The following is a 57,671-nucleotide window of genomic DNA, read 5'->3' on the forward strand; positions in this document are numbered from 1 at the left end:
GAAACCAAAAAGGTGACTAATATGCGTTAAATATGTTTTATTGGGTTGAACCAAAGATATAAAATCTAAAGCTTCTTCTAAATTAAAATGTGAGTGATGTGGCTCTTCTCTTAAACAATTTATAACCAAAACCTTACATTTTTTAATTTTATTAATTTCGGCTACAGCAACCGTTTTTACATCGGTTAAATAAACAAATTCTTCCACTTTATAACCAAAAACCTGTAAATTTCCATGGTTTGCATTAATAGGTTCTATCCATCTATTTTTAACTTTAAAACCTTCATTTTCTCTTACCTCTATTTGTTCAACAGATGGCGCACCAGGATATTTATTCTCTTTTAAAAAAATATAGTCAAATCTTTTTTCTAAATTTTCAAGTACTCTCTTATGAGCATAAATAGGAATGTTGCCTTGTTTAAAATAAAATGGGCGAATATCATCTAGACCAGCTGTATGATCAGCATGTTCATGAGTAAATAATATACCATCAATACGTTCACATTTAGAAGTAAGCATTTGTTGTCTAAAATCGGGACCACAATCAATTACAATAGAAAAATCTTCAGAATGTACCCAAACCGCAACTCGTAACCGCTTATCTTTTGAATCATTGCTAAGACAAACTGAATGATTACTTCCAATTACAGGAATTCCTTGAGATGTACCCGTTCCTAAAAAATATACTTTTATATTACTCATATTGTACAAAAATAATAATATTTGCAGTAGTTTTTATCATTTTAATTAACTTTGCATAATTTAGAAATAAGAACTGCTATACCCTAAAGATAAATTTGATGAAAAGTATTGTGACAGATATAAAAGTGAGAGGTGATAAAGTTATAGAGCAAATCCCTTCAATTAAAGACAAAGCTTTACGTATTAACTTAAATGAAAGCATTTATGGCACCTTTGCTGAAATAGGTGCTGGTCAAGAAACTGTGCGTCATTTTTTTAGAGCAGGTGCGTCTTCTGGAACTATCGCTAAAGCAATGTCTGCTTATGATAAAGATTTTAGTGATGCTATCTACGGGATTGAAGATGATGGAAGGTATGTAACTGAAAGTCGTTTAAAAAAAATGTTAGCTCATGAAACACAATTAATTGAAGAAAGACTAAAAAGAGATAAACATCCTAATAAATTATTCTTTAGTTATGCTAATACTGTAGCCACAATTGATTTTGCAAAGCAATACAAAGGTCATGGTTGGGTGGGCATTAAATTTCAAGTAGAACCAGATGAAGAATATAATGAAATCATTCTACATATTCGTTTTAAGGAAACTGATGCAAAACTACAACAAGAAACTTTAGGAATTTTAGGGGTGAATTTAATTTATGGTGCATTTTACAAACATAGTGCACCAAAAAAATTACTTCGCTATTTATATGATCATCTAGACAAGGATCAATTAGAAATAGATACTATAAATTTTTCTGGTCCTCGTTTTGCCGATGTTGATAACCGATTAATGAGTTTACAACTGGTAAAAAACGGAATGACAGATGCCGTTATGTTTGGACCTGATGGGAATAATATATTACCTGCAGCAGTATTATATAAGAAAAACATTTTGGCTTTAAGAGGTAGTTTTAGACCTGTTACCAAAGTAAATATGAACATGTATATGAAATCTTATAACATGTTTATAGAAGAGAAAAAAGTTGATGTAGAAAATACTTTTGTTGTTTTTGAAATTACATTGTCCAATTTAAAAGCAGAAGGAGAAATTGATGAAAGAGATTTCTTAGACCGAGCAGAATTATTATGTTCTTTAGGGCAAACTGTAATGATTTCTAACTTTCAAGAGTATTATAAAGTAGTCGAATATTTTTCAAATTATACCAAAGCACGTATGGGATTAGCTATGGGAGTAAGTAATTTAGTAGATATATTTGATGAAAAATATTACCGCCATTTATCAGGAGGAATTTTGGAAGCTTTTGGTAAACTTTTCTACCGTGATTTAAAAGTTTACTTGTATCCAATGAAAGATGATGAGGGCAATCTAATTAATTCTGAAAATCTAAAAGTTCATCCGAGAATGAAAGAATTATATAAATTCTTTAAATTTAATGGTAAAGTGGTAGATATAACAGATTTTGAAGAAAAAAACTTAGATATTTTCTCTAGACAAGTGCTAAAAATGATTGGAAATGGTGAAGAAGGCTGGGAAGACATGCTACCAGAAGGAAATGCCGAATTGATTAAAAAACATCGTTTGTTTGGATATCAACCCAAAGAATCCTTAAGTCAAACAAGTAAATAGTTATATATTAAGAAAAGCTGTCAAAAAATGACAGCTTTTCTTATATTATTTTATCCTAATATTTGGGCACTATGATCTTTCGTTTTCACTTTTTCAATAACATCTTCAATTATTCCTTTTTCATTAATAATAAAAGTAGTTCTGTGAATACCATCATACTCTTTACCCATGAATTTTTTTGGTCCCCAAACTCCAAAAGCTTGAATCACTGTTTTATTTTCATCTGCTAACAAAGGAAACGGTAATTCATTTTTTTCAATAAACTTTGTTTGGGCTTTTGCACTGTCTGCACTTACACCTAATATAGCATAATTTTTAGAAACAAATCGTTCAAAATTATCTCTTAAATCACAAGCTTCAGCCGTACAACCTGGAGTGCTTGCTTTAGGATAAAAGAAAACAACTAGTTTTTTTCCTTCATAATCTTTTAAGCTATGTTTTTTACCATCTTGGTCTATTCCTGAAAAATCAGGAGCCTTATCTCCCTTTTTTAATGTTGTCATTTTTTGTTTATTTTAGTGTGTTAAAAGTTTAACTTTGTATTAAAGTTACATTTAGATTATAAAATTACAAAAATGACTAAAAACGAAAAAGTAACATTTGTTATAAATAAGTTAAACGAATTATACCCAGAAATACCCATTCCATTAGATCATAAAGACCCATACACTTTATTAGTAGCTGTTTTGCTTTCTGCACAGTGTACAGATGTAAGAGTAAACCAAATTACGCCCTTATTATTTGCCAAAGCCGACAACCCTTATGACATGGTAAAAATGAGCATTGAAGAAATTGCAGCTATTATAAGACCGTGCGGATTATCGCCCATGAAATCGAAGGGCATTCATGGTCTATCTGAAATTTTAATTGAAAAGTATAATGGTGAAGTACCTCAAAGTTTTGAAGCCTTAGAGAGTTTACCAGCCGTAGGACATAAAACAGCTAGTGTTGTGATGAGTCAAGCATTTGGTGTACCTGCATTCCCTGTTGACACACATATTCATCGATTAATGTATCGCTGGAATTTAAGTAATGGAAAAAATGTACAACAAACAGAAAAAGATGCTAAACGTCTTTTCCCAAAAGAAACATGGAATGATTTGCACTTACAAATTATTTGGTATGGCAGAGAATATTCCCCAGCTAGAGGTTGGGATTTAGAAAAAGACATTATTACCAAAACAATTGGAAGAAAATCAGTAATTGATGAAATTTTAAAAAAGAATGCTTCATAAAATTTTTATGAAGCATTCCAATTAATTAGCAATAATTTCAAAAGACATACTACCCATTTTTTTAATACTTAATGCTTTTGAGTAATTAAGTATAAACGCAATTGTTTCTTTTTTTGGTAACATGTTTTTAGACGCTAATTTTTGTTTTGAGTAAAGTTTTGCCATTAATTATTTATTTTGATTTCTATAATTAAATAACGACAAAAAAAAGTTTTTATTATTAATTGGTTAAAATAATTTGATTTTTTTCAATCACCTTCCTTAAGTTCATTAAAGCATAACGCATTCTTCCTAAAGCAGTATTAATACTAACTCCTGTAGAATCGGCTATTTCTTTAAAACTTAAATCTTGATAGATTCTCATTTGAAGTACTTCTTTTTGGTCTTGAGGTAATTCTTCTATTAATCTATTTAAATCAAATTCTACTTGTTCAAAGATAATTTGATCTTCAATATTTAGGTTATTATCCGTTAAATAGGAAAAAATAGAAAAGTCTTCATTATCTCTCTGCAAAGGCATCTTTTTTGATTTTCTAAAATAATCAATAATTAAATTATGAGATATACGCATTACCCAAGGAAGAAATTTTCCTTCTTCATTATAGGATTTAGATTTTAATGTTTTAATTACTTTAATAAAAGTATCTTGAAAAATATCATCACAAATATCTCTATCTTGGATTTTAGTATAAATAAAACCATAAATTTTAGATTGATGTCTTTCTATTAATATACTTAAGGCAGCTTCATCACCTTCAATATATTTCTTAACAAGAAGTGCGTCTGAGATTTGATTATTAGCCATAACAATACCTTTTAAATTAATTTGGGTTCTATTTTTAAAAAGTAGAGTTCTTGTATAAGCTGACTATTTTAATTGTTAATAGGCCAAATTTAACATTTTTTTTTATTAATAAACAAATACTAATTAAAAAATTAACACAACAACTAAAAAAAATGTTTTAAAACGGCAGTACTTGATCATAATAATTTAAAAAAACCTCCATTATACCTAGATATAATGGAGGGTAACATAACAACCAATATTAATATTGAAAAAAATTAATATACTTTTATTTCAGTAACAATTTCCTCAGTATCAATCACCTTAATAATAAAAATTTGTTTATTACTAAAGTATTCATCAAAAACTTCAACTTCATTTTTATCTCCCGTAAAGTTTTGCTGTTTTATTAATTGACCTAAAAGATTATACACATTAACCTGTTTGATTTCAGACTCTTGAGATGTAATAGTTAGTTTATTTTCAGCAATATATCCTTTTACATCATTATTACTTCTATTGGCTACTATTGGAGCACCTGCAAAATAATTTCCGTATGCATTTGAAAATTCATAAGCTGAAGCACAACTAGCTGCTGCATCCCAATTTACCGACCATGTCATAACTCCTCTAAGCCCAGGATAAGGTCCACCTGGTTGCATTGTGTAAGTACGTCCAGAAAAAGTGGTACCATAACGTAAATAATTTAATGCTTTGATTCCTTCTGTAGGTGATAAATAACCTGTTCCTGCTGCTCTTTGACAAGCTGGCAATGCTACTACTACTTTTGAAGGAGGTAATGCATCAAAATGAAATCCTGTGGTTCCTACATTAAATCCTCTTAGAAGCATATCTGTCATAGAAGTGATAAAGTTAGGCGTTGCAGAAAAATAGTTTTGATTATCCAAACCTCCTACTGGTCCTGAATTATATAATTGAACCATTAATAAATCTAGCTCTGTTCTTAAATTATGCAAAACAGGTAAGAAAGAACCAGCAGTTCCTCCATAACTTTGATATCCAACTTGAACGTAGAAAGTTTCAGGTGCAGCTGTTAAAATAAATCCAGGTCCGTAGTATTGTTTCAACTCTTTGAACGCATCTACAACATTTTTAAGTCTAGGATAAGGAGATATACCTGCATAAGAAAAATCAGTCAATCCTGCAGCTCCGAAATCCATAGAACCACCTTCAAAATCAATATCTACACCATCAAATTGGTATTCATCTATTATGGCTTTCAATCCATTAACAAAAGTATTTTTTTGTGATACGGTCTGCAATACCACATGTCCATTTTGACCTCCGATTGAAACAATTACTGGAATTCCACTATCTCTTAATGCTTTTATGTCATTTTTTAATAATTGTTTGTCGAAAACACCATTTGTCAAATATCTATTATCATTTGTAGTCAATACAGGTGTATAACCATCTCTATTTACTGTTTCAATAAATGCATAAGCAACAACATTAAACTTTTTACCTATCATTTGATTAAAGTACAAGAAAGTCGCTTCTGCATTTTCCCAAGAATGCGCATAACCTAAAACCACCTTTTGAGGAAGAGGAATAAAACGATTATTAGTTATTGAAGAAATTGTAATAGTATTATTTAAAGTTGTTTGTCCAGAAGCATTATCTGTAGCTTTAATTACTATTGGATAAGACTGATATGCTGTTGGCAAGAAATTATAAGTATAAGTTCCATTTGTTCCTGCTGTCATATTAGAAGTACTTCCATTTATTGTAATAGTTACACTCGAAATACTTCCGTTACTATCTGTAGCTGTTACAGAAATAGGTACTGTTTGAAAAGTACTTTGGTAAATAGTTGTATTTGAAGGACTGTTCCATGTAATTACAGGCAATTGATTTGGGCAATTTGATCCAGAACAAGTTAATGTAAAATTATATGTTTTCTCATCTGTTGTACCATTAGAAGCTGTCGCTGTTACTTTTAAAACGTGACTACCTGAAAACTGACTTGCTGTAGGTGTCCAACTGGCATTATATGCACTTGATGAATTAGAAACTGTTAAATTTTGTCCGTCTAAATTAAATACAACAGAAGTAATAGTTGTACCATCATTTGCGCTTAAACCAACATTAGCTACAAAATTTACAGCACTTCCAAGATTTAAAGAAACAGTTGATGATGTTGGTGCGGTAATATTTACTACTGGAGTCGTATTTACAACCGTTTGTGTATTAAAATTAAACGTTTGAGGACTTGTAGGTATATTTCCTTGTGTATAAGAAGGAAAATACGTTACATTATTATTTTCCCAAGCATTTAATTTCAAGCTTAGGTATGTATTGTATCCACTTAAGGCTGCATTTTCAAAGTGATAATTTCCTTGAGCATCCGTTAAAGTAGATAAATCTACCCAATTATGTGTGTTATCTGTCCATGGCAAAATTAAATCAACTTTTGCTCCTGCTACAGGCACGGTCCCATTTTTTACAGTTCCACTTATCAAATAAGTTGTATTGATTACTTGTAATGTAAAATCTTGTGTTTTATTAGCATTCAAATTACTAAAACTTGCTGAAGATGGTAAAAAAGTTTGTCCCACATTAGAAGCAGCAATAGTATAATTTTGTCCACCTACAACATTAGCAAAAGAATAATTACCAGAACTATTCGTTGTTGTGCTAGTTGTGCTACCATTTCCAGTTAAAGTAACTGTAATTCCAGATAAACCTGTTACTCCATTCTTTACAGAACCTGAAATGGAATAAGTAGAACCTGGACAATTTGATCCAGAACAAGTTAATGTAAAGTTATATGTTTTCTCATCTGTTGTACCATTAGAAGCTGTCGCTGTTACTTTTAAAACATGACTACCTGAAAACTGACTTGCTGTAGGTGTCCAACTGGCATTATATGTACTTGATGAATTAGAAACTGTTAAATTTTGTCCGTCTAAATTAAATACAACAGAAGTAATAGTTGTACCATCATTTGCGCTTAAACCAACATTAGCTACAAAATTTACAGCACTTCCAAGATTTAAAGAAACAGTTGATGATGTTGGTGCGGTAATATTTACTACTGGAGTCGTATTTACAACCGTTTGTGTATTAAAATTAAACGTTTGAGGACTTGTAGGTATATTTCCTTGTGTATAAGAAGGAAAATACGTTACATTATTATTTTCCCAAGCATTTAATTTCAAGCTTAGGTATGTATTGTATCCACTTAAGGCTGCATTTTCAAAGTGATAATTTCCTTGAGCATCCGTTAAAGTAGATAAATCTACCCAATTATGTGTGTTATCTGTCCATGGCAAAATTAAATCAACTTTTGCTCCTGCTACAGGCACGGTCCCATTTTTTACAGTTCCACTTATCAAATAAGTTGTATTGATTACTTGTAATGTAAAATCTTGTGTTTTATTAGCATTCAAATTACTAAAACTTGCTGAAGATGGTAAAAAAGTTTGTCCCACATTAGAAGCAGCAATAGTATAATTTTGTCCACCTACAACATTAGCAAAAGAATAATTACCAGAACTATTCGTTGTTGTGCTAGTTGTGCTACCATTTCCAGTTAAAGTAACTGTAATTCCAGATAAACCTGTTACTCCATTCTTTACAGAACCTGAAATGGAATAAGTGGGGTTAGTTTGATTTGACCCGACAATCGTATATGATGTATTTGCTGACAAACTACCATTTGCAATCGTTGTCGTTTGAGGAGTAAAATTATATGTATTTTTTGTGTAAGTAATTACATAACCAGCATTAGTGGCAGTATTTGGAAATTGAACATTTCCGTTAGCATCTGAAACTTGTGTAACAGTTGTTGTTGTACCAGATTTTGTTAAAACTGTAGTTACTCCACTTATTGGGTTATTTGAATTATCTTTAAATAATAAAGCTATATTAACTGTTGCAGGAGGATTAACATTTGTAGAAAATGTAGTATTAATTTGTCCCAATAATGCAGCTGGTTCAGGGCTGCCTGGTCGAGTGTCTTGAGAAAGTTCCCAAATCATTGCTCCACCTAGGTTCTTTTGTTTTATATATTTTGCTTTTTCATCAATAGATACTTTATCGTCATAAGTAACAAATTGATGAGTTGTAGCGTTATATAAATAAGGAACTTTTGCTGTACTATCCCAATATCTTACCCATCCAGCGCTAGAAGAAGCAGGTAAAAGAGTAGAGGAATTTGCAGGATTTAAATAATGATGTCCCGTAGTTCCACTTGTTCCTGCTAAATCACAAAATTCAACACTTCCTGTAAATTCACAAAATGCATTATCCCATGTACCTTGCGGTGCTTGTGGATTAGTACAACTTCCACTAGTTCTAGGAGCTGAAACAAACAATCCAGGTAATGTTGGAATAGTACCATTGTTTGCAACTGAACCAAATATTTTTCCATAAAAAGGAATTCCCATTACCAATTTATCATTTGGAATGGCAAGAGTATTTAAATAGATATTCGTTAAATGATCTAATGATTCATTGTTTGCATTGAGTGGATCATTAGCATTACCACTACCATATAAAGGCGCATTATAACAAGTTTTATCATACCAATTTCCTCCTAAATCGTATCCAAAAAAAGTAATAAAGTCGCAATAAGTAGTAATATCATCTTGCATACCAAATTGTGCTTTATTACCTGGTCCAATAAATTGATTGGGAACATGAACTACATTATTACCTGCAGCAATTGAGATAATCTTATTTGGCATTGCCAAGCGCATTTCTTTTAAAAGATACACTAGATTTTTGTGATCATTTGGTGTATGTGGTTGGGCAGGTGGGGTTATACCTCCAATTACTTCAGTACCATCAATACCACCAATAATTGGGAATTCCCAATCAATATCAAAACCATCAATAAAAGGATAGGTAGTTAAAAAATTAGCCATGTTTTGTGCAAAAGCAGTTCTAGCTACTGGCGATGCAGCTATACCAGGCAAATCTTGAGATTTAGTCCATCCACCTATTGAGATTAAGATTTTTAAATGAGGATAAGTCTGTTTTAATTGCATTAAATCATAGAAATTACCTTTTGGAACTGCATTCCAAGGAGCACCTCCTTCAGTATGTTCAAAATCTGCATAAGTATCCAAAGATTTAATTTTAGCACTTTGAGGATTCGCAGGATCAAATTCAGTTCCAAAGAACGCATACATAAGATGGGTTAGTTTATTACCATCAATTTTGTTGACATTAAAGTCTCTTGCATAAATTGCCCATTGTGCATAGTAACCTACCACTTTTTTATTGTGATTGGGTTGACTAAACATCAACAATGGGCAAATTAAGAAGAAACTTAGTAGATAATACAGATTTCTTACCATTTTGTTTGTTTTTTGTTAGTATATTGTTTGCTTGTTTGATTGTTAAGATTTACAATCAACGGTGAATATACGATGGAATAAATTTTTGAAAAAAATTAATCAACCAAACGTTAAAAAAATTAAACAAACAGCAAAAAACAATCAATATTATGCAAATAGATTATTAAAAATTTAATTAATACTTTCAATGATTTTTTTAAGCCCTGGATAAACGGCTAATTCAACATCAGCATATTCTTTAGAATTACATTCATTAAGCATTTTATTTAAGACTATATTATCATATTTTTTATTATTTTCAATAATTTCCAGCAATTCATTTGATAAAATATTTAAACGCTCAGAAAGAGGTAATAGCTGTTTAATTAAAGGGGCATTCTCACTTGATTGCAATAATTCTTGATGCATTTTTTTCCAATCGTTTAAGAAATGGGTAATTTCTTTTAGTTTATCAGGGCATTTGTTAGATAAATATTCGTTAACCAAAAGATTAAACTGCAAAGCTTCTTCAGCATCTACATTGCAAGCATCAGCAAAAAGTGTAAGAGGAGAATACATTTGATATTCTATTCCTCCTTTATTTCTAGAATATATTTTTAAAGGTTCGCATATTTTTGAAAATTTTTCTAAAGCATCATAATTAGTATAATTAGCTATATTTCTTAAAATAACTTCTTTATTTCTAATATGAGTAATACCTAATTCTTCTAATCTATTTGAGACATTGGCTACTCTTTTGTACATTTTTTTAAAATCTAGATCATTTGGATTAGACCAGAATAGTTCTGCAATAACTATTGTTCTAGGCCAAATTCTAGAATCAATATTTAAAGGGCTTACTAATTCACTCCACATAGTTGCTTCTCCTCCTAAAATATTTTCTCTTTCTAATTTTGACAAAGTTGCGTCCTTAGGAATAATGGGTGATTCATAATGGTCTTTAATACTTTGCATCAAATCAATATAAAAACCATTTGATAGAATCGTTTTATATCCATTTCTTACAGCATCAATTAATGATTTACCTGCTGGAGAGCCTTCATTAGCACCTTTCCAAGAATGAATTATTGTTTCTTTAGGCATTTTTTCATTCATTATTTCTTCCCAACCAACAATAATTTTATCATTCTTTTGCAAGATAGGAACCAGCTTTAAAGTAAAATAACTTTGTAACTCATGATTGCTTTTTAAATTATTTCTTTTTTTGAAATCTTGAATTACAGGATTTGCATCCCAATCTTTTCCTTCATTTTCATCACCTCCAATATGAAAGTATTTTCCAGGAAAAAGCGGACATACCTCATCAAAAATATCTTTTAAAACTTTATAAGTTTCAGGATTAGAGGGGTCTAAGGTGGGTGTAAAAATACCCGCATTTCTTTCTACAGAATATGTTTTATTATTTTGTTCTTTTGGCGATTTTTTATATTTACTTCCTATTTCGGGGTAAGCAGTTAAAATAGCACTAGCATGACCAGGAACATCAATTTCTGGAACGACTAAAATTCCTTTTTCATCTGCATATTTAACCACATCTTTTATTTGTTCTTGTGTATAGAAGAGACCATCAGAAGCCAATTGTGTTAGTTTATTTCTTCCTTTAAGTTCAATTCTCCAACCCTGATCATCTACTAAATGCCAATGAAAAACATTCAATTTCACAGCAGCCATAGCATCTAAATTTCTTTTCAATACATCTACAGGCTGAAAATGTCTAGCCACATCGATCATTAAACCTCTCCATTTGAAAACGGGTTGATCTGAAATAGAACTATTCGGAAAATAAAATTGATTATTTGAATTTTGGAGTAATTGCAAAAGTGTTTCCAATGCATGGATTGCACCTAAATCTGTTATAGATGTTATGTTTATTTTATTAGAAGTTATTTCTATAGTATAACTTTCGTCTTCATATAAACCTATTTGTCCGGCTCTATTACAATTTATTTGCAATTGAGCCTTAGGTTCTTCGTTAACATTAGTAATATAGCCTTGTTTAAAAAAAAGTCCCGTTCTACCGTCTAATCTTCTTAAAAAATTAGTAGATGCCTTAAAAATTCTTGGATTTACATGCCCAGAAATATTTATTTTAAAATCGGTATTTATAATAAATCCACCCTCATTTAAGATAATGTTTTGTGGCCAAGGTATTAGATTTAGTTGTTCTATTGATTTATTTTGAGAGAAAATAGTCCCATTCAGTAATAAAACAAAAAGTATAATTTTTAAATTCATGTATTAATTGTAAATTTTCTATGTGATTTTTAATAAAATTAAACAATTTTAAATCGTTATTATATAAACTATTATAAATGAGAAAGAAGAGAATGAAAAAAACATCCTCTTCGTTCTCCTAACCTAACTCAAATAAAATATTAATAATCAAATCTTTTAAACGCTTCAATTGCTTCATATTCAGCCAAACCTAACTTGTCGTAAAGTTTTGCAGTATTCTTATTTCTATCTTCCGCTCTTACCCAAAACTCTCTTGAGTCATTACCTTGAAACATCACCCTATCTTTTTGAGATTGATGGAACAAGATTGCGTGTCTCTTTAATAAAACTTCGTCTGGACTTAATGGAACTGCCATATCAATTTCATGAATATCCCATTCATGCCAAGCGCCTCTATATAGCCAAAGCCAACAATCATTCATAAAAGGTTCTGGCTTTAAACTTTTTAGAGCAGCAAAAATTGCGTTTAAACAAACTTCATGAGTTCCATGAGGGTCAGCTAAATCACCTGCTGCAAAAACCTGATGTGGTTTTATCGATTTAATAATATCGCTTACAATATTAATATCTTCTTGCCCAAGAGGATTTTTTTTAACCTGGCCAGTTTCATAAAAAGGTAAATCTAAAAAGTGAACATTTTGATCTTTAAGACCAATATATCTTGTTGCTCCATATGATTCTCTTCTTCGAATTAATCCTTTTAGTTTTCTAACCTCTGGTATATCAATCTCATTTTCATTTTTATTACGAAGAAATTTAATAATTTTTGAAAAATTGATTGAACAATTTTCTTCGGTTACAAAATCATTACAAACTTCTGCAAATTTTATAGCTTCTTCATCAGTTACAGCAATATTACCCGATGTTTGATAAACCACATGAACATCATGACCTTGCTTAATTAATTTAGAGAAAGTACCCCCCATAGAAATCACATCATCATCTGGATGAGGACTAAATAGAATTACTCTTTTCTTTTCTGGTGTTGCTCTTTCTGGTCTATGTGTGTCATCAGTATTTGGTTTACCACCTGGCCATCCAGTAATTGTGTGTTGCAATATATTAAACATATTAATATTTAAGTCATATGCAGCACCTTCTTGAGCTAATAAATCAGACATTCCATGATTGTTGTAATCGCGGTCTGTTAATTTCAAAATAGATTGGTTTGTTTTTTGGCAAAGCCATACTATCGCTTTTCTTTTTAATTCTTCTGTCCAAATGCATTCCCCTACAATCCAAGGTGTTTTAAATCGTGTTAAATCGGCAGCTGCAAATTGATCTAAAACAAATGTTGCATTTTCATGATTTTGTAAAAAAGTTGCAGGAACATCTGATGTAATATCTCCTTGCACAGTCTTTTTTACTATTGCTGCTTTGTTTTGTCCCCAAGCTAACAATACAATTCTTTTTGACCTTAGAATAGTAGAAACTCCCATAGTAACAGCTTTCTTGGGTACATTATCTATCCCGTTAAAATCTGAAGAGGCGTCAGACCGCGTAATATGGTCTAAAGTGATTATTCTTGTTCCCGAATTAATATGTGAACCCGGTTCATTAAAACCCACATGCCCTGTTCTTCCTATACCTAATAATTGAAAATCTAGGCCACCCGCTTTTTTTATTTTCATTTCGTAATCAATACAATACTGGTTCAACTCATCAAAAGGAATTGTACCATCGGGAATGTTGATATTTTCAGGCAGGATATCAATATGATTAAACAAATGTTCATGCATAAAATAATGATAACTTTGCTTATTTTCTTTATTCATTGGATAATATTCATCCAAATTAAAAGTTATAACATTTGCAAAACTTAATCCTTCTTCTTTATGCATTCTCACGAGTTCTTCATACACTTTTATTGGAGAAGAACCCGTAGCAAGACCTAAAATGCAAGTCTTGTTTTTCTCTTTTTTTGACCTTATCAATTGTGCTATTTCTAATGCAACAATTTTAGAGGCATCCATAGAATTTTTAAAAATTTCGCAATGAATTTTTTCGAATCTTGTTTCTTCAAATTTTCCAGCGCTTTTATAGCTTATATCGCGACTAATTTCTACAGCACTTTTCATTATTATTTTATTTATTAAAAAAATTATTGCAATTGTAATCTGTCTTTTTTAACATTCATTTATCTCTCTAATCATTATTTAAAAGTTTGGACCTGTAGTATCCCACCAAAGTCTTGTACCTCCATTATCTGGACCTCCTAAGTGTGCCAAACCTGTCGCTACACCTCCAGGGTTATTTGAAATTTCTGATTGAACGAAGTTTATTCTTCTAGGCCCTAATTGAGAGTCGATAGTACCACCACTATAATTAACTAATGCTGGGAATAATTTTGGATAACCTGTTCTTCTATAGTTAGTCCATGCTTCTTGACCTTCTGGAAAACCTGCAATCCATTTCTGAGTAATTATCTTTTGCAATTTTATCTCATTAGTAGCCACATCATCCCAAGCAACAGTTACATTATTAATAGCTAAAGCATTGTTTACTGGGAAATTAGGATCTACATAATCTTGTGCAATTTTAACGTTATCCGCAATATATGCAGCAGCTCCCGAAGCGCCATGTTGCTCAAAGGACAACGCAATCCCCTGTTCATAAAAGGATTGAGCAGTTCCACCCATATTCCAACCCCTTAAAGCACCTTCAGCTCTTAAAAAATAAGCTTCAGCTGCTGTCATCAATACGATTTCATTAGTACGTACTACATTTCCTATTCCAGAAAAATCTTGATGATCCGATTTAGCAATTAAATCGATTGCAGTTCTGACACCTTTATACTCACCAGGAAACTGTACCGATTCGTCAAAGAAGTTTGTTATTCTTGGGTCATCATACCCTCCCATAATAGATTCCATATCAGCTGACATTCTAATATCAAGCCATGATCCACTTATTGTAGCTATTGGGTTTGTGTAAACAGGAGACACTACTTTAAAAATATCAGCATTTGTTGTCATTACTCCAAATTGATGAGCAATAGCTTTTTCTGCTTCAATTTTAGCCAAAGCAGGATTAACTTTTACAATATGCATAGCTAAACGTAATCGTAATGTATTAGCAAATTTTACCCATTGTTTATAATCACCTCCATATCCTGATAAATCTGTTGCTACAAATGTAGAGGCTTCACCAGCGTTGTATCTTGTAGTTAATTCTGCTACAGCAAAATCCAATTCCTCAAACATTTGATTATAAACTTCCTCTTGGGAATCATATTCAATTGTTGATGCTTGAGAACCAAAATCTGAATAAATAATTGGTCCAAAAATATCCGTCACTCTATGCATACCTTCTACTTTTAATATTAAAGAAAGAGCATAAAATTGATCGTACCTATTTTTTGATTTATTAGCAATATCATAGGCATTAAACATAACATTTCTATACGCATAATCCCAAATAAATCCGTTCCAACCATTAACAAGCGCATAAGTCGTATTATTTATATTCCCTGCGAAAGGTGTAGGTGTTGCCATATATCCAGACCATATATCTGCATTTAATCCTTGCTGCAATTGATATACCCAAACAGGATCTAACACTTGAAGATTATTAAACATCGGAGCAAATCCCCCTTTTATATGATTAAAATCCTGTTCAAAAAGTTCTGGAGTAATTCCGTTAGGATTTGTATTAATCTCTTCAAAATTATTAGTACAACCTATTACCGCAATAAGCGAAATAAGTAATGTTTTTTTAGTAATTCTATTATAAAGTTTCATTTTTGTTCGTTTTAGAATGTTATATTTAAATTAAGACCTATACTTCTTGTAGAAGGCAAACCATAAATATCTACACCTTGTAATCCTTCACCTGTACTCAAAGCAATATTTGGGTCAAAAGGAGCATCTTTATAAATAAAAAATAGATTTCTTGCAATTAATGAAACAGATGCTTTGTCTAAAAATGGTAATAATTTTGTTCCAATAGTATATCCAATAGATATTTCTCTAACGCTTACATTAGTAGCATCGTAAACATATTCACCTGAAATTCCGGCTCTACCACCTACTTGTGTATAATAAGATTGTGCGCTCACGCTTGTTACAGGAACTCCGTCACTTGCTCTCACACCATTAATTGATACTCCTCCTTCATTTCTAGCATCACCAGAAGCTTTTGAAACTCCAAAAGCATCATTTTGTGCTTGAGTTAAACTCATTACCTCTCCTCCAAAACGACCATCTAATAAAATATTAGCAGTAAAATTTCCTAATTTGAATGAATTTGAGAAACCTAACATAAAATCAGGATTAGAGTTACCTACTTCCTCAAAACCAGTTCTTTGAAAAGTACCATCATCATTTAGCAAAATTCTACCTTGATCATCTTTTTTAAAGTTAATACCTTCTATAACTCCAAAAGGTCTTCCTTCAATTAAAGCATATCTATAACTATTTACTCCCGCTTCAGTTAAATTTAATCGTCCTCCTAATTCGGTTGGAATTCCATTTACCTGATTTGTGTTTTTTGAAAAATTAAAAGTTGTATCCCAAGAAAACTTATCATTTCTTATAATTCCAGCAGTAACGATAGCTTCAATACCTTTATTTTCAATATTCCCTGCATTAAAGCCATAGTATATTACGCCTTCACTATTTCCGACTGGAGCTAATACTTGTAAATATTGATTTTTAGTTTCTGAATTATAATATGATACTTCAAACCCTAATCTATTATTAAATAGTCTCCATTCAGTTCCTAATTCAAACTCAGATTTAATCTCTGGTTTTAAAGTAGTTCCTTTCTTAGGTCCAGCTGTAGGTCTAGGATCGCCTATTCCAGAATTGTAATAATATGTTTGAGAAGTTATAAATGGATAAATATCATTTCCTACTTGTGCAAAAGTTGCTCTTACTTTACCAAAATTAATAAATTCAGGCATTTCAGTCATTTCACTTATTATACCTGTTACACCTACAGAAGGATAGAAAAACCCTGTCTTATCTGTATTAACTAAAGTTGAGGACCAATCATTTCTACCAGCTAAATCCAAAAACAATCGATCTTTATATCCCAAAGTGGTTGCTGCAAAAATCGATTGTACTTCTTTCCTTGAATCGATTGTTTGATAATTCCCGTTATTATTATTAAAGTTATGTAATGTAAACCAATTGGCATAATTTAATCCTGCGCTAATACCTGAATCTAATCCTGTTTTTTGATTTATTAATGAATTAGTAATACTCGTTCCAATGTTTGCATTAAAACTAAAATCTTCATTAAACTTAGCATTAATAGTAGCAATCAAATCTGCATATCTTTGTGTACTTAATGAATTTTCATTGATATATCGACCATTAGCATGTGAAAGCGTTCCTTGTGTAGTTGCATAAATTCTTTTGTCAAACTCACTAGTAATTCTATTATAACTATATCTTGAAGCAACACTCAACCAATTATTTACTTTATACGATAATGATAAAGCACCATTGAAAAAATGATTATCATCTTCTGATTTATTTCTGTTTACTGCCCAATATGGATTTTGCATAATATCTCTATTGGTCATCCAATTCTGAGCCATTAAATTTCTTGTTGGATCAAATACCTCAAAATTTTCTTTGTAATAATTGAAATCATATCCTCTTGGCATTAAATATACTCCTGTAAGAGGATTAAAATAAAATCCGTTAACTGGTTTGTTAATAATATTTTGAGATGTATAATTTGCATTTGCAGAAAAGGTTACTTTATCTTTAAAAAGTTTAGCAGTTTGTCTAATTCCGAAATTATTTTTCTTTAAATTATTTTCTGGTATTATTCCAGACGAACTTACATTAGCAAACGAAAAAGAAGTTGATGAGTTTTCAGAACCAATTGAATAACCAAGCGAAGTAGTTTGTGTAACTGCTGTTTCAAAAAAATCTTTTACATGATCTCTTGTTTTTTGAGCAGCTCCCCAAGTCTCATCTGCTCCTGGTGCAGCGATGTAATCTGTTTGAAATTCTGGTAAATAGGCAGCTGTTTCAAAAGTAGTAACAGAGGATGCTGTTATATTTGCTTTTCCAATTTGTGGCCTTTTAGAAGATAGTAAAATAACTCCATTAGCCCCCTGACTTCCATACAAAACAGATGCTGCTGCTCCTTTTAATACAGTCATTCCTTCATAATCATCTGGATTAATTAAAGAAACTACATCTCCACCATCTTTATTCCCTCCAGCTAAACTTCCAAAAGTATCGTTTGGCTGACCTGAACCAGAGTTTAGCATTGGAATACCATCTATTACATATAGAGGTTGATTATTACTAACAGATGAATTTCCCCTAATTACAACTTTGGTTGAACCTCCTGTTCCACCAGAACTTTTACTTACTGCCACACCAGCTACTTTACCAGCTATGGTATTCACAATATTTACATCTCTAACACGTGTAAGCTCATCCGATTTAATTTCTTGAGCTGCATAAGTAAGAGACTTTCTTGTCTTTTTAATCCCTAAAGAAGTAACTACGACTTCTTTTAAATTATTTGCATTAGACGGTTTTAATTGAATCCTAAGATTTGTTTCCTCTCCTACTAAAATACTTTGGGTTTCATATCCAATATACGAAATCAACAATGTTTCCCCAACATTGGCTTGAATAGTAAATTTACCATCGAAATCAGAATCAATTCCTCTAGAAGTACCTTTAACAACTATATTTGCTGAAGGCAATGGTATTCCATCTGTATCAGTCACTACCCCATTAATCATTTTAGATTGAGCAAATGAATAATGTGTTGCGAAAAAAATGATAATAAGTAAAACAATTTTTTTCATTAAGTTAAAAAGTTTATTTGTTAGTTAATAATGTAAATTTATTCTTATAGTTTATCTTAAAAAAATATATTAAACAAACGACAATTTACATTCAACAAACAACAATTTTTACTCAACAAAACGTAATTAAAATTACATCTTGACAAAAAGAATGGATTTTAAAATTTTAAAAAAATATTATTTTTTAAACATATCAAACATATAGTTATTATTTTTTACAAAAAACAATATACTTTACAAAAAATTAACTAAAATTGTAACACACAAATTCAAACAAATCTTTCTATTATATCATCAATGAATAAAATCAATTTTGAAATTAAGCCATCTTATCATTTTTGGTTTTGGGGTGTGTATTTTATATTAAATACATTTCGCTGGGGAGCTTATTTTAATGATTATATGTATTCCTTTAAATCCAATTTACTTGAATTTGCTTTGCACATTCCTTTGGTTTATTTAAATCTCTTCTATTTGGTACCTCAATTTGTTTTAAAATCAAAATATTTAAAATTTTCAATTTCTCTATTAATCAGTTTATTTGCTGTCTATTTATTAAAAACAGGATTAACTTATTTATTAATTTCTGAAAATATTTGGCCAGAAGCGAATAGAGAATATCAACCTTTTGACATAAATCATATTGTAGCGGTATGCATTGGAGAATTATATGTTTTATCCATGGCTTCTTCAGTTTATTTTACTTTAACTTGGCTAAAAGAAAGAGAACGAAACAGAGCATTAACAGAAAGTCAATTTAAAATTAAATTAAAATATTTAAAATCACAGATTCAACCCCATTTTTTTTTTAATACATTAAATAATCTCTATTCTTTATCTTTAGCATCTTCAGAAAAGGTACCGGTAGTTATTTTAAAGCTTTCAAAATTAATGGAATATGTATTGTATGAAATTAAAGATACGGGATTCATTCCTTTAATTAAAGAAATTGATTACATTGAAAACTATATTGAAATTGAAAAACTTCGCTTTGAAGAAGTAGATGTAAATGTAAATATTGATTCCGATATTGAGAATGTAAAGGTTCCTCCATTATTATTTATATCATTAATTGAAAATGCCTTTAAACATGGTGGTATAAACAACAAACATTTAAAAATTAAACTCAATTTTAAGATGGATAAAAATAACAGGTTAAATTTTGAAATAATAAATAATTTTGTATCTTCACAAGACCTCAAATCAAAGAAAGGAATTGGTTTACAAAACACAAAAAGTAGGCTAAAATTGCTTTTTAAAGATGATTTTATTTTAGAACAAAAAATAAAATTCAATTATTTTATTATTCTTTTACAAATACCTGTTTATGAAAATTAAATGTGTTTTAGTAGATGACGAACCTTTAGCAATTAAAGTTTTGCAAAATTATTTTATTAATTTTCCTGAATTTGAAATTGTTGGCGTTTTTTATAATTCATTGGAGGCTTTAGATTACATTAAAAACAACACTGTTGATGTGGCTTTTCTTGATATTAATATGCCAATTATGAGTGGTTTTGATTTAATACGTTTGATAGACACCAAAGTAGTTATAACTACTGCTTTTAGAGAATTTGCAGCCGAAAGTTATGATTTGGATGTTGTTGATTATTTAGTAAAACCTATCCCTCTTTCACGATTTATAAAATCTATTGGAAAAATAACTGCCGAACTAGATATTAAAAACGGTATTAAATCTGAATCTTCTAAATTAGACCATCATATTTTTATTAAATCAGATAAAAAGATGATTAAGATATTAATGGAAGAAATTCTTTTTATTGAAGGGATGAAAGAATATATTAAAGTGGTTACTGCAGATAAATCCTACATTACATTAAAATCATTATCTTCATTATCAGATGAATTACCAATGGATAAATTTATTAGAATTCACAAATCCTTTATAATTGCAATTGATAAAATAAAATCGATTGAAGGTAATAGAATTCAAATTTTAACACATAAATTGCCCATTGGTAGAAATTATGGAAAAGATGTGAAAAACAAAATTTTAAATAATTAAAAATAAAAGCAGTTCCTTTTTCAGAAACTGCTTATAAATAAATTCAATTAATTATTTTTATTTTTTGATAAAACGTCTTTCTTCTTTTTTACCTTCTTTTTCAATCTGTAAAACATATATTCCTGATTTCAAATTAGATACATCTACTAATTGATCTTTCATTTTTGGTGTAATCAATGTACCGTCTTGGATACTAATAATCGTAATTTTAGCGTTTGAAATATCTGTATTAAAATGAATTGTATTTTCCACTGGATTAGGATATATCGTTAAAGATTTTGTATCTTCAGTAGTCAAGGCATTTCTTGATGTAATATTTCCTACTTTAGTAATTCTAATCCAATTTAAATTTACACCGCTACTTTGAATATAGATTCCAAAATTATAAGTTCCTGAATTCACATTTACCGTGTGTGAAACCGTTTGCCAATTTTGCCACCCTCCTGTATTAGGTACAGCTACATTTCCTAATGGAATAGCACCTGCATTCAAATCCGCAGACAAAGCAGCACCATTTACCGCACTTGCTACTCTGTATTCAATTAAATAACTGCCTGAAGAAGGAAAATTAATTGCATTATATGCCATCCAGTCTCCTGTATCTGCATAACCTACATTTAAACCACCACCAGTATCTGTAGTTGCTTCCGTTTGTACACCATTCATAGCACTATAATTTTCCGCTTGAATGAGTATAGAAGATCCTGAAGTTGTTGTTCTCACACGAACAGAAGTAGCTACATCGTTAAAATTATTATCTACTAAACAAGTGTCATCTGATCCAACAATTATGGAGTTACCTGTAAAATTATCATTTGCATAAAGCACCATTTCATAACCACTTTGCACTTTTAGAGATGAAATATCATTATCTAAAACGCCTCTAGCTTGTAATTGGCTTAAATTATAATTACCTGCTGGTAAAGCAACTGCATAACCACCATAATTACAATGTTTATAAACTGTAGCTACTCCATTGGTTGGTGGATTAACTCCTTTTTGATAAACTCTTACATAGTCAACTAGCATTCTTGCTGGAAAACCATTATTATCGATATTGAATCCTGGCCAATTACCTCCAACAGCTAAATTAAGTAAAATGAAAAAATTGTTATGAAACTCACTAGTACCATTAACACCTCCAGCTATATTAACTTCATGATATTTTACTCCATCAACAAACCATTTAATTAAATTTTCATCCCATTCAACAGTATACAAATGATAAGTTGTAATATTTGTGTCTGTATAGCCAGAATAAGAAGCATGACCATTTTCTTCCCAATGAATTGTCCCTACAACTTGTCCTCCTCCATTTACATGTTCCATGATATCAATTTCTCCACAACTTGGCCAACCAACTGAGCTGATATTATCTCCTAACATCCAAAAAGCTGGCCAAATACCTTGAAAAGAAGGCATCGCAATTCGAGCTTCAATTTTTCCATATTTCCAAGATTTTTTCCCTTGAGTTTTCATTCTAGCCGAAGTATAATTAGATCCTCCAAAAGATTCTCTTTTGGCAGTAATTACTAAATTACCATTTTCTATGGTTGCATTTTGCTGTCTATAGTATTGCAACTCATTATTACCCCATCCTCCATTTCCTGTTTCGAAAACCCAGTCTGGACCTATTCCATTAGTAAATTCGTCTTGCCATACTAATTGCCAATTTTGGCTAAAGACCATTGCAAAAGGGCTTATTAAAAACAATATATATATTAATCTATTTTTCATCTTATTGATTGTGTTTTAAATTGGTGTGTTATAACAAGAAGCTGTCTAAAAATTTTTGTTTTTCTATTTCAGAATTTATTTAGGAATCTAAAAACATTTGATAATCAGTAAATTTAAAGAAACAGGAACAAGTTCTGCTAGACAAGATTATACTTTTTGGACAGCTTCTTGAAAATTATTTTTTTATAAATTTTTTAGTGACTTTATTTTCAGATGTTTCAAAAGCGATAATATAAATTCCAGAAGCCAATGAAGAAACGTCTAAATAATTTTCAATGTTTTCTGAAGTTATTATTGGCATACCTGCTAAATTATAAACAGTTATTTTCACATCCTTCATAGAAGAATTAAAGTTTAATCCATTTTCGGATGGATTTGGATAAAAAGTAAAGTCAATTGATTTTTTTTCTTCATTAGAATCATTTAAGACTGCAGTTCTTGCTGCATTTCCTACTTTAGTAATTCGAAACCAATTTAAATTTACGCCACTACTTTGAATATAAATTCCAAAATTATAAGTACCAGCATCTACATTTACCGTATGCGAGACCGTTTGCCAATTTTGCCAACCTCCTGTATTAGGTACGCCTACATTTCCTAATTGTATTGAACCAGCGTTTAAATCGGCTGATAACATGGCTCCATTAACAGCACTTGCAACACGATATTCTATTAAATAAGCACCAGAAGTTGGAAAAGTAATACTATTATACGCCATCCAATCTCCTGTATCTGCATATCCTACATTCAACCCACCACCAGAATCAGTAGTTGGTTCTGTTTGAATCCCATTCATATTAGAATAATTTTCTGCTTGTATAAAAACGGAAGAAGAATTTGTAACTGTTCTTACTCTTATTGAAGTTGTTGCATCATTAAAACTATTATCTACCAAACAAGTGTCATCAGAAGTTATAGTAACCGAAGTTCCGGTAAAATTATCATTTGCGTAAAGTACTATTTCATAACCATTTTGAACTTTTACAGAAGAAACATCATTATCGACAACCCCTTTTGCTTGCAATTGGCTTAAAGTATAATTCCCCACAGGTAAAGAGACAGCATAACCATCATAATTACAATGCTTATAAACAGTCGCTACACCATTTTGAGGTTGTCCTCCATTGATAACTTGATCAATAGCAGTTAATAAAGATTTTGAGCCAACTGCATCTTGAGCTAATTGCCAAATCATAACGCCACCCGCATTTTGAACCGCAAAGGTTGTTTTTTGTTTAATGGTGGGAATACCATTATAATAAATTGTATTTGCTACTTGATCTTGGTTTTCAGCACCAGGATATGTATTTACAATATCAGCATAAGAAATACCTTGATTAGCTGAACTTCCAAAACCATAACCATAAAAAGGCACACCTATTATAGCTTTACTACTTGGAAGGCCTCTACCTGTCCAATAATTAAATTGATCTACAGCCATACTATAAGGAGAATGTTGTCCAGGATTATTTGGATTCCATGGTCCTGTTGCATCATATGCCATAATATTTATCCAATCAAAATAAGAAAAAGTGCTTGATGGTACATTGGCACCGCCATAACCTTGTGATAAAGCAGCCGTAATTTGTTTATTATTTGCATGCATACTATTTGCTAAAGCAATAATAAAGTTCCCATAATCACCATTAATAGCTGGACCTTCTAAATCAACATCAATACCATCAAAATTGTGACTTATTACATAATTAGTAAGTTTTTGTACAAATGAAGCTCTATTACCTGCACTCATTTGATTGAAAAAATTATCACGTATAGCACCCCCTTCTGAAATAGCACCACCACCTATAGAGACAAATACTTTCACATTATTAGTGTGTGCTTTTTGGATTAAAGTATTATTTGCAGCTTGAAAAGAAAGATTCCCATTGGAATCAGGATTTTCAAAAGCGATATTAATATGTGTTAATTTATTATATTGAATACTATTTGAGAAAGTATTTAAATCGATCCAATTAGGAACATATCCAATAACTTTTTTTTGTGCATAAGACAAATTTAACATTCCTAGCACTAAGATAAAAGCTAACTTTTTTAATATTTGTGAACTTTTTGTCATGATATTTTAGAATTAAAAAAAATAAGAACCTTAAATAAGGTTCTTATTAATAATTATTTTTTAATAAAACGTCTTCTTTCCATTTGTCCATTATTATCTACAATAACAGAATAGATACCAGGTTTTAATAAAGAAACATCAATACTTTTATCATTATTTTTTCTAAACGGTATTACATTTCCACTTTGAACATCAATGATAGTTATTTTCGCACTTTCCACTTCAGCTGTAAAGAATAAAGTATTTTCAACTGGATTTGGATAAACAACAAACATCTCTTTTGGTTCAGAGGTACTTTCTTTTGCTGCAGCATTACTTATTTTTGTAATTCTAAACCAATTCAAATTAACTCCAGAACTTTGTATATAAATTCCAAAATTATAAGTTCCTGCATTTACATTTACAGTTTGTGAAACAGTTTGCCAATTTTGCCATCCGCCAGTATTAGGAATAGCTACATTACCTAAAATAATACTTCCTGCATTTAAATCTGAAGAAAGCACTGCACCATTTACAGCACTAGCTACTCTATATTCGATTAAATAAGAACCAGAAGAAGGGAAATTAATACTATTATAAGCCATCCAATCACCCGTATCCGCATAACCTACATTCAAACCACCACCTGCATCTGTAGTAGCTTCAGTTTGAATACCACTCATAGCAGTATAATTTTCTGCTTGAATTAAGATACTAGAGGAACTACTTGTTGCTCTAACACGTAATGAAGAGGCTAGATCATTAAAATTATTATCTACTAAACAAGTATCATTACTTCCTATTACAACTGAGGAGCCATTAAAATTATCATCAACATAAAGTACAATTTCATATCCACTATTAACTTTAAGAGAAGAAATGTCATCATTTACAACTCCTTTAGCTTGTAATTGACTTAAAGTATAATTACCTGGTGCCAAACTAATAGCATAACCACCATAATTACAATCTTTATATACGGTTGCAACACCATTATCTGGAGGAATTGTACCTGTTATAGAATAACTCCCTATTGATCCATAGGCAGAATATCCTCCATATCCAGCATCACCAGCACCCGTCCCATCGACTCCTATATAATATTTTCCTGCAGCTAAATTTACATTCATAGATGCATTTAAAGCAAATGGATCAGAGTTCCAATAAGTACCAATTTGAGTTCCTGAAGCATTAAATAATCTTATTATTAAGTGAAGATTTCCATTTCTACTTACAGTATTTGCATTGATAACTACGTTTCCACCTCCAGTTGTGAAAGTAAAAAAGTCATAATCTGCTTCACTAGAAATGATTCCATTTTTTTGATTGATGGTACCATTAGCATTGTATGTTAAACTAGCTGCTCCAGCAGTATTGTTACCGTAATCATCACCTCTATATCCTACACCAAATTTTGAACCTGCAATAGTTGCAACGTCATCTTGAAGATTATCTGCATAATTGTATTGTCCTTTACTCCATTGCACAACAGGTCTATAATAACCTGCACCCATAATTGGAGCCCAAGAAGTACCGTCTATACCCAGAAAATATCCTTCTTGAGGATTTGTACGTCCATCATGACCTAAATCGAATGTATGTCCAATTTCATGTGAAGATGCATCTCCTCCGGATTTACCAGAAGTAATAAACACCCAACAAGGTACATCATTATCCCAATTAAAAGAGCCAATATAAGCAACTCCACCCGCTCCTGGAGCAGCAGTATTTGTTGGAGTAATAACCACGCGCATCCTTCTATTTCTAGGATAGGAATTAAAAACAGACTCGTTTGTAGTAATATTTAAATTAAATGGTCTATAATCTTCAGAAACCACTTCCCAATGTTCTAAAACAGCTGCATCGCTCATTCCTGATGGTGCCGCATTAATAGCATTTCCATTGTTCCATAAATTGCCTGCAGGCATATAATACCCATCAAAATCTAATAAAACACAACCAGCTGCACCAGGTAGACTTTGCAAATCTAAAAGTGCTTCTGCAACAGGAGCATTTTGAGGTTCTTGTGATTTATTTGCTTCATTTAATAATTGTCTATCAGGAACATTTTGATAATTCACACAAATTAAGCTATTTATATCTACTTCTTTTACAAACGCATTATCGTTTTCAGAATAATATTTATATGCTTTGTTTGTACTTTTAATTATAATATGACCTTGTAAATCTTTTTTAGATATATCAATATAAAAAGAACCTCCATTATTAGTTATTTCACCAATTATATACTCACTAGTGGAACTGGATTTTTGAAAATTAATTTTCCCATTAAGTGCTTTGTTAGCATCAATTTTTAAAAGAATGTCTTTCTCTTTCCCTTTAGAAGTGCTTTCAGTTAAATTCTTTTTAACATTTGAAAGAAATGTTTCATTCTTACCCAAAGAAGTTTGTGATATAGCCCAATTGCAAGAAGCAACCAAAGCTATAAAGCTAAAGTAAATACTTTTTTTCATGTTTGTTTGTTTATTTGTTCTTGTTAAGTTTTTTCAGATTAAATTTTTAATCTAAGATAATTTTATTGCATATTTCAATTTAATTAAGATTAATACTTAATTCTTTTTTATTAAAAAAAAGAATTAATATAAAATTATTGCTCTGATTGTTTTAAAAAAAATATTTTAAACCAACAGCTTGTATTTTTCAACCAACAGCAATAATACTTCAACAATATGTTATATATAAACGTTTAAAGAAAGTTTAAGCATTGTATTTTAATCATTTTTCATCATTATCTTAGTCAAAAAAATAGCCCCAACAGCTGACGCTTATTGGGGCTTTATCAAATTATTTTTTAATAAATTTCTTTTCTGTCTTTACACCATTTTTTTCAATAATAACAGCATAAATACCTGGTTGCAAATTTGAAATATCTAAACTATTTGCATCTGTTTTAGGTAATTTTAGATAAATACCTCTTTGAAAATCTGCCACCTCAATTGTAACATTATCTAAAGATTGACTAAAATGTAAAGTATTTTCAGCAGGATTTGGATAAACAGTTAGTAATTCTTCTTTTTCATTTGATGTCGAAGTCATTCTAAGTGCATTATTCACTTTGGTAATTCTAAACCAATTTAAGTTAACTCCAGAATTTTGAATAAAGATTCCAAAATTATATGTTCCTGCATTCACATTTACAGTTTGAGAAACAGTTTGCCAATTTTGCCATCCTCCTGTATTAGGAATATTTACATTTCCTAGAACTATTGCGCCAGCATTTAAATCTGAAGATATTACAGCACCATTTACGGCACTAGCCACTCTATACTCAATTAAATAGGCTCCAGTAGTAGGGAAATTAATACTATTATAAGCCATCCAATCACCCGTATCCGCATAACCTACATTTAAACCACCACCCGTATCTGTAGTAGCTTCTGTTTGAATTCCGTTCATTGCTGAATAATCCTCAGCTTGAATGAGTACTGATGATGTATTTGTTGCTACTCTTACTTTTACAGATGAAGCTACATCATTAAAATTATTATCAACTAAACAAGTATCATCTGAACCAACAACGATTGAAGAACCAGTAAAATTGTCATTAGCATATAGAACAACTTCGTAGCCGCTTTGAACTTTTAAAGATGAAATATCATTATCTAAAGCTCCATTGGCTTGAAGTTGAGCTAAAGTATAATTTCCTACAGGTAATCCAATTGCATAACCTCCATAACTACAATGTTTATAAACTGTAGCTACACTTGGTGCACTATTTCCAAATCCTCCAAAAACAGCCACAGCTTTTGTAGGTTGAGTTGTATGTAAAGATGGCGAATGATCTGCTACATCGTCATAAGCAAAACCATAAGATAAATTATCCACACTTATTCCTGGTAAATGCCAAAATTTAGCATAATGATTCATTGGATTAGCTTGATAAAATGATGGGATATTATGCCAATTTTGTTGACCAGGATTAGCACTTGTTACATCAACAACATGTCTATTTATAGCCGCAGTAAGTTGAGCTTGTATAACTAAATCTAAATCACCGTCAACTAATCTTCTGTCTAATACTCCTTTTCCTTCTAATGCTTCTTGCGTAGAAGGTCTATATTGAACACGACCAGTTCTTCCTACAAAAGCTCCGGATTGACCAACCATTTCTAGTTGTTCACCTATAACTCTTCCTTTAAAAACTCCAGCTTGTCCAGCATAAAAAATTAAATCTTGGTTTTTATATTTATTCCAGATGGCATCGATATAAGATTTTAAATAATTAGCATAAGGACCTGCTGTAGTTCCACCTGTACCATCTGCAAATGCAGGTGTTTTAGATGGAGCTGTAATTTCTCCAGTAGTATTATTTACACAACCTTGAAATTCAGTTGGTACATTTGCTTTGAAAGCTGCAACAATGTCATTATGTTTTTTTAGCTCTCCAACTCGTTTATAGTAACCATTTCCATACAATTCTAATCCCATTGGGTATTTATATGAATCTACACGTGTTGGATTACCAAAAAAACCATATTGATTATTGGTTAATTCAATCATTTCATATAAAATACCATTATTTGGATCCGTTGGATTAAGCGGATTATGTCCGGCATATCCTGAAGGAGCACCTGTAGAGCCAAAGAAATATAAATACATTTGTGAACCTTTAGAAATAAAAACTCTACAACCAGCAATAAGCGGTAAAGTAAATGTTTTATTAGGAATATCACTTAATCGAGTAAAACAATTAGCATACTTTCCATTTCCACCTGGACCTAAATTTCCGCCTGGTGTAGGACCTTGAACCGTATTATAAGATGAATTCATTGGATAGACCTGACTAGTTTTGGCATCAACCCACACATGTGCACCTGTATTGTAATTAATACCTACAATTGCTACATACAGATCAGAATCATTAAAAGTAGAAGTATTTCTAATTTCAAAAGGAATTGGTCCTTGACTATACCCAATTGCTGTAAAGAATAAGATGGAAAAAAATTTCCAACTTAAGAGATAAGTTTGTTTTGTTTTTTTCATGTTTTTAATTGTTAATTGTTAAAAATAGGTTTGTTACATATAAATTCAGATTTTAAATTGAACTTCTTTTTACTTTTTTTACATTGAACTTCTTATAATATCAAATTCAAAACTAATAGCAATATTTTTTCTAATTTTCACATCATCAACAATCCACTCCACACATTTAATGTCTATAGACAAGATTTGATTATTGATAAACTTTAATATAATCAATTATATACTCTTGTGGAAAAACTGTATTATCAATAGATGGACCACCAAAGTTTCCACCTATTGCCATATTAATTAAAAAATAGAAAGGCTGATTAAAAGGCCAAACGTTTTCATCTTTCGCATCAGGTTGAAAAGTATATACTAAATTATCATCTACATAAAAAGCAATTTTATTTTTGTCCCAATCGATTGCATATACATGAAATCCCTCTTCTATTCCATCTATTTTTGTTTTTTTTGTATTGATTGTGTTACCATGACTATCTTGTGTATGTAATGAAGTGAAGACTTGACTAGGTTCTTTACCTATGTATTCTAAAATATCTATTTCACCGCATTTTGGCCAACCAACTTCTGAAATGTTTGAGCCTAGCATCCAAAAAGCAGGCCATAATCCAGTACCAATAGGCAATTTTGCTCTTGTTTCAATTCTACCGTATTGAAACTCTTTTTTCCCTTTTGTAGTTATTCGAGTAGAAGTATATGTTTTTCCATCGTAATTCGCTGTAATGACTAAATGTCCTTTTTTAATTTTATGATTTTCTTTCGTATAAATTTGAGATTCATTATTACCCCAACCACATATGTTTGGACAGCCATTACCAATTTCAAAATTCCAAACTGTAGTATCTAATGCTTTGCCATTAAAATTTTCTTCCCAAATTAACTTTCTTGATTGCTTTTGAGCAAAAGCAGCATTAAAAATGAATAGTATTAAACAAATTTTTTTCATTATGATATTACTTTAAAAATTGAAATTGATCTTCTAATGTATTGTCTGAACTACCTCCAATAAAAATTTTAAACTCACCTGGTTCTGTTTCCCATTTATTGTTTTTGGTAAAAAATGCTAATGTCTCCGCTTTGATTTCAAAAGAAATAACTTGCTCTTCTTGAGGATTTAATTCAACCAATTTAAAATCTTTAAGTTCTTTAACTGGTCTCGTTGAACTAGCTATTAAATCTCTAATATACAATTGTACTACTTCTTTTCCTTTAACTTTACTATTATTTTTTAAGGTTACAGAAACAATAATTTTTTCAGAATTTTTAAAAGATTTTTTACTTAATTTCAAACTAGAATATTCAAATTTTGAATAACTTAAACCATGTCCAAAAGCAAATAAAGGTGTATTTTTTTCATCGATATAATGTGACCAAAAAACACTTTCTTTTTCAGTCATAACTGGTCTTCCTGTATTTTTATAATTATAATATAATGGAACCTGACCAATATTCCTTGGAAAAGTCATAGGTAACTTACCACTTGGATTATAATCTCCATATAATACTTGTGCTACAGCATTCCCAGACTGTGTACCTAAATGCCAAGCTTCAACAATTGCAGGTATATTCTCTTTTGCCCACGGAATGGCAAGAGGTCTTCCATTATTAAGTACTAATACTATATTTTTATTTATTTTGTAAACTTCTTCCAATAATTCTTGTTGCAAACCGGGTAAACCTAAATCTGATCTACTCCTCCCTTCACCAGATTGAAGACCGTGTTCACCTAAAACCATAACTACAACATCGGCACTTTTTGCTATACTAATGGCTTTAGCAAATTCAGATTTATCAGAATCATTTATTTTTGTTTCCCACATAAACTCAGTTCTCCCAATAGCAAGATCTGTACCTTTAGCATAAATAAGTTGATTCTGTTTATATTGACTCATTCCTTCAAATACTGAAACAGCAGACTCATCATCTGCTCCTATTCTCCAACTTCCTAAAGGGCTTGTTTTATCATTAGCAAGCGCACCGATAAGAGCAATTTTTTTTCCAGATCTTTGTAATGGTAAAAGGTTATTTTCATTTTTAAGTAAGACAATTGATTTTTTTGCTATATCTAAAACGCCATCATGAAATTCTTTTTTACCGACAGTGTTCTTTTCATAAGCCTCATCACAGTATTTATAAGGATTTTCAAAAAGTCCTAACTCGAATTTTGTTCTTAAAATTCTTCTGGCAGCATCTTCAACATCGGCTTCTTTAACTTTGCCTTCCTCTATTAATTTTTTAAGATAAGTAACATATGCATAGGATTCCATATCCATATCAGATCCTGCATTGACAGCAATTTCTGCTGCATGTTCACTATCTTTAGCATAACCATGAGATATCATTTCATTAATTGATCCCCAATCAGAAACCACAAAACCAGTAAAATTCCAATTATTTTTAAGAATTTCTCTTTGCAACATTTTATTACCTGTGGCTGGCACTCCATTTAAATCATTAAAAGAATTCATAAAAGTTCGTACACCCGCATCTACAGAAGCTTTAAAAGGAGGTAAAATTATATTTTGAAGTGTTTGCTCTCCTACATCAACTGTATTGTAATCTCTACCAGCTTCTGCGAAACCATATCCTGCAAAATGCTTAGCACAAGCCAAAATTGTTTTTCTAGAAGACAAATCATCACCTTGAAAACCCTTGATTCTAGCTTCAGCAATTTTACTTCCTAAATAAGGGTCTTCACCTGCACCTTCCATAACTCTTCCCCATCTTGCATCTCTAGATATATCAACCATTGGAGCAAAAGTCCAATTTATCCCTACTGCCGATGCTTCCTCTGCTGCAATTGCTGCAGATTTTTTTATTGCATCTAAATCCCAACTAGCAGCTTCAGCAAGTGGAATAGGGCTAATTGTTTTATATCCATGAATAACATCAAAACCAAATAATAAAGGAATACCTAATCTAGTTTCTTCTACTGCGATTTTTTGTAAGGTATAAACTTCTTTAGCACCTTTAACATTAAGCATAGAACCTACTAAGCCTTTCTTTATATCTTCATATTTTTTTGCTGCTTGACCTTCTTTAGGAACAGGACCTGTTATTTCCCAAAACCCGTTGTATTGATTCATTTGACCAATTTTTTCATCTAAAGTCATTAGATTTAAAATGGAATCTACTTTTTGTTCAATCAAATCATTCTTTTTTGATGCAACCGCTTTTTTTGTTTGGCCTTCGTTACATCCAATAAAAAACAAAAAAGATAAAATACTATATATAATAGGTTTGATTTTCATTAGAGATAGGTAATAATATTCCAACCCTTAAGAAAGCTAGCAATTGATATACTAAACTTTCTTAAGATTGAAATGATAAAAATATTTTATAAAAAAATGAAAAAGTGTTATTGATAAACTCTTACATAATCCACTTCCATGGAAGATTGAGTAAAACTAGAATCAATAGGCCCTCCAAAAGTTCCTCCCATAGCGACATTTAATATCAAGAAGAAATCATGGTTAAATGGAATGGAATTATTATTTGGTACAGAATGGAACAATACATCATCTACAAATATTTGAATTGAAGACGGACTCCAAATTGTCTTATATACATGAAATTCTGAACTAACATTAGAAATGGTTGTAGAATTTCCATTGGCATTACCACCTGAATTACCAGGGTAATGTAATGTTCCGTAAATAACATTAGGTTGATTTCCTTTATGTTCCATAATATCAATTTCCCCACATGCTGGCCAACTAAAACCATTTTGATCATAATTTGCTCCTAACATCCATATTGCAGGCCAAGTACCACCACCTACGGGTAATTTTGCACGAACTTCTACTTTACCGTAAGTAAATTCAAATTTATTTTCAGATTTTAAACGTGCAGATGTATAATCTGAACCCGATTTTATAGCCGTTATAACTAAATTACCACCAGAAACAACAGCATTAGTTGCACTATTTGTATAAGTTTGGGCTTCCTGATTTCCCCAGCCACCAGCGCCTAAATCATATCCCCATTTGTTTGAGTCGGGCGCACCATCAGTATTAAATTCATCAGACCAAACTAAATTTGTATAATCTACAACAGGGTTTTGAACTGGTTGGGTTGTAGTAAATGTATGATACCAAGCTAATCCAGGATCGTTACCCATTATAGCTCTCACAACCATTCTGTTTGCAGTTATAGATAAAATTTCGTAAGAACTTTGTCCAATATAATATCCCATAAATCCATTATCAGAAAAAGTCATTAATGTACCTCTTGTTTGAGTTGCAGCATTCGCATTCATGGTAACAACTGATTCAGATGGACTCAACGTAACAATCTTTACACCTGAAACATCATAATCATAACACATATCACTTCCTGCACTTCCCCCTACAACACCTTCAAAAGCAGTATTAAAAAATGTTTTTCCACCATTATCCAATTGATATTTAAGAATATCACCCTCTTTTGTAAAGGTTAATACATTGTCATATAAACAACTTGAATTAGCGCTTGCTGCTTTTTCCCAAGGTGCGGCTTGATACCAAAATCCAAAATAATTTTGTGCTTCATCTGTACTATTAGGACCTACTCCTAAATGTCCTGGTTCAGATGCTGACCAATACCAATTTTTACTAGCTCCGCCCGTAAGAAATTCAATAGCTTCTTCATCTGTAAAATCACTTCTTACTTCAACGCTTATAGTTGTATTTGTCGCAATTCCTCCTTTTCCAGAAGCAACAACTGTAACATTATAAACATTAACACCTGTTTGGGTAAAACGTTTCTGAAAAACTCCTGAAGGAGAATTTTGAGAAGTACCATCACTAAAGACAAATTTATATGATATTGCATTGTCAGCATGTGCGTTGAAAGTTACTAATCCAGAGCCATCACCGTAAGGATTGGAAACATCTTGACCTTGTATTTCTGCTTGCACTACTAAATTAGTAGGAGCACTTAAATCTCCAAAATTTTTATCTTCTTCCTGACAGCTTATTGCAAAAATGATAGTCAGTGTTAGTATAATATATTTTTTTATTCTATTCATTTTAATTCTTTTTAGTTGGATAATTGAATGTCATCAAAATAATAAGTTGCTCCTGTACCCGCATTACCAAAATCAAAGAATACAACTACTCTTTGATAATTATTTGAGTTATTAATACCTGTAAAATCATAGGTTAATTCCTCCCAAGCATTAGCTTGACTAGTAGTAGCATCTAATTCTGTATTAATTGTTGTTCCGTTTAATAAATTTTCTAATTTCAACTTAACAACAATTCCTACTTGTGGAGACCATACTTTCATTTTTATTTTTTGCATAGTAGCAAAATTAATTGGACTACCTAATTCAATATAAGAACCAGCCCAAGTTTCAGCACCATTATTTTTTACTGTTTTACCCACTTTTGAAGAAGTATTGATACCAGTTGCATTTGTATTATTATCAACAATTGTATTAGCTCCACCAAAGTTATTAAATGTATATGTTAAAGTAGATGATTCAAAATCTAATGGTAATATTACTGATGGTGCACCTGAAGTTAGTTCAACATCATCAAAATAATAATTAGCACCGTTACCCGCATTTCCAAAATCATAGAAAATAACTAATCTTTGATAATTATTTCCATTATTAACACCAGAGAAATCAAAAACTAATTCTTCCCAAGCATTTGCAACAGTATTAGTCACGTCTACTTCAGTATTGATGTTTGAATCTAATAAGTTTTCCAATTTCATTTTGATTACTACGCCAGCCTGAGGTGCCCATGATTTAATTTTAATTTTTTGCATAGTTGAAAAATCGATAGGAGCACCTAATTCTATTAAAGAACCAGCCCAAACTTCTGAAGCGTTATTTTTTGTTAAGCGAGCCACATTTGCACTACCATTATTAGCATCAATATTTGGATTCGCAACTTTTACAGTATTAGCTCCTCCAAAACCAATAAAATCATAATTTAAAGTAGCCGACTCAAAATCAATTGGTAATAAAACCGGATTTGTTATCGTAACATCTTCAGTATATTCAGTAGTAGCAACACCTCCACTTAAAGCCACAACTCTTACTGTGTATGTTCCTACATTTGCATAATTAAAAGTTACTGTTTCTCCTTGCATAAAATCAACTGGGATTTGATTTGGATCTTCACCAAAATAAACTTGGAAATAAGTTTCATAATCTGCTGTTGCTTGTACAGATATTCCTAAATTATTCCCAGGAATATGTGCAATTACAACGTTTAAATTTTCAGGTGCAATAAATGCGACAGTTAATTCTTGTGTTGTTTCAGATTTTTTACCATCCAAAGTAACCCCTACAATTCTCACTTGATAAGTTCCCTCAGCATATACATGTTGAACTGAAGCACCTGGATTAACATATGCAGGATCAGCCGATCCATCTCCAAAATAAACTTCGAATTGAGTGATTCCCTCACCTCTTGGTAAAATAGTTACTTTACCAGAATTATCTTGCTTAATTGTCATTAGTGCTGCCACATTTTTAGGTACAGCTATGCTATCTAAATTTACTGTATCATCGTCTTTAGCACAACCAATAAAAAGTAAAAAAGCTAAAAGACCAAATAATATTTTTATTTTATTCATAATTGGTAATTTTAATAATTAGGATTTTGTTGCCAATTGCCATTTGAAAATTGAATTTCTTCAAAAGGAACAGGGAATACTTCATTTTTATTAGCAGTAAATCCAGAGATAGTTCCAACTGCTCTATTTGTTCTAACTAGGTCAAAGAAACGATGTCCTTCTCCAACAAGCTCTAACCTTCTTTCATCAAGAATAAAATCAGTTAAAGCTGCACCAGAAGCCGATATATCGTGGTTAGTATCACCAAAAGCTCTTCTTCTTACCATATTAAGATAAGTTCTCGCTTTTGCATCGTCAATTCCACCTCTATTAAAAGCTTCTGCTGCCATTAAAAGTACATCTGCATAGCGAATTGCTCTGTAATTATTTGGATTAGTTAGATTTTGATCTCCAATATTTGAATCCCCTTTTCTAGGTAAATATTTGCGATTAAAAAAACCTGTATGTTTGTATCCTTCACCATAAGTTGCTCCAGTATCATTAGACCAATCTACAATATTTAGTATAGCAATATCTCTTCTATTGTCACCTACTTCAAATGCATTGTATGCTTCTTGTGTGGGTACATTAAAACTATATCCTGAATCAAAAAGTGGCCCGTTGTAATTTCTAATTCCATTAAAACCAACAGCTACATTTCCTTCACTACATTGTAAACAACCAAAACCAGCACCTTGTGCATCAGTATATTGCACTTCAAAAACAGATTCCGGTCCATTTTCAGCATTATTTTCAAAAAGGGTAGAATAATCACTTACTAAAGAATAGTTACCATCTAAGATTAGTTGTTCTAATACATTTGAAGCGTTAACAAATTTATTTTGGTATAAATAAACTTTTCCTAGAAGAGCTTGAGCTGCTCCTTTAGTAGCTCTTCCTTGTTGAGGAGCAGTAACACTTAAATTATTAATGGCAAATATTAAGTCACTTTCAATATTAGCATAAACCTCAGATACAGATGAACGTGGAATTGTTTCAACGTCTTTTACCCCAAATCTTACATCTTCTTTAATTGGAATAGGGCCAAACCATTTCACTAATTCAAAATTATAATATGCTTTTAAAAATCTTGTTTCAGCAATAATTTGATTTTTTCCTTCAAAATCAGTTTTATCTTTAAATTCTAAAATATAACTTGTTCTATAAACTCCAGCAAACATCCAATTCCAAATATCTTTCAGATTGGAATTCACTGGTGTATGAATCATTTCATCAATTTGTTGAAAACCTATAACGTCTGTAGCACTTTCACCTCCAGATAACGTATTATCAGAAGCAATTTCACCTAAAAGTACATTTACATAAGTAGATTGTAATATATCATAAGCCCCAATAAGTGCTTTTTCATAATCTTCTTTAGAGTTAAAATAGTTTTCAGAATCTATAGCATAAGGTGGATTTTCATTAACAAATTCATCTGAGCAAGCCGTAATGATTGTTGTCATTAAAGCTACAATTAATCCGATTTTTACTGTATATTTTTTCATAGTCAATTTTTTAAAAAGTAACATTTAATCCTAACATATAAGTTCTAGGCGTTGGGTAGTACCCATAATCAATTCCTCCAGCAATTGGATCACCACTATTAGCAGCTGGATCAAAACCTCTATATTTAGTAAATGTATATACATTATTTACAGAAGTGTATAGTCTTACTTTAGTTAATTTAATTTTTTCAATAAAACTTCCAGGTAAAGAATACCCTAATTGAAGATTTTGAATTCTAAAGAAGGATGCATCTTCAACAAAATAATCAGAAAAAACATTGTTAGAGGAAGCACCTGCAGTAACTCTTGGCACCTCATTTGAAGTTCCTTCTCCTGTCCATCTTCCTAAAACATAATTTAATTTATTTAGTTTGTTTTCTGTTCTTTCATAATTACGAATCATGTCATTACCCACAGAAGCATAAGAATACCCCACAAAATCAAAACCTTTATAACTTAAATTAATATTAAAACCTAAGGTATAATCTGCAACTGGTTTGCCAATAAAAGTTCTATCTTTTAAATCTATTACACCATCTCCATTTATATCTTTATATCTTATATCACCAGGAGAAGCTACTGCACCCAAAGCTACTTGAGATGGATGTGCGTCCACTTCGGCTTGATTTTGAAAAATTCCATCTGTTTGATAACCATAAAATGCACCTATAGTTTGCCCTACTTGCATTCTTGTTGGAGAAGGTTGTCCAACACCAAAAGCACCACTTTCTATAAAACCAGTTGAATTATTTACTTCAGTAACTTCGTTATTAATAGTCGTGATATTGAATCCAATACCATAATTAAAATCTTTGATATTGTCTTTATAATTTAAAGCCACTTCAAATCCATTATTTTTAACAGTTCCAGCATTTACTGTTGGATTTCCTGAACCTGGAGCGTTCCCACCAGCGGTTCCTGATACTGGAGTGTTTCTAATTAATAAATCTTTTCTAGTATTATTGTAGTAATCTGCAGTAATTTCTAATCTATTGTTAAACATTTTTGCATCAAGACCCACATCTATCTTTGTGTCAGTTTCCCACTTCACACTCGGATTAGTTAGTACTCCTACTGCTGTTCCAGTAACTAAATTACCATCAAAAACATATTCAGATTCTCCAGTTAAAAAAGATCTAAATGCATCTCCTGGTATAGCATCATTTCCTAAAGTTCCATAACTTCCTCTTAATTTCAAGAAATTTACTTTACCGTCTTTATTAAAGAAATCCTCTTCAGAAATAATCCAACCTCCAAGTATTGATTTAAAATAAGCAACACTAAAATCAGGACCAAAATTAGACGATTGATCTCTTCTAAAGATAAATGATAATAAATATTTTTCTCTAAAGTTATAATCTAAAGTACCAAATAAAGATGGTCGCTTGTAAGGAGTTGATTTATAAGAACCATTTGTTTTTACTGGTGTTGTAGGCAAACCATTTGCTAAAGCAATATCTGCATATTCCCATGAATTATAAGGAACATCATAACCTGTTGCAAATAAACCTTCGCCATTTGCCTCATGCAAAGTACCACCTATAGTTAACTTAAAGGTATGGTCTTCAAATAACGTTTTTTTGTATTCTGCAAAAGCGTCAAAAGTATAATTACTAAATTTTTGAGTATTTTGAGATACTGTACTTTGATCTACATTATTAAAAACTTTTCCAGTACCATAAAAAACTAACATATTAAATGATTTCCCCACGCTATTACCTCTTTCAAAACCATAACGAGTTGTTAATTTTAAATCTTTAATAGGTTCATATTCTAAACTTATACTTCCATTTAAACGTTCTTGGTTGTAACTATTATAAGTATTTTGAATTTGAGCTAAAGGATTAATTACTTCTAATCCATAACCAGGAGTATCTGGTACTAAAGTGTAGTTACCGCTTGCATCAGTAACAGAAAAAACTGAAGGAACGTTAATAGCATTAAATAAAACGGATCCTAAACCATTTTCATTTAAACTTTGTCTATTAAAATCAGAATATATAAAATTTGTTTTCAATTTTAAATTATCATATAAATCTACTCCTACAGCTAATCTAGCAGTTCCTCTATCAAAACCAGATTTTTCAAGACCAACAATACCTTCTTGCATAATTTTAGATGCACTAAAAGAATAAGTAATTGATTCCGAACCTCCAGTAATTGAAATATCATTATTTCTTATGGGTGCTTTTTGAAATACTTCTTCTTGCCAATCTGTACCTTCACCTAATCCTTGTATAGATGGATAAGGTAATGTAAGACCCGCATTTGCATAACTTTCATTTAAAAGTAAGGCATACTCTTGTGCATTCAAAAGATTTAGTTTTTTTGTAGTTTCTTGAAAACCTGTATAAGAGTTAAAAGATATTTTTGTTTTAGAATTTTTCTTTCCTTGTTTAGTAGTAATTAAAATTACCCCATTAGCTCCTTTTGCGCCATAAACTGAAGCTTGAGCATCTTTTAAAACGGTATAGGATTCAATATCTGATGGATTCAATAAATCCATATTCCCTTGGTATCCATCAATAAGAATCAATGGACCATTTTCTCCATTAGATGATATACCTCTAATTCTAATGTTAATTCCAGCACCTGGTGCACCAGAACCTGAAGAAACATAAACACCTGCAACTGTACCTTGTAGTGCTTGTTCTGCTTTTATAGGTCTTAAATCTTCAATTACTTTAGTATCAACGACTGAAACAGAACCTGTAACATCTTTTTTCGCTTTAGTACCATAACCTACAACTATTATTTCTTCTAAAGCTTTTAAATCCTGAATCATATTAATCTTTATGTTTTCAGATTGAGTTACTTTATACTCATAATTATTATAACCTACATAACTAAAAATTAAAGTTGCACCTATAGGTACATTCTGTATGCTAAAATTACCATCAAAATCAGTAGCAGTACCAATTTTCGAATCTTTTGCATAAATATTAACACTAGGTATAGGTTCTCCTGTACCTGAATCAAAAACACTTCCTGTAATATTGGCTGTTTGGCTAAAACCAAAAGAGGTTAATAACAGAAATGTAATTAGTAAAAAATTTGATCTCATAATTTGTCTCGGTTTATAAAAGTTAAAATTAAAAGATTGATTTAATAAAAAATTTAAAATAACCTCAACAAAAAATATACAATATAAAAAAAACAGTTTTTAATTGTGTTTTTAATAAAAAATCACACTATTATTAAGTATTTCTGAATCTTAAAAAAATCTTAAAAAAATTTACGAAAACGTTGATGTTGTGGTGATGTATAGGTAGAATTTTTAATGTATAGGTACTAGAATGATAAGATGTATTCTACTAAACCTTGCTCATGATCTAAATTCATCTTTTTACGTAATCTATATCTTTTAATCTCAACACTTCTAACAGAAATATTTAACAATGGCGCAATTTCTTTAGACGACAAATTGAGTCTTAAATAGGCACAAAGTCTTAAATCATTGGGAGTTAATGAAGGATGATCATGTTTTACTTTCTTTAAAAAATCATTATCAGCATTATCAAAAGCTTCTTTAAAAGTATTCCAAGAATCTTCCTTATTTATATTCTTTGTAATGGTAGAAATAACTGTCTTGACATTTTTATTTGTTATTTCTGTTGCATTTTTTAAATCTTCTTTAATTAAAGTTAGTAACTCATCCTTTTTAATCAAACTCATTGTTGAAACTGCCAATTCTCTTTTTTTACTATCAACATCTTGTGTTAATTGCTCGTTTTTTATTTTCATTAATTGTTGAGCATTCTCTAGTTCTTTAATCTCTAACAATAAATTATTTTCTTCAATCAATTTTTGCTCTTTTTCGCGATAGTAATTTTTATAAGCTTTGTTAACATAATAACCTAAAATGATTAATAATAAAGAGTAAACAAATAAGGCAAGATTTGTAAAATACCAAGGCTTCAAAATAGTAAATTTATAAACTACTATATCATCAGGTTTTGAATTAGCAATTTTAGATCTAACCTTAAAAGTATATTCACCTGGAGGCAAATTTTTAAAATTTGAACTTGTTTTAGAGGACCACTCACTCCATTCATTTTGAAACCCTTCTAATAAAAATTGATATTCAGCATTTATATATTTATTATATTCTGGTACAGAATAGCTAAAAATAATATTATTTTCATTATACTTAAAAGACCCACTATCAAAAACAGAACAACTTACCACTTTCTCGTTTAATTTATTAATTGCAACATTTGTAATAGTTAATTTATAATCTTTAAATGTTAAATCATTTAAATTTATTGTGTAATATCCATCTGTAGTACCAATGAGGTAAATTGAATTATATAATTGGGTAATATTCTCATAACCTAACATGGAATTAGTAAGTGAAGCTGGAATAGGAATAACATTTTCCTTTAATTGATTACTTAATTTACTTAATGAAAAATAATGGATGTAATTTTTGGTAAACAACCATAAACGATTTGATTTATCCACAATTAATTTACCAGATGTGTACTCATCTTTTTTAAAAACGTTACTTAAAATCACATCTTTTTCAAATTCTTTTGTCTTAGTATTAAGTTTATAAACGCCTTCTTTATAAGCATAATATATAAATTCATTAAATTTTATTAAACATGAGTTTTTACCTTTTGTAGGGTTTTTATAAGTAAAAAAAGACTTAGTTTGTTTTAAATTAGAATCTAATTCCAATCTAAAAACACCTTTGTATTCATGACTAATATAAACTTCAGAATTGTTAGTAATTTCAAAATGCTTTGAAGAATAATCAAATCCATTAATTTTATGACTAAATTTCCATTCCCCGTTTTGTTTATATAAAATACTTAATCCTATATAATTGCCTTGAATTAAAACATCCGTTCTATTAGGAATATTTTCTATTTTCCATGTACCTGAACCATTATAAATTTGTTTGGCAATTTCGTTTTCTATTACAAATGTCCCAGTATTGTGACCACAAAACAATGTATTATCATTTTCAAATAATGACCATACTTGTCCTTTTGTTCCTTCTATAAATTTAAAATCTGAATCATTATTTAATTTCTTAACAAATAAACCTTGATTTGTTCCTATATATAAATTTTCTTGAAAAACTAAAGAAGAATAAACCGTTCCTAAAATTCCTGTATCGTCTGAAAAACTTTTTATTGGTGATTGTAGATTAATACAATTGATTCCATTATCAAGACCTATCCATAAATTCTTATCAATATCTTCAAAAAGGGACAAAGCTGTATTATTACTAAGTCCTTTAGTTTGTGTTAAATGATATTTTATATTCCAGTCTTTATCTAACACAAAAACACCATTTGAAACGGTTCCAATTGCTAGGTTATTATCAGACAATAATAAGCTACTATAAACACTACTTGCTCCTATTTCCCTATCAGCTGGGATTAAAAATTTAGTTAAACTACCTTCTCTTAGCTCAAAAAAACCTAAAAATTCAGTCTCTACTATTAATCGCTCATTAATAAAGAATAAATTGACAATCTTATTATTCAAAAAAATGGAATCTTTTGAGATAAGTTTACTCTTTCCATTTTCGATTTCAAATAATCCTTTATTGGCAACATGAAAATAGATAGCATTATTAACCACAAAAGATTTAATTATGGTCTCATTCTCTTTAATAATATTAAATTTTTCATTTTTAGTATTATAAATATAAATTTGATTGAAAGATTGAAAAATTATCCATTGTTCGTAATTAAGTATATTCCAAAATTGTTCATCATCTTTTAATTTATTTTTTATTTTCTTACTTAATGAGGTATAAATCAATTCATTCGTATTATTCCTTGACCAATACCCAAATTCCATATAAGCACCAGTATAAATTTTATCATCAATTGCTACAACTGAGCGAATAATTGTCTCATTTGGTGATGGATACAAAATCCAATTAGCACCATTAAACTCAAGTAAGCCTTCATTATTTGCAAAAAAAACAGAATGTTTCTTGTCTTGGGTAATCATCCAATTTTGATTACCAGCTGCGTACAAGCTTTGAGGATATTTCACAATGGGTGGTAATTCCTGTGAATAAAGTGAAATAAAACAAAAAAACAAAACAGTATGTAAGTATCTCAAAATAATTATCTTTTAAATAGTTTAGAATATTTATGCACTATAAATGTATAAAAATATAAAAAAAGGTATGCAACGCATACCTTTTATATCAAAAAATCAAAATTACTACTTTTTAATAAAAATCTTAGTTATTGAGTTACTATCTGACGAAATTTTCACAAAATACTGCCCTTCATTTAATTCAGAAACATCAATTGAAAATTCATTTTCAGCAATATTCTTTGACAATATCAATTGACCTAATTGATTATAAAATGCAACATTATTGGCTCTATCATTTAATTTAAAATTTAAATTAGACGAACTAGGATTTGGAAACATCTTAACGTCAATATTTTCAAAAATTTTAGTTCCCAATGCTGAAGTAGTAAAATAAACATTATCAAAATAAACTGTTCCAGGTGTTGCTGCCAAAACATCAAATTTATATTGAAACCATGTCGTTGCGTTAAATCCTAAATTAGTAAAATAAGACATGGGGATAGTAACACTTTTCCATGTATTTAATACGATAGCTTCTTGTTCCGGCAAACGATATACATATTCCGTAACTGGAGTATTTGAAATCAAATACAATCCAAAGGTAGTTGCATTACTTGTCCAATAATCAAAATGTACGTACTGTGCAGTAGTTACATCCGTTTCATTATAACCTGCACCAAAACCTGCTATAGCAAAATTGATTTTTAAAGCATTATTTATACCCGCTCCAGAATCCAAGTCAACATCTGAGGCAGTACCAAAAGAGTATTGATACGTATTTGGATACGATTCACTATACATACTCACTACAGTTGATGGATCTGCTGTAGGAACCGGTGCTGGTCCAGAAGGTGTTGGTAACGGTGGTGGTGGAGCTATATTAGTTCCTCCAGCAAAATTATCAACCCAATACGTATCGGTCTCATAGTTATTAAAATCGGTAAAAAGGACCACTTTTGAATAATTACCTAAACCACTTCCAAAATTCAATGTAATCGATTGCCAAGATGTTCCTGTAGTTGTAAAAGGTAATTCAACAGTTGCTGGTCCACCTACTCCTCCTTCGAATTTCAATAAATGATTACCTGTTGTATTTCCATTCAATGGTTTAATCATAAAAGTGATTGTATTATTTCCATCATCAGATAAATCTAAATTTTCTGCAAGATCCAATTGTGCAGTGTCATATAATTGCCCTCCTCCTATTACTTGGGCTACCATATTACCATTATCATCAATTAAAGTAACATTACAACCATCATAGCCTGTCATTAAATGGGAAGGGCTAGAGAAATCCAAAGGAAAGGATTGAGAAAATCCATTACTGATTCCTAAAAAAATAAATAAAAGAGTAATTTTTTTCATATTATGTTTTTAAAAAGTTAAAAAATAAGAATTATTAAATTTAATCGATAAAAAATTACGAAAAACAAAAATCAATATATAGAAACTATACAATATCAATTTAAATTTTAACTCAACCATAAACATATAAAATACAAGCATAATGAATGATTAACAAGTAAATAAGTAAAAAAAGTCTCTAAAATAATATTTATTTACAACGCTTTCGTATAGGTTATGTATAGGTAGAAAAACATGTTTTTGGTTAAATTAAAAGCTATAAAAGTTAAAAAAAAACAATAAGTTAAAATGATGTGCTAATGGATAGGAAACTTATTTTCAGATTAATTATCTTTGCATTCCTTTAGATTTTATTATGATAAAAACCGACTTTTCTAAACTAGAAGCAAAAAAAAATATTTTAATAAAAGGTGCTCAATTACATAACCTTAAAGATATAGATGTAGCTATTCCTAGAAACAAACTTGTAGTCATAACTGGACTGTCTGGATCTGGTAAATCTAGTTTAGCATTTGACACACTATATGCAGAAGGTCAAAGACGTTATGTTGAAAGTTTATCTTCCTACGCGAGACAATTTTTAGGTCGTTTAGACAAACCAAAAGTTGAATATATAAAAGGTATTGCACCTGCCATTGCTATTGAACAAAAGGTTAATACCACCAATGCGCGTTCAACTGTTGGAACATCAACTGAAATATACGATTATTTAAAACTTCTTTATGCCAGAGTAGGTAAAACGTATTCTCCTATATCTGGAAAAGAAGTTAAAAAAGATACGGTTTCAGACGTTATTCAAGAAGTAAAGTCTTTTAAATTAAATTCGAAATGGTTGCTTTTAGCTCCTATACATTTAGAAAAAGGAAGAGCATTGGAAGACAAATTAAAAGTATTGCTTCAACAAGGATTTGCTCGTATTTTGGTTAATAATGAAATGATTCGTTTGGATGAATTCTCGACTTCGCTCGAAGTGACCTCAGAAAATGAAATATTTTTGATTATTGATCGTATCATTGTAAAAGAAGAAGAAGAATTCTACAATCGATTAGCTGATGCTATTCAAACTGCTTTTTATGAAGGTAAAGGAGAATGTTACTTACAAGAAGTTGAAACTCATAAAAGATTTCATTATAGTTCCAATTTTGAATTGGATGGAATTACTTTTTTAGAGCCTAATGTCCATTTGTTTAGTTTTAACAATCCTTATGGAGCTTGTCCAAAATGCGAAGGTTATGGAAATATTATTGGTATTGATGAAGATTTAGTAATTCCAAATACCGCACTTTCTGTCTATGAAAATGCTATTTTTCCATGGAGAGGAGAAAGTATGAGTTGGTATCGAGATCAATTAGTAAACAATGCCTATAAATTTGATTTCCCAATTCATAAATCCTTTTTTGAGTTAACCAAAGAACAAAAACAACTTATTTGGGACGGAAATAAATACTTTACGGGCTTACATGATTTCTTCAGCGAATTAGAAGAAAAAAATTATAAAATTCAAAATCGCGTTTTATTATCTCGTTATAGAGGTAAAACCAAATGTACATTGTGTAAAGGCAAAAGATTGCGTCCTGAAGCCAATAATATTAAAATTGCCAATCATACGATTACCGAATTAGTAGATTTACCGATTGTTAATTTAATCGAATTTTTCAAAAAACTAGAACTTAATGAATACGATACTAAAGTGGCCAAACGTCTCTTAATTGAGATTAATAATCGTTTAGGCTTTCTAGCGAATGTAGGATTAAGCTATTTGACATTAAATCGAAATTCCGCTTCTCTTTCTGGAGGAGAATCACAACGTATTAATTTGGCTACCTCTTTAGGAAGTAGCTTAGTAGGTTCGATGTATATTTTAGATGAGCCAAGTATAGGTTTACATCCAAAAGATACTGAACGTTTAATCGACGTATTGAAAAACCTTCGTGATTTAGGCAATACTGTAATTGTTGTAGAACATGATGAAGATATCATGAAAGCAGCCGATATGATTATAGATATTGGTCCAGAAGCGGGCACTTTTGGAGGAGAATTAGTGGCTCAAGGTACGTATGAAGAAATATTACAATCGGAATCTTTAACAGCTAAATATTTAAATGGTAAGGAAGAAATTGCTGTACCTCAAAAAAGAAGAAAGTTTAAAAATCATATCGATATTATTGGAGCACGAGAAAACAATCTAAAAAATCAGAATTTTACTTTTCCTCTAGATTGTCTTACGGTTATAACAGGTGTATCTGGAAGTGGAAAAAGTACTTTGGTTAAGAAAATTTTATTTCCTGCTGTACAAAAAAAATTAGAAGGCGTGAGTGAAAAACCCGGACAATTTACAGAAATAAGCGGTAGTTTCACTAACATTAAACACATTGAATATGTCGATCAAAATCCTATTGGTCGCAGTTCTCGTTCCAATCCAGTTACTTATATTAAGGCCTATGATGATATTCGAGATTTGTTTGCCAAACAAAATGTTTCCAAACTAAGAGGCTATCAAGCCAAACATTTTTCATTTAACGTAGATGGTGGACGTTGTGAAACTTGTAAAGGAGATGGCGAAGTAACCATTGAAATGCAATTTATGGCAGATGTACACCTAGAATGTGAAACTTGTAATGGAAAACGATTTAAAAAAGAGATTCTAGAAGTTACATTTGAAGGTAAAAACATCGATGACATTTTAACCATGACTATTGATGATGCTGTAGCATTCTTTAATCTTCATAAACAAACTAAAATTACTCAAAAATTACAACCTTTACAGGATGTTGGTTTAGGCTATGTCCAATTAGGACAATCTTCATCTACCTTGTCAGGTGGAGAAGCACAACGTATCAAACTGGCTTCCTTTTTAGTCAAAGGAACGATTAAAGACAAAGCCTTATTTGTTTTTGACGAACCAACAACGGGTTTACATTTTCATGATATTAAAAAATTATTACAATCCTTTGAAGCCTTAATTGAAAAAGGACATTCCATTATTGTTATTGAACACAATTTGGATTTGATAAAATGTGCCGATTATATCATTGACATTGGTCCGGAAGGTGGGGAAAACGGTGGTGAATTAATTGCTTTTGGTACACCTGAAGAAGTGGCAAAAAATAAGAATTCAGTGACTGGGAAATATTTAAAGGAGAAGTTGTAATTTATAATAAATATTAATTCTTATGAAAACCCATATAATTTTCTTATATTTTTTATTCTTTTTAGTTAGTTGTAATAAATCAAAAGAAGATTTATCTGAAAAATTAATACAAAACTCTGAAAGAAAAAATTATATAGCGCTAGTTTGCGATGAGATTGAAAAAAACTCATTTGATTTAACAAAAAAAGAGGTTTCACAAACAGAAGAACTTTTGTCACAAGCAATAAAAGAATTAAACAAAAAGAGTAAAGAAAATGTTAATCCTTATGAAGAAGAGTTTGAAATCGATTTAAGAAAATATAAAAGACAATTTTGTGCTTCAATCGATAAAAATGGAGATAAAACTGTATTTGTATTAGGAATTAATGAGGATAATATTAGGAATAATAGTTGGGAGACAAAATGGTGTAGAGTTGCAGGAGGAGGTAGTAATTATTTTCATGGTGGAATAAATTTAACCAAAAATAAATATTTTAGTTTTGGTATAAATGCTCCAAAATAAATAATAAAAATAAAAAAGTAATATTATTCATTTGGAATTTAATACTTTTCGAATTGACAAATTATCACATTGACAAATTGCTTTCATGAACATCAAATTACTAACCATAGGAAAAACGGATAATAAAAACTTACAAGCTTTAATGGATGAGTACACCAAGCGTTTAGGTTTTTATGTAAAATTTGATTTAGAAATTATTCCCGATATAAAAAACGTAAAGAATTTAAGTGAAGCCCAACAAAAAGAAAAAGAAGGCGAATTGATTCTTTCCAAAATTACAGCAACTGATCATTTGATTCTTTTAGACGAAAATGGAAAGACATTTTCAAGCGTTGGTTTTTCTGAGTTTTTACAAAAGAAAATGAATGCAGGTATTAAAACTTTAATATTTGTGATTGGTGGCCCGTATGGCTTTAGTGAAACTGTTTACAAACAAGCCGTAGGAAAAGTTTCTTTATCAGAAATGACATTTTCCCATCAAATGGTACGCTTATTTGTTATCGAACAAATTTATAGAGGATTTACTATTTTAAGAAACGAACCCTATCACCATCAATAATTTTTTTCTATTGTAAAGAGTTATCTTTTATTTCTTACAAATTATTGACAAATAATTAATAATAACCATTTACATCATTTTTTTTTTGCTAGTATTATTTTTTAACATATATTTAGCCAAAATAAATAACACTTAACCTAAACTAGATAAGTTATGAAAAAAGTCATTATTGCCCTTGCATTAATCGCTAATTGTATTGCATTTGCCCAAATTAAAGTAATTGAAACTACTCCTATTGTACGATTAGGATCTATTGGACAAAATGATATGTTCATTCAAAATGAAGGGAATGAATATACTTTTTTTTACAAAAATGTAGAAAATGAGGAAGAAGCTAACACAAGATCTTTCTCCTTCAAAGATTTAGATAATGATTTTGCTAAATTGCAAGAAATTATTGTTTCTGGTTTTAATGCAGATCCATTATTAGACATTAAATTAGAATTACCTAATCAATTTGTATGGTTACATTATTCTAAAAACTTAGATCGTACTTTTGTACAATTCATGAGTAAAAATAAGAATAACGAAGTTACTGGTGTTTCTAAAGCCTTTACTTTAAGTCAAATAGATAAATTATTTGAAAAAAAAGCAACTAATGGAAAAGGAAATGGAAAGAAAAAAGGAGATGATGTAATGTCTGAATTCAAATAAAAACAGATTAAATTATATATAAAAAAGAGATTGTCGAAAAAGTCTTAATTTGTCATTCCGAATTTATTTAATTCGATTTCGGAATCTAATAATAGTTGAAAATCAAATAATTATTTATAGAAGCTGAAACTAGTTCAGCTTGACAAGGTTGTACTTTTGGACAGCCTCTTTTTTTTTACAATTTACAACCACATTCTGGCAATTTTTCTTCATCATAAATAAATTCGTAAGAAGATAATTGTATTTTTTCTGATGTAAGTTGCCAAGCTAGCGTTTTATTTTGTATATATTCTCCATAAGTTAAGCGTTTGTCAAAATTCAAATGAATAATAGTAGCTTTTCCTTCGCTCATAAAATCAGTAAAATCTTTTATAAACGCTATAAATTCTGCTCTTTCCACTTCATTACCATCCACAGTTATTTTGTTTTCTTTATTAAAATTTATAGTAAGATTAAAATAATTGAAATATAAATCGCTATGTTCTTTTATAAAAAACTTTGAAAAATCCTTATCAAATTTATATTGAACATCAGTAAAGGGTAAAAAAGCTAAACTTTTAGTAATACTATCAGAATAAGAAAATACATTTATAGCCGCTTCATTTGTATGGCTCGAATTTTTCTTTTTATGTTGCAGAAGCTTTATCTCAGGAATAATCAAATCTAAAGTTAATCGTTTATCTATATTAAAAATCCAATTGGTAGTACTAATACTATTCTTTGTATTAATATTAGCTAAAGTATCTGTATCATTAACTTCATAAAAAAAGTAAATAGGCGAATGATCCTCTATGGTTTTCATTACAGACACATCACTTAACGGCAACAACACATCTTCTTTTTTACAAGAAAATAAAATAGGCAATACTAAAAACAGCCCTAACTTGTGTAATCTTAATTTCATTATATAAATTTTAAATTAAAAATTCTTTAATTTTTCAAAAATCGTAACACATTCTACAGCTTCTTTCACATCATGTACCCTTAAAATAGAAGTACCCTTTTGTAAAGCAATCATATGCAACGCAGTAGTTCCATTTAAAGCTTGTTCTGGTTGTGTGTCTAATAATTTATAAAGCATCGATTTTCTTGATATACCTACTAAAATAGGTAACTCTAAAAAATGAAAATAATTCAAATATTTCATAATTTCATAATTTTGATCTAGTGTTTTAGCAAACCCAAATCCAGGATCAATAATAAGATCATTAATATTCAATTGTCTCGCCTTTTCCATTCGTTCAGAAAAATAGAACATCATTTCTTTGCATATGTTTTCATAGTGTGCAAAACCTTGCATCGTTTTGGGTGTTCCTTTCATATGCATCATCACATATGGTACTTGTAAAGAAGCCACAGTTTCCAACATTTTATCATCGAGTAACCCTGCAGAGATATCGTTAATTAAACTTGCTCCATGTAAAATAGCTTGTTTAGCAACCTTGCTTCTAAAAGTATCTATAGAAAGTAATATTTCAGGAAATTTAGACAAAATTAAATCGATAACAGGCAATAATCGGTTTAATTCTTCCTCCTCAGAAACAAATTCAGCACCCGGTTTACTAGAATAAGCACCTATATCTATAAAAGTAGCCCCTTCAGTAATCATTTTTTCGACCTGATTTAAGATCGCTATTTCACTTTTATATTTTCCACCATCATAAAAAGAATCGGGTGTGGCATTCAAGATACCCATTACTTTTGGGACAGATAAATCGATTAAATTACCCTTACAATTAATAGTCATAAAAGAGTTTAGTATTTATATACTCTACTTTTCTGAAAATAGAGAGTCTTTTTTAATAAGTATGCTATTTATTACACAAAAATAGCTAATTAAAGACTTATATAAGGTTTTTATTGTATGTTTTTAACTAATATAGATTCAAAACTGGATTGGAGTTTTAATTATAAGTTAGATAAAATGAGGTTCACTAAAATATTCCTTATACCTATAATTTTAATAATATTTAAGTCTTAAAATAGCATGTGTATAAATTAAAAACTTTCCTATATTTGTACTTATATAAGCCCATTTTTAAAAGTACAAGCCATGTTAGTAAAAGTATTCGGTAGTGCCGTTTTCGGTGTCGAAGCTACCACCATTACCGTAGAGGTCAATATTGATAAAGGAATAGGCTACCACTTGGTAGGATTACCTGATTCTGCCATTAAAGAGAGTAGCTATCGTATAGCTGCCGCGCTTAAAAACAACAACTATTCGTTACCTGGAAAGAAAATTACCATCAATATGGCTCCTGCCGATTTGCGTAAGGAAGGTTCTGCCTATGATTTAACATTAGCTGTAGGCATTTTAGCCGCATCTGCTCAAATTAAAACCGATTTCATTACCAATTACATCATTATGGGTGAATTATCACTCGATGGTGGTTTGCAACCTATAAAAGGGGCTTTGTCAATTGCGATTAAGGCAAAAGAAGAAGGATTTAAAGGCGTTATTTTGCCCATACAAAATGTAAAAGAAGCAGCAGTTGTTGATGGTATTGATGTATATGGTGTTGAAAATGTTTTACAGGTCATAGATTTTTTTGATGGAAAAGATAATTTATTACCAACAGTAATTGATTGTCAAGAAGAATTTGCTAAAACATTAGATTTTCCTGAATTTGATTTTTCTGATGTTAAAGGGCAAGAAAGCATCAAAAGGTGTATGGAAATAGCGGCTGCTGGTGGTCATAATATTATTCTTATTGGTCCACCCGGATCAGGGAAAACCATGTTAGCCAAAAGACTCCCAAGCATCTTACCTCCTATGACCATGCAAGAAGCATTAGAAACAACTAAAATACATTCGGTAGCTGGAAAAGTAAAAGAAACTGGATTGCTTACACAACGGCCTTTTCGTAGTCCACACCATTCTGCAAGTTCAGTTTCACTAGTTGGAGGCGGAAGTTATCCGCAACCTGGAGAGATTTCATTAGCGCATAATGGGGTTTTGTTTTTGGATGAACTCCCAGAATTTAAAAGAGAAGTATTAGAAGTAATGCGTCAACCGTTAGAAGATAGAGAAGTGACCATTTCAAGAGCAAAATTTACCATTACTTATCCCTCATCATTTATGTTAGTAGCCAGTATGAATCCAAGTCCTGGTGGTTATTTTAATGATCCCAATGCACCAGTGTCTAGCACACCTATGGAAATGCAACGCTATTTGAGTAAAATTTCTGGTCCTTTATTAGATCGTATTGACATTCATATTGAAGTGACACCCGTTCCTTTTGAAAAATTATCCGATACACGCAAATCTGAAAGTAGTGCAATTATAAGAGAAAGAGTCACTAAAGCAAGAGAAATTCAATCTGATCGGTTTAAAGAATATAAGAACATACATTATAACGCGCAACTAAGTAGTAAATTAATTAGAGAATATTGTGCGTTAGATGAAAACTCTTTGGCATTATTAAAAACTGCAATGGAACGTTTAAATTTATCCGCTAGAGCTTATGATAGAATTTTAAAAGTTTCTAGAACAATTGCTGATTTAGATAAATCAATTGCTATTCAATCACATCATATAGCTGAAGCCATACAATATCGAAGTTTAGATAGAGAAGGTTGGTTAGGATAATATTAATTTTAGCAAAATAAAATAACTAAAAGTAATGTATTATAAATCAAAAATTACTTAAAAGGGGTTAACTAGCAGTAATTTTCACAAGCATTCTTAATGATTTTTTAAATCATTAAGCGTAAATAAGTATTGAGCAATCCTACTCAATTTTGTAAAGATTAATTGTAGTAATTTTACTTATGCTGTTTGACGTTGATGTCTTCTATGGTAAAAATCCATTACCGTAATATTTACATCTTTTAATTCAGGTGTTAAAATGCTTTTTACCCCTCTATAGTTATTGGTCAATTCTAAACCACAACATTTGCATTTGTATTCTTTGATGTAAGGTGTTATGTCTTTGGTAGTGATTAACTTATGCCCAAAAACTTTGCATCTCAAGTTTTTGATGATTAAATTACTTTTTTGTAGAGCATTCATAGTCAGAGTTTTAGTTTGATTGCTAATATAAAACAAATAATCGATTAAAGCAACAAAATAATCGATTAAATGTAAATTCATTATGACTTAAATGCTATTATTTTGTTAAATAAAAAGTCTAAAACCTTATATAATCAGTCATAGCAAGGGAAATATATTTTTTATTGCAATCAAAAAAAATTATTAAATTGTTGATTTTTAGATCATTTTTATTCGGAAAATCTAGTTTTTCTATTTTGTTTTGTTAAATTTAATTTGTTAAATTTGGTTTCATCAATTAACAAAACATTTTTATTTACATTTTATTTTCTTAAAATCATTATATATTTCTTTCATTAGTCAATTCGAAAACGATCTGGTTCTCTTTTAATATTAATTGAATATCATTTAAAGATAACATAGATTTATGTATAATTAATTTACATAAGTTATGTTCCCTTCTTATGACTTCTAATTCAGTTTTTGAACATCTCGTTGACAATTCATAATTCAACCAATATAACTGATAATCTGACAAATAACTAATATTAAATTGATAAACACTTGGCTTTGTTTCCATCTTAATCTATTTTTAAATTATATAAGTATTTCTAATTCATTTTCAATTGAATTAAATGATTAAGTTATTGTTTACAGAAAAGCTGAATTTGTCAAGCAAGATTCAGCTCTCTTTCTAACATCAGATTAATTTAATATATGAGAAAACTTATTGTATAGCGTAGCTTTTAATATCTACTTCCGATAATCTAAAATAGCCGAAAGCATAATTGTTGAAATTAGTTTGATTTACTATATTTCCTCTAACTGCAGCTGGTGTAGTTGGGAAAGGGCTATCATCATTACCTGAAGCTAATAGAATTTTATTGAAATAATCATAATATCTTTTTGAAATACCATAAAGCTTAATCTCTAAAACATCTCCTGCAACCAAATCTTTGTTAGAATAAATCATGGTTATTTCGTTTCCTTGTACATTTTCATCATTTTCAACTTGATATTGTGGAAAAGCAACTCTATTAGATTTGTGACTGTATAAATAATAATTCTGCTGATTACCGTCATCTTGATAATAACTAGTAATTTCTACTTCATCACCACCAAAGCCACCAGCATTATTTTGATTAATTTCATCTAATAAGACTGGAGAAGCAATTAACGTCTCACTTGCAATATAAACCTCTCCATTTAATAAAATTGTCAAAGTATAAGTTTCACCAATTACTGGTTGAAAATTATTACAAACATATTCACCTGTGCCTGGCGTTTCTATAAAATCAAAAACTACATTGGAAGAATTCTCTATTGTTATAATAGCACCAGAAACTATCGGGAAAGTAGTATCATAATATCCCGTTGTAGTTGATAATCTAATTTTTTGTTCATTGCCCGTACTACCTTTAACACAATCAATAGATGCATCTATTACCAAGCGTGGTTCAACGGTTTCTAAATCAACGTGAATAACTTCTTCACAAGAAGCTAAAAAAAACATTACTGTTACTGCTAAAATTTTAATTATTTTTTTCATTTGCTTAGAATTTAAAATTGTACGTTATACTTGGAATAATACCAAAAATGGACATTTTCTTAGCTTCACTTAAACCTGTGGTCATATTTTGACCAAAGTTGTAAGCTGCTGCATTGTCTCTAGCATATACATTGTAAACACTAAAAACCCATTCGCTTTGCCATCCTTTCTTTTTCTCTGGTTTTGGAATATATGTAGCCGATAAATCTAAGTGATGATAGGCTGCCAATGAATCGTCATTTCTAGTTCCATAATTTGCAACACTAATTCCTTGATATTGATATTTACCATTTGGGAAAGTTGCAGCTTTACCTGTCTGATAAGTGAAAATTCCCCCAAACGACCATTTTTTAGTAAGTTGATAAGCCCCTGTTATTGAAAGATTATGCGTTTTATCATAATTAGCACGATACCATTCACCATTATTTATACCCGGTTCAAAAGCAGTTCTACCAGGTGTTCTTTGTTCAGCTCTTGATAAGGTATAAGATAACCAACCTGTAAGTTTGCCAGTATTTTTCTTAGCCATTATTTCTAAACCGTAAGCTCTTGCTTCACCATTTAATAAAACTCTCTCAATGTTTTTGTTAGCAATCAATTCAGCTCCATCAATATAATCTGCCTTATTTTTAATTTTTTTATAGAATGTTTCTACTTCTAATGAATAATCACCATTTTTGAAGTTTCTAAAATATCCTAAAGCAACTTGATCCCCAATTTCAGGTTTTAAAAAATTATCACTTGGTGCCCAAATATCTAATGGAGAAACTGAAGCAGTGTTAGAAATTAGATGTATGTATTGACTCATTCGGTTATAACTGGCTTTAATTGATTGGTCATCATTTATAGCGTATGAAACAGCAAATCGAGGTTCTAAATTATTAAAACTTGCTATTTTTTTATTTTTACCATATTTTATTGAACCTGTTGGAGTCGCTTCTTCATAAATTTGATAATCAGTATTAAATATTACTGCCTGATTGTTTGCATATGTACTAATTTCATCTTCTCCTAAACGTTGAAAATTGCTATATCTCAAACCGTAATTTATTGATAGCTTTTCAGATAACTTATGTTCAGCACTTACATATAAAGCATTTTCAAAAGCATATTTTTTTGCTATTTGGTCAGGATTGATACTTGAAGTTTCATCAATTGGATTTATTGTTCCAGGATTAAAATTGTATTTTATAGAATTTACTCCATAACTTAAAGTTAATTTATTCGACAAGTAATGCTTGAAATCGTATTTAAAATTATAGTTTTTAACTTCCGATTTCCAATCTATCCCTACAAATCTTAATTTTAATCCATAATCATAATCACTATAAATCAATGATGCATTTGAAAATAATTTATCTGAAAATATATGATTCCATCTTAGGTTTATAAAGCTATTTCCATAGTTATTGATGAATTGATCATTAAAATTCATTTTATCATATCCTAAATAACCCGAAACAAAAACATTATCTTTATCATTGAATTTATAATTAAACTTTGTATTAATATCGTAGAAATAGGCCGAGTTTGGTTCATCTGCTAATTTTAAAAATAAATGACCATAAGTTCCTCGCCCAGCAACAACAAAAGAGCTTTTCTCTTTTACAATTGGACCTTCAATAAGTAATCTACTTGAAATCAATCCAATCCCACCACTAACATGATAATCATTACTATTTCCTTCTTTTTGATAAATATCCATCACTGAGGATATTCTACCTCCAAAATTTGCTGGAATTCCACCTTTATATAATCTTAAATCTTTTATTACATCTGAATTAAATACAGAGAAAAAACCAAATAGATGGGAAGTATTGTAAATTGTAGCTTCATCTAATAAAACTAAATTTCCATCAACTGAACCTCCTCTTACATTAAATCCTGTTGCTCCTTCTTGTGCGTTTGTAACACCTGGTAATTGCAACACTGATTTTATAACATCAACTTCACCCATAACTGCAGGCATTTTTTTAATGGTTGCAATTGATAGTTTGTTAACACTCATTTCTGCTTTTTTGATATTTGTTTTATTTACATTAGCAGTAATTACAACTTCATCAAGACTTGTGCTCTTATAAACCATACTATAGTTCTTTTGCACACTCTGATTTAATACTATTTTCTCTTCGACTGTTCCATAGCCCATGTAAGTTATAAAAATAGTATAGATACCTTTAGGAATTGTAATGGAATAAAAACCGTAATTATTAGTCGTTGTACCTGTATTAAGTTCCTTGATGTAAATGCTAACACCTAACAATGTTTCATTGTTTTCAATATCGGAAATCGTACCACTTAAAG

The 57,671-nt window shown here is 30.4% G+C and carries 36 protein-coding genes (2 of these 36 only partly in view); 9 read left to right on the plus strand and 27 right to left on the minus strand.

Annotated features, from left to right (window positions below; all coding sequences use genetic code 11):
* Positions 1–693, minus strand: the 5' portion of a protein-coding gene (locus tag HALO113_RS02695) for an MBL fold metallo-hydrolase (RefSeq protein ID WP_159779540.1). It extends 72 nt beyond the left edge of the window; the window shows 693 of its 765 coding nt (coding positions 1–693); it begins with the start codon at positions 691–693; its stop codon lies beyond the left edge, outside the window.
* A 116-nt stretch (positions 694–809) separates the two neighbouring features.
* Between HALO113_RS02695 and HALO113_RS02700 the strand changes: the two genes are divergently transcribed.
* A complete protein-coding gene (locus HALO113_RS02700; RefSeq protein WP_201297625.1) occupies positions 810–2,273 on the plus strand; it encodes a TonB-dependent receptor in 1,464 nt (487 codons plus the stop codon).
* A 50-nt stretch (positions 2,274–2,323) separates the two neighbouring features.
* On the opposite strand, the gene bcp is transcribed toward HALO113_RS02700, so the two are convergent.
* Positions 2,324–2,776, minus strand: coding sequence for a thioredoxin-dependent thiol peroxidase (bcp, locus tag HALO113_RS02705; protein ID WP_159777560.1), 453 nt, complete (start codon positions 2,774–2,776; stop codon positions 2,324–2,326).
* 72 nt (positions 2,777–2,848) lie between these two features.
* Here bcp and nth point away from each other — a divergent pair, with 72 nt between their 5' ends.
* The gene (gene nth, locus HALO113_RS02710) at positions 2,849–3,508 is read left to right on the plus strand and encodes an endonuclease III (RefSeq protein WP_159777561.1); all 660 of its coding nucleotides are present in this window, start codon (positions 2,849–2,851) and stop codon (positions 3,506–3,508) included.
* 21 nt (positions 3,509–3,529) lie between these two features.
* On the opposite strand, the gene HALO113_RS02715 is transcribed toward nth, so the two are convergent.
* The 7 genes from HALO113_RS02715 to HALO113_RS02745 all read right to left on the minus strand — a co-directional run bounded on the left by HALO113_RS02715 (position 3,530) and on the right by HALO113_RS02745 (position 18,638).
* The gene (locus HALO113_RS02715; protein WP_201297556.1) at positions 3,530–3,673 is read right to left on the minus strand and encodes a hypothetical protein; all 144 of its coding nucleotides are present in this window, start codon (positions 3,671–3,673) and stop codon (positions 3,530–3,532) included.
* Between the two features lie 55 nt (positions 3,674–3,728).
* Positions 3,729–4,313: an RNA polymerase sigma factor gene (locus HALO113_RS02720; RefSeq protein ID WP_159777562.1), complete on the minus strand. Its 585-nt coding sequence runs from the start codon at positions 4,311–4,313 to the stop codon at positions 3,729–3,731.
* A 257-nt stretch (positions 4,314–4,570) separates the two neighbouring features.
* Positions 4,571–9,619, minus strand: coding sequence for a glycosyl hydrolase family 18 protein (locus HALO113_RS02725; protein ID WP_159777563.1), 5,049 nt, complete (start codon positions 9,617–9,619; stop codon positions 4,571–4,573).
* A 171-nt stretch (positions 9,620–9,790) separates the two neighbouring features.
* Positions 9,791–11,854 (minus strand): beta-N-acetylhexosaminidase, encoded by a 2,064-nt coding sequence (locus HALO113_RS02730; protein ID WP_159777564.1) that lies wholly within the window; start codon positions 11,852–11,854, stop codon positions 9,791–9,793.
* A gap of 140 nt (positions 11,855–11,994) precedes the next feature.
* On the minus strand, positions 11,995–13,932 hold the full coding sequence (nagB, locus tag HALO113_RS02735) for a glucosamine-6-phosphate deaminase (RefSeq protein ID WP_159777565.1): 1,938 nt from the start codon (positions 13,930–13,932) through the stop codon (positions 11,995–11,997).
* 78 nt (positions 13,933–14,010) lie between these two features.
* A complete protein-coding gene (locus HALO113_RS02740) occupies positions 14,011–15,594 on the minus strand; it encodes a RagB/SusD family nutrient uptake outer membrane protein (RefSeq protein ID WP_159777566.1) in 1,584 nt (527 codons plus the stop codon).
* Positions 15,595–15,605: 11 nt separating this feature from the next.
* Positions 15,606–18,638 (minus strand): SusC/RagA family TonB-linked outer membrane protein, encoded by a 3,033-nt coding sequence (locus HALO113_RS02745; RefSeq protein WP_159777567.1) that lies wholly within the window; start codon positions 18,636–18,638, stop codon positions 15,606–15,608.
* Between the two features lie 297 nt (positions 18,639–18,935).
* Between HALO113_RS02745 and HALO113_RS02750 the strand changes: the two genes are divergently transcribed.
* Together HALO113_RS02750 and HALO113_RS02755 are read left to right on the plus strand one after the other, a co-directional pair.
* Positions 18,936–19,976: a sensor histidine kinase gene (locus HALO113_RS02750; RefSeq protein WP_370519299.1), complete on the plus strand. Its 1,041-nt coding sequence runs from the start codon at positions 18,936–18,938 to the stop codon at positions 19,974–19,976.
* Entirely contained in the window at positions 19,966–20,664 is a 699-nt protein-coding gene (locus HALO113_RS02755; protein ID WP_159777568.1) for a LytTR family DNA-binding domain-containing protein, read from the plus strand. Before HALO113_RS02750 ends, HALO113_RS02755 begins: the two co-directional genes overlap by 11 nt.
* Positions 20,665–20,721: 57 nt before the next feature.
* Here the strand turns inward: HALO113_RS02755 and HALO113_RS02760 are convergent, their stop codons facing one another.
* The 12 genes from HALO113_RS02760 to HALO113_RS02815 all read right to left on the minus strand — a co-directional run bounded on the left by HALO113_RS02760 (position 20,722) and on the right by HALO113_RS02815 (position 44,961).
* Entirely contained in the window at positions 20,722–22,401 is a 1,680-nt protein-coding gene (locus HALO113_RS02760; RefSeq protein WP_159777569.1) for a carbohydrate-binding protein, read from the minus strand.
* A gap of 175 nt (positions 22,402–22,576) precedes the next feature.
* Positions 22,577–24,478, minus strand: a complete 1,902-nt coding sequence (locus HALO113_RS02765) for a glycosyl hydrolase family 18 protein (RefSeq protein ID WP_159777570.1) — start codon at positions 24,476–24,478, stop codon at positions 22,577–22,579.
* Between the two features lie 53 nt (positions 24,479–24,531).
* On the minus strand, positions 24,532–26,931 hold the full coding sequence (locus HALO113_RS02770; RefSeq protein WP_236554581.1) for a carbohydrate-binding protein: 2,400 nt from the start codon (positions 26,929–26,931) through the stop codon (positions 24,532–24,534).
* Positions 26,932–27,262: 331 nt separating this feature from the next.
* On the minus strand, positions 27,263–29,461 hold the full coding sequence (locus tag HALO113_RS02775; RefSeq protein WP_159777571.1) for a beta-1,3-glucanase family protein: 2,199 nt from the start codon (positions 29,459–29,461) through the stop codon (positions 27,263–27,265).
* Positions 29,462–29,651: 190 nt separating this feature from the next.
* A complete protein-coding gene (locus HALO113_RS02780) occupies positions 29,652–30,410 on the minus strand; it encodes a family 16 glycosylhydrolase (RefSeq protein ID WP_159777572.1) in 759 nt (252 codons plus the stop codon).
* Between the two features lie 7 nt (positions 30,411–30,417).
* Entirely contained in the window at positions 30,418–32,715 is a 2,298-nt protein-coding gene (gene bglX / locus HALO113_RS02785; protein WP_159777573.1) for a beta-glucosidase BglX, read from the minus strand.
* A 107-nt stretch (positions 32,716–32,822) separates the two neighbouring features.
* The gene (locus HALO113_RS02790) at positions 32,823–34,472 is read right to left on the minus strand and encodes a family 16 glycosylhydrolase (RefSeq protein WP_159777574.1); all 1,650 of its coding nucleotides are present in this window, start codon (positions 34,470–34,472) and stop codon (positions 32,823–32,825) included.
* Between the two features lie 11 nt (positions 34,473–34,483).
* Complete coding sequence (locus tag HALO113_RS02795) at positions 34,484–36,037, minus strand: hypothetical protein (protein WP_159777575.1); 1,554 nt, start codon at positions 36,035–36,037, stop codon at positions 34,484–34,486.
* 11 nt (positions 36,038–36,048) lie between these two features.
* Positions 36,049–37,524, minus strand: a complete 1,476-nt coding sequence (locus HALO113_RS02800; protein WP_159777576.1) for a RagB/SusD family nutrient uptake outer membrane protein — start codon at positions 37,522–37,524, stop codon at positions 36,049–36,051.
* Positions 37,525–37,534: 10 nt separating this feature from the next.
* A complete protein-coding gene (locus HALO113_RS02805; RefSeq protein ID WP_159777577.1) occupies positions 37,535–40,588 on the minus strand; it encodes a TonB-dependent receptor in 3,054 nt (1,017 codons plus the stop codon).
* Positions 40,589–40,815: 227 nt separating this feature from the next.
* Entirely contained in the window at positions 40,816–43,614 is a 2,799-nt protein-coding gene (locus HALO113_RS02810) for a triple tyrosine motif-containing protein (RefSeq protein ID WP_305069208.1), read from the minus strand.
* Positions 43,615–43,719: 105 nt separating this feature from the next.
* On the minus strand, positions 43,720–44,961 hold the full coding sequence (locus tag HALO113_RS02815; protein WP_159777578.1) for a T9SS type A sorting domain-containing protein: 1,242 nt from the start codon (positions 44,959–44,961) through the stop codon (positions 43,720–43,722).
* Between the two features lie 355 nt (positions 44,962–45,316).
* Between HALO113_RS02815 and uvrA the strand changes: the two genes are divergently transcribed.
* The 4 genes from uvrA to HALO113_RS02835 all read left to right on the plus strand — a co-directional run bounded on the left by uvrA (position 45,317) and on the right by HALO113_RS02835 (position 49,827).
* A complete protein-coding gene (uvrA, locus tag HALO113_RS02820) occupies positions 45,317–48,112 on the plus strand; it encodes an excinuclease ABC subunit UvrA (RefSeq protein WP_159777579.1) in 2,796 nt (931 codons plus the stop codon).
* A 22-nt stretch (positions 48,113–48,134) separates the two neighbouring features.
* Positions 48,135–48,614 (plus strand): hypothetical protein, encoded by a 480-nt coding sequence (locus HALO113_RS02825; RefSeq protein WP_159777580.1) that lies wholly within the window; start codon positions 48,135–48,137, stop codon positions 48,612–48,614.
* An 85-nt stretch (positions 48,615–48,699) separates the two neighbouring features.
* Positions 48,700–49,173, plus strand: a complete 474-nt coding sequence (gene rlmH / locus HALO113_RS02830; protein ID WP_159777581.1) for a 23S rRNA (pseudouridine(1915)-N(3))-methyltransferase RlmH — start codon at positions 48,700–48,702, stop codon at positions 49,171–49,173.
* 153 nt (positions 49,174–49,326) lie between these two features.
* Positions 49,327–49,827 (plus strand): hypothetical protein, encoded by a 501-nt coding sequence (locus tag HALO113_RS02835; protein WP_201297558.1) that lies wholly within the window; start codon positions 49,327–49,329, stop codon positions 49,825–49,827.
* A 175-nt stretch (positions 49,828–50,002) separates the two neighbouring features.
* Here the strand turns inward: HALO113_RS02835 and HALO113_RS02840 are convergent, their stop codons facing one another.
* Both HALO113_RS02840 and folP read right to left on the minus strand, forming a co-directional pair.
* Complete coding sequence (locus tag HALO113_RS02840; RefSeq protein ID WP_201297560.1) at positions 50,003–50,731, minus strand: hypothetical protein; 729 nt, start codon at positions 50,729–50,731, stop codon at positions 50,003–50,005.
* Between the two features lie 15 nt (positions 50,732–50,746).
* The gene (folP, locus tag HALO113_RS02845) at positions 50,747–51,574 is read right to left on the minus strand and encodes a dihydropteroate synthase (RefSeq protein WP_159777582.1); all 828 of its coding nucleotides are present in this window, start codon (positions 51,572–51,574) and stop codon (positions 50,747–50,749) included.
* A gap of 306 nt (positions 51,575–51,880) precedes the next feature.
* Here folP and HALO113_RS02850 point away from each other — a divergent pair, with 306 nt between their 5' ends.
* Positions 51,881–53,416 carry a YifB family Mg chelatase-like AAA ATPase gene (locus HALO113_RS02850; protein WP_159777583.1) on the plus strand — a complete coding sequence of 512 codons (1,536 nt, stop codon included), beginning with the start codon at positions 51,881–51,883 and terminating at the stop codon, positions 53,414–53,416.
* A gap of 180 nt (positions 53,417–53,596) precedes the next feature.
* Here the strand turns inward: HALO113_RS02850 and HALO113_RS02855 are convergent, their stop codons facing one another.
* The 4 genes from HALO113_RS02855 to HALO113_RS02870 form a co-directional block, all read right to left on the minus strand.
* Entirely contained in the window at positions 53,597–53,839 is a 243-nt protein-coding gene (locus HALO113_RS02855; RefSeq protein WP_159777584.1) for a hypothetical protein, read from the minus strand.
* Between the two features lie 319 nt (positions 53,840–54,158).
* Positions 54,159–54,398 carry a hypothetical protein gene (locus tag HALO113_RS02860; protein ID WP_159777585.1) on the minus strand — a complete coding sequence of 80 codons (240 nt, stop codon included), beginning with the start codon at positions 54,396–54,398 and terminating at the stop codon, positions 54,159–54,161.
* A gap of 147 nt (positions 54,399–54,545) precedes the next feature.
* Entirely contained in the window at positions 54,546–55,367 is an 822-nt protein-coding gene (locus HALO113_RS02865; RefSeq protein ID WP_159777586.1) for a DUF4249 domain-containing protein, read from the minus strand.
* A gap of 4 nt (positions 55,368–55,371) precedes the next feature.
* Positions 55,372–57,671: the 3' portion of a TonB-dependent receptor gene (locus HALO113_RS02870; RefSeq protein WP_159777587.1), read on the minus strand. It continues 76 nt past the right edge of the window; 2,300 of the gene's 2,376 nt are visible here — the last part of the coding sequence; its start codon lies off the right edge, out of view; the stop codon is at positions 55,372–55,374.

The sequence above is a fragment of the Flavobacterium sp. 9AF genome, assembly GCF_902506265.1.
Classification (GTDB): domain Bacteria; phylum Bacteroidota; class Bacteroidia; order Flavobacteriales; family Flavobacteriaceae; genus Flavobacterium.

What these genes read in the sequence shown, in the direction of transcription:
- bcp (WP_159777560.1), bottom strand. Translation starts at nt 2,776, where the DNA reads ATGACAACATTAAAAAAGGGAGATAAGGCTCCTGATTTTTCAGGAATA.
- nth (WP_159777561.1), top strand. Translation starts at nt 2,849, where the DNA reads ATGACTAAAAACGAAAAAGTAACATTTGTTATAAATAAGTTAAACGAA.
- HALO113_RS02715 (WP_201297556.1), bottom strand. Translation starts at nt 3,673, where the DNA reads ATGGCAAAACTTTACTCAAAACAAAAATTAGCGTCTAAAAACATGTTA.
- HALO113_RS02720 (WP_159777562.1), bottom strand. Translation starts at nt 4,313, where the DNA reads ATGGCTAATAATCAAATCTCAGACGCACTTCTTGTTAAGAAATATATT.
- HALO113_RS02725 (WP_159777563.1), bottom strand. Translation starts at nt 9,619, where the DNA reads ATGGTAAGAAATCTGTATTATCTACTAAGTTTCTTCTTAATTTGCCCA.
- HALO113_RS02730 (WP_159777564.1), bottom strand. Translation starts at nt 11,854, where the DNA reads ATGAATTTAAAAATTATACTTTTTGTTTTATTACTGAATGGGACTATT.
- nagB (WP_159777565.1), bottom strand. Translation starts at nt 13,932, where the DNA reads ATGAAAAGTGCTGTAGAAATTAGTCGCGATATAAGCTATAAAAGCGCT.
- HALO113_RS02740 (WP_159777566.1), bottom strand. Translation starts at nt 15,594, where the DNA reads ATGAAACTTTATAATAGAATTACTAAAAAAACATTACTTATTTCGCTT.
- HALO113_RS02745 (WP_159777567.1), bottom strand. Translation starts at nt 18,638, where the DNA reads ATGAAAAAAATTGTTTTACTTATTATCATTTTTTTCGCAACACATTAT.
- HALO113_RS02750 (WP_370519299.1), top strand. Translation starts at nt 18,936, where the DNA reads ATGAATAAAATCAATTTTGAAATTAAGCCATCTTATCATTTTTGGTTT.
- HALO113_RS02755 (WP_159777568.1), top strand. Translation starts at nt 19,966, where the DNA reads ATGAAAATTAAATGTGTTTTAGTAGATGACGAACCTTTAGCAATTAAA.
- HALO113_RS02760 (WP_159777569.1), bottom strand. Translation starts at nt 22,401, where the DNA reads ATGAAAAATAGATTAATATATATATTGTTTTTAATAAGCCCTTTTGCA.
- HALO113_RS02765 (WP_159777570.1), bottom strand. Translation starts at nt 24,478, where the DNA reads ATGACAAAAAGTTCACAAATATTAAAAAAGTTAGCTTTTATCTTAGTG.
- HALO113_RS02770 (WP_236554581.1), bottom strand. Translation starts at nt 26,931, where the DNA reads ATGAAAAAAAGTATTTACTTTAGCTTTATAGCTTTGGTTGCTTCTTGC.
- HALO113_RS02775 (WP_159777571.1), bottom strand. Translation starts at nt 29,461, where the DNA reads ATGAAAAAAACAAAACAAACTTATCTCTTAAGTTGGAAATTTTTTTCC.
- HALO113_RS02780 (WP_159777572.1), bottom strand. Translation starts at nt 30,410, where the DNA reads ATGAAAAAAATTTGTTTAATACTATTCATTTTTAATGCTGCTTTTGCT.
- bglX (WP_159777573.1), bottom strand. Translation starts at nt 32,715, where the DNA reads ATGAAAATCAAACCTATTATATATAGTATTTTATCTTTTTTGTTTTTT.
- HALO113_RS02790 (WP_159777574.1), bottom strand. Translation starts at nt 34,472, where the DNA reads ATGAATAGAATAAAAAAATATATTATACTAACACTGACTATCATTTTT.
- HALO113_RS02795 (WP_159777575.1), bottom strand. Translation starts at nt 36,037, where the DNA reads ATGAATAAAATAAAAATATTATTTGGTCTTTTAGCTTTTTTACTTTTT.
- HALO113_RS02800 (WP_159777576.1), bottom strand. Translation starts at nt 37,524, where the DNA reads ATGAAAAAATATACAGTAAAAATCGGATTAATTGTAGCTTTAATGACA.
- HALO113_RS02805 (WP_159777577.1), bottom strand. Translation starts at nt 40,588, where the DNA reads ATGAGATCAAATTTTTTACTAATTACATTTCTGTTATTAACCTCTTTT.
- HALO113_RS02815 (WP_159777578.1), bottom strand. Translation starts at nt 44,961, where the DNA reads ATGAAAAAAATTACTCTTTTATTTATTTTTTTAGGAATCAGTAATGGA.
- uvrA (WP_159777579.1), top strand. Translation starts at nt 45,317, where the DNA reads ATGATAAAAACCGACTTTTCTAAACTAGAAGCAAAAAAAAATATTTTA.
- HALO113_RS02825 (WP_159777580.1), top strand. Translation starts at nt 48,135, where the DNA reads ATGAAAACCCATATAATTTTCTTATATTTTTTATTCTTTTTAGTTAGT.
- rlmH (WP_159777581.1), top strand. Translation starts at nt 48,700, where the DNA reads ATGAACATCAAATTACTAACCATAGGAAAAACGGATAATAAAAACTTA.
- HALO113_RS02835 (WP_201297558.1), top strand. Translation starts at nt 49,327, where the DNA reads ATGAAAAAAGTCATTATTGCCCTTGCATTAATCGCTAATTGTATTGCA.
- HALO113_RS02840 (WP_201297560.1), bottom strand. Translation starts at nt 50,731, where the DNA reads ATGAAATTAAGATTACACAAGTTAGGGCTGTTTTTAGTATTGCCTATT.
- folP (WP_159777582.1), bottom strand. Translation starts at nt 51,574, where the DNA reads ATGACTATTAATTGTAAGGGTAATTTAATCGATTTATCTGTCCCAAAA.
- HALO113_RS02850 (WP_159777583.1), top strand. Translation starts at nt 51,881, where the DNA reads ATGTTAGTAAAAGTATTCGGTAGTGCCGTTTTCGGTGTCGAAGCTACC.
- HALO113_RS02855 (WP_159777584.1), bottom strand. Translation starts at nt 53,839, where the DNA reads ATGAATGCTCTACAAAAAAGTAATTTAATCATCAAAAACTTGAGATGC.
- HALO113_RS02860 (WP_159777585.1), bottom strand. Translation starts at nt 54,398, where the DNA reads ATGGAAACAAAGCCAAGTGTTTATCAATTTAATATTAGTTATTTGTCA.
- HALO113_RS02865 (WP_159777586.1), bottom strand. Translation starts at nt 55,367, where the DNA reads ATGAAAAAAATAATTAAAATTTTAGCAGTAACAGTAATGTTTTTTTTA.